The sequence below is a fragment of the Chryseobacterium proteolyticum genome, from assembly GCF_046591535.1.
GTDB classification, from domain to species: domain Bacteria; phylum Bacteroidota; class Bacteroidia; order Flavobacteriales; family Weeksellaceae; genus Chryseobacterium; species Chryseobacterium proteolyticum.
Genome location: NZ_JBJLWK010000001.1, coordinates 288,356 through 346,026 on the forward strand (window position 1 = coordinate 288,356; position 57,671 = coordinate 346,026).

Below are 57,671 nucleotides of genomic sequence, written 5' to 3' on the forward strand. Positions count from 1 at the left end.
AATAATTATGATTATAACCGCGCAATTTATCTATTGAACCAGGATAAGTTCTGGGATAATAATTTTGTGATGTTAAAAGAAGACGATAAATTGTTTAGTCCTCTTTCTGTTATCAATTTCAGCAGGTATTCTTCAATGGATGAAGTGAGAAATTTTATTGCGGAAAATGAAGAAAATATCCAATGTATTGTGGCTAAAGATGAATTAGGATTAGACTCTATTCGTTTTGGAGAAGCCCAGAATCCGGGATTGAATACATATGCAGATAATGTGGATACCATGAAGTTCCTGGAAATAGTCTAACTTTAAGCCACCAAATCTCATAGTATGAAAAAATTGCTTTTTACCATAAGCCTCCTTACCGCGTCATTTTTATTTTCACAAAAAGTGGTAGGCTTAAAAATTCAAAATGACAACAGAAAGGAATCAACAGTAGAGCTTGATAAGGATAAAATTGCATTATATAATGAAAAGTATTTTGCATTTATACAGGCTCTGAAAACTTCTGCTGATCGCGCAATAATCGATGGTTTACTTTCTGAAAAGGTAAAGACCCTCGTGACTGATAAGGTATTGCAGAAGCTTAAAGACGGGATTCAGCTGGAGAAAAAAGCTGAAGTCTTTAAATCAGGTCATCAGACGTTGATGGATGGAGTAAGCTATCCTTTTATTCAGTATAAATATTCTGATGATAAATCCCCTTTGCCAAAAGATCTCATTACTGTTTTATTTGAGGAAGATGGCAGGATTATTGGAGTAAAACCTGTCGAGAAAAATAAATAAATTCAGTATATTTAAAGAAAATATAAATTATGATTAAAGACGTTTTAGTAGCACAGTCTACCGATGTAGAGAAGGCTGCTTTTTACAAAAAAACCTATTTGCATGTTGCGCTTTCGATCCTTGCTTTTATTGGGGTTGAAACGATCTTATTGAAAACAGTTCCACAGGAGCTGATTTTTATGATGTTTGCTCAGAAGTATGCATGGTTATTGATTATCGGTGTTTTCTGGCTTGCTTCCGTTTTGGCAGCCAAATGGTCGTTGTCGCAAAGCAAATCAACACAATATTTAGGGCTTGGATTTTATGTTTTATTGGAAGCTGTTATTTTCCTGCCTTTGATTTATATTGCAATGATATACTCTGGGCCTAATGTTATTTTTCAGGCGGCTATGTTAACCATCGCTATGTTTGCTGGTATATCGGCCGTAGCATTTACCTCCAAAAGGGACTTTTCATTCCTGAGAAACATCATTGTGATCGGTGGATTTATAGCAATTGGCCTTATTGTAGCCGGAATGATTTTCGGGTTCAATCTTGGACTTTGGTTTTCTGTAGGTATGGTGATTCTTGCTTCTGCAACCATTCTATACCAGACAAGTAAACTTAAAGATTCTTATGCTACAGATCAATATGTAGGTGCGGCTCTTCAACTTTTCGCTTCAATCATGCTTTTATTCTGGTATGTTTTAAGCATCCTGATGAGCAGAAGAAGCTAAATAATCAACACAATATATTTGAAAGATCCCGATGTTATGCATCGGGATCTTTTAGTATATCAAAGTCTTAAAAAATATAGGATGTCAATTTTTTTGTATTTTGGGTGCAACAACTTAATACCAAAACTTAATTATGGAAACAAAATTTGAAGGAGGAGTTAATATTGCCATAAAAATTCCTAAAAACAAATACGAACAAACGATCTCTTTTTATAAAGATATTCTCAAAATGGAGATTGAAGAGAAGCCTATCGACAACCCTACAGTATCAAGAACTCACGAAGTGAAGTTTGGCGGGAATACAGTGTGGCTTGATTGTGTGGATAATTATACCCATTCCGAAACATGGCTTGAGCTTAATGTGCCTGATGTACCGGCAGCGATATCTCATCTCAAGGATCATCATGTAGAAACATGTGATGAATTTGAAAAAATCCCTGATAATATGCATTGGATCACAGATCCGGCAGGGACGGTTTTTATCATTAAACAGCGTGATTGATATTGTCAAAGGCTGTAAACTAAAAAAAAATCCTGATGTATTATCATCGGGATTTTTAGTATTTAGACATCAGGTGATCTAATCTTTAAATACTTTAATCTTTTAATTTTAAAATAAATTAAAACTATTTATCTATAGATCCTAATACCTTTTGTGCAAAAGAGTTTAAAGCATCTTTTTCGCTCATTCCGTTCTGAACATTAGCATGAACTTCTAACGCTCCACAGATATTGGTAATAAGCTCTCCTGCTACATTTAAATTTTCTTCACTTGTTCCTCTGAATTCACTGAAGCTTTCCAATACTTCAAGGGTCTTTTCCAGGTTTTCAGGGGTCTGATTCTGATAAAATTGTCTGATTACGGGTAACTTCATAATTATAATTCGTTGAAAAGGTTAATTAAACTTTCTGCCTGATTGGATTGAACCTGGTTAACAAGCGCTCCGTTTTTAAAGATTGCAAACGTAGGAAGATTATCTACTTTAGCCAATTTTCTGCTTTCAGGTAATTTCTCAGCGTCTACATAAAGAAATGGAATTGCTTCATTTTCAGAAGCCAGTTTTTTGAACTTTGGTTTCATAATTCTGCAGTTTCCGCACCATGTAGCACCGTATTGAACGACTACTTTTTCATTATCGTTTACTATATTCTGTAATGTATCTTCTGTTAACTCTGTGTACATAATTGTTGTGATTTTAATTTAAAAAAAATGGGGTCTGAAAATTCAAACCCCATTATTATTTTTAGTTTTTAGCTAAATATTCAGCGGTTGAATTTCTGTCAGCTTTCATAGCCTCTTTACCTTCTTCCCAGTTTGCAGGACAAACTTCTCCATGCTTTTGAACGTGAGTATAAGCATCTATTAGTCTTAAATATTCTTTCACGTTTCTTCCAAGTGGCATATCGTTTACAGACTCATGGAAGATTTTTCCTGTTTCGTCGATAAGATATGTTGCTCTGTAAGTTACATTAGAACCTGTAAAGCTTTCATTTCCTTCTTCATCGTATTCGAAATCCTGATCTACAATTCCTAAGATGTTTGCTAATTGTCTGTGAGTATCAGCTAAAAGAGGATAAGTTACACCTTCGATACCTCCATTGTCTTTTGCAGTGTTCAACCATGCAAAGTGTACTTCGTTAGTATCACATGAAGCTCCGATTACTTTAGTGTTTCTTTTTTCGAATTCACCTAAAGCATCCTGAAAAGCATGGAGCTCTGTAGGGCAAACAAAAGTGAAATCTTTTGGATACCAGAATAAGATAACTTTCTCCTGATTTTTAGTCGTTTGTTCAAAAATGTTGATTCTTAAATCATCACCCATTTCAGACATCGCATCGATTGTTAGATTCGGGAATTTTTTTTCCTACTAAAGACATAATTTTTCTGTTTTTATATTTAAATTTTCTGTTGCAAATATAGGAATGATTTGTCTATCGAACAAATGTAAATCGATTAATAAAATCTATAATTGTTTTCAAACCGATAGAAAGAAAAAAGCTCTGAATTCAGAGCTTTTTCATTATATTTAGTAACCGAAAATTTCGTTTAAGTTGAGTTTTTTTACCTCTCCTAATTTTTTCATGTCGGCTTCATTTACTTTGTCCTGAGATGCTACAATACAGTAGGTGAAATTTTTACCTTTCATTTCCTTATCGTGGAAACTGTTAATGTCTGCAAATGACAGTTTAGGAGCCTGATCATAAACATTCTTTCTGATATCAGTAGAATTGCCCAGCTTTTGAGCTCTTAAATAAGTAAAGATGATTCCGTCCTGGGTGATTCTTTCCGAAGCGATAGATTTCTTTAAACCACTTTTAGCTGTTTCAAATAGTTGTTGAGATTGTGGTAAAGTAGTGAGAAGCTCATTCATCGCTGTAGTGGACTCATTGAATTTATCTGCCTGAGTTCCTACATAAGCAGTAATCATATCTTTATCTTCTTTTTTGCTTGGAAGAGAGAAGTAAGAATAAGTAGAATAAGCCAGGGCTTTGGATTCTCTTATGGTCTGGAATACAATTGATCCCATTCCACCTCCGAAATAATTATTGAATAAGCTTACCGTAGGAGTAATCGTTGCATTGTATTGCTCTCCGTTTCTTACCCAGAAAACTTCAGCCTGAACCATATCATAATGAGCAAATAATACTTTGGTCTTATCTGTTGGTACCTGGGTGAAAGTTTTAGACTTCGGCATATCTTTTAAGGTAGCCGGAAGCTTGTGGATGGGAGTGAGGGATGCAACGGCTTCACTTCCGGATTTCGGACCGTAATACAATACTTTGTGTTTGTAGTTGAACAAATCGTGAAGTATTTTGATCAGGTCTTCTGCTTTTAAGGCATCAAGTTCTGCATCTGTCAATACATTATTAAATGGATTTTGAGGGCCATATTGTGCATAGCTTCTCAATCCAGCCATGATGCTGCCTTTATTCTGTTTTGCATTGGCTCTCGCTTTTTTCAATCTTGCTTTATAAGAATCTAAAGCAGCCTGGTCAGCTTCACAGTTTTTGATCAGGTCTTCGAATAAAGCTAATGTTTTATCAAAATTTTCGTTGAGACCTTCTATGGTTACATAGGTTTCCTCATTTCCGGCACCTACGCTGAAACTTGATGCAAGTTTATAGAATTCCTTGCTGATGGTTTCGGACGATTTATTTTTGGTTCCGAGGTATTGAAGGTATTCTGCTGCCAAAGGAAGCATTTTGTTGTTCCATTTTCCTGAATCGAAGTGATAATACAGCCTGAATAATTCATTATCTGTATTTTTTACAGAAAGAACATCAATACCGCCTAATTTATTTTTTGCGATGTCTTTATCGAAATTCAGCCAAACCGGTGCGATGGCCGACTCAGGCATTTCGTTGATCTTTTTCAGGAAAGGAGACTGGTCGTCTCTGTTTACAGAAACAGGAGTAATTGTAGGCTTATCTACTTTTACAATGTTTTTATCTTCTCCTTTTCTCTTATAGATGGCAACGTAATTGTTGTCCTGAAGATATTTGGAAGCAAAGTCCATGATATCTTTTTTAGTAAGTTTCGATATCTCTTCTACATATTCCAAAGCTGCTTTGTGGTCAATATCAGAAGTGAACTCATCCATTAAAGTACTTGCTCTTGAAGAGTATTTTTCATTATTCTGAATGATATTCTTCCTTTCGTTATTTACGATAGATTGTATAAGATCATCAGAGAATTCTCCCTTTCTTAATTTATCAATCTCCTGCAGTAACAATGTTTTAACCTGATCTAAAGATTGACCTTCTGTAGGGTTTCCTTGCAGGAAGAGAACAGAGTAGTCTTTTAAAACATAAGGGAAAGCATAGGCGGCTAATAATTTTTGTTTTTTCACAAGATCAAGGTCAATAAGTCCCGCTTGCCCGTTAGTTAGCATGCTTCCTATCAGATTCAGAAGTCTGGCATCTCTTGTTGTCGCTCCCGGAAATCTGAAGCCTATCGTAATGTTTTCTGGGTTAGGGCCAAATACTTCTTTAGTGATCGGTGCAGTAATAGGCTGCTCCTGCCCAACAGTGTAAGCAGGAATCTCCTTAGGTTTCATATAGGAGAATTCTTTATCGATTTTAACGATCATTTCATCAGGATTGAAATCTCCAGACATGATGATTCCCATGTTGTTAGGAACATAATAATTGTTAAAATATTCTCTGATTGCTTTTAGAGAAGGGTTCTTTAAGTGTTCAACGGTTCCGATCGTAGTTTGTTTCCCGTAATTGTTATTTGGAAATATGGCCGCGAACATCGCTTCATAAACTTTTCTTGAATCATTATCCAGGCCGCGGTTCTTTTCTTCATAAACTGCTTCCAGCTCCGTATGGAAAAGCCTTAAAATGGGTTGTCTGAATCTTTCTGCCTGAACAGCTAAGAATTTATCGGTAACATTTGAAGGGATGTCTTCCGTATACACCGTTTGTTCAAATGATGTAAAAGCATTGGTGCCATCTGCTCCCATTCCTGACATCATTTTATCATATTCATTGGCAATGGCATATTTCGCTGCCTCTCCGGATACTTTGTCTATTTCTTTGTAGATCTCTTTTCTCTTGGCTTCATCTTTTGTCTGATTGTATTTTTCATACAATGCATCGATCTGATTCAGCAGAGGTTTTTCTTTTGCCCAGTCTTTGGATCCGAACTTGTCGGTACCTTTAAAAAGCATGTGTTCAAGGTAATGGGCTAAACCTGTATGATCAGCAGGGTCGGTTTTGCTTCCTGCTTTGGTAGCAATATACGTCTGGATTCTTGGGTCCTTTTTGGTTGGACTTAAAATAACAGTTAAGCCGTTTTTCAGTTTATAATATCTTGCGGCGGTTGGGTCATTGGTTACATATCGGTAAGTATAACCGTTGGCCGTAGCTTCTTTCCACTGGAAATCCTGTGCATAAACATAGCCCGTAAAACTAGCTGCTGCAATGCTTGTTGCAATAGTGATTCTCTTTAATAAATTCATCGGTTGGTATTGTTAGTTAAATTTTTCTAATAATTCCTTGATTCTCCTCATGGCCTCTCTTAGATCATCTTCTGATGCAGCATAAGAGAATCTGATGCATTCAGGGCTTCCAAAGGAAACTCCGCCAACGCATCCTACATGAGCATTTTCTAAAATAAACATAGCAAAATTATCAGCATCTTTAATTTCGGTTCCGTTCAAAGTTTTGCCTATATAGTAAGAAATATCCGGAAAGAAATAGAAGGCTGCTTTAGGCAAAAGAACCTTGAATCCCGGGATCTCAGTGATCAGATCATAGACAAGATCTCTTCTTTTTTTAAAGGCATCGATCATGTATCTGTATTCTGAAGGATCTGTTTTCAGAGCAGTAATAGAAGCTCTCTGGGCCATTGTATTGGCTCCGCTGGTCATTTGCCCCTGAACTTTTTCACAAGCTTTCGCCAACCATTCAGGACATGCGGAATATCCTATTCTCCAGCCTGTCATCGCAAAAGCTTTGGACATTCCGTTGATTACGGCTGTTTGCTCATATACTTCAGGAAATTGGGCTATAGATGCTGTTTTAGTTTCATAGTTGATAAACTCGTAGATTTCATCAGAAATCACAGTAACATGAGGGTATTTAGCAATGACTTTAGCCAGGGATTTTAATTCGTCGTAAGTGTAATATCCACCGGAAGGATTACAAGGTGAACTGAATAAAACAGCTTTGGTTTTATCTGTAATTGCTTCTTCAAGCTGTTCGGCAGTGATTTTGAAATCAGTTACATAAGAGGTTGGAACCATAACGGAATTTCCGCCCATCATTTTTACCATTTCGTCATAACTTACCCAATACGGTGTTGGAAGGATCACTTCATCTCCGTCATTGATGATGGCAGCCAGAACATTTAAAATAGCTTGTTTGGCACCATTGGAAACACATATTTGTGTAGGTTTATATTCTAAATGATTATCTCTTTTTAATTTGTATGCAATAGCTTCACGAAGCTCCAGAAAGCCCGGAACAGGAGAGTAATGACTGTAATTTTGATTAATGGCATCAAAAGCCGCTTGTTTTATATTGTCGGGAACATCAAAATCCGGTTCGCCAAGTGTTAAGCTGATAACGTCTATTCCGTTGGCTTTCATTTCTCTAGCCTTATTAGACATTACAAAAGTCTGCGAGTATCCAAGTCTTTTTACTCTATCTGAAAGTTTGTCCATGTAATATTTTTGTATTGTAACAAAAATATATAATAAAACTTAATTTAAATATAATATTAAAATAAAAAAAGCTTCTCAAGCTGTACGTTTTGTATATTTAAATCATCTTACATTTAATCTTATGAAATATTCTGTTCTTCTGCTGTTGATTCCGTTTATAGGTTTTTCACAAATACCTGAAAAAGACGGTGAAATAAAAAAAATATGTTTCCGAGGTAAACTCGGATTCCCTGAAAAGTTATATCAACAGTCTTGTAAGTTTTAATACAAGACATACGTTAAGCAAGATAAATGATCCGGAAAATGGGATAGGAGCGGCAAGGACCTGGGTTTTAAGTAAGTTTAAAGAATTTGCAAAAAATTCAGGGGGAAGAATGGAAGTTTATTTGCAGCAGCAAGATATTCAGCCGGATGGAAAAAGGGTAGATCAGGTTACTAACCTTGGGAATGCGTGTGCTTTTTTAAGGGGGACAGACCCTGATGACAAAAGGGTTTTCCTGATTTCAGGACATCTAGATTCTCGTGTTACGGATGTGATGAACAGGACATCGTTTGCTCCAGGGGCAAATGACGATGGAAGTGGAGTAAGTGCTGTGATAGAAGCGGCAAGGGTTCTCAGCAGATCCCAGTTTCCGGCATCTGTTATTTTCGTTGCTTTTTCCGGAGAAGAACAGTCGCTGCTTGGTTCTAAATTACTGGCAGAGAAAATGAAAAAGGAGAATGTGCAATTAGAAGCTGTTTTGAATAATGATATGATAGGAAATGCCAAAGCGGGAGAGACTGGTGAAATCAATGATCACACACTGCGGGTGTTCAGTGAAGGATTGCCTTATGCTGACCTGGATAAAAAAGCTTTGGGATTAAGAAATCTGGGCTTGGAAAATGATGGCGAATCCCGTCAGTTAGCGAGATACATTAAGGAGGTTGCTGAAAAATATGTGAAAAAACTTGAAGTAAAGCTGATCTACAGAAATGACAGGTTTTTACGTGGAGGAGATCATTCGAGCTTTGTGAACTATGGATTTCCTTCTGTAAGATTGACGGAATATTATGAAAATTATGATCATCAGCATCAGGATATAAGAAAAGAAAATAATAAGCAATATGGTGATCTTCCTGAGTTTATTGACTTTAATTATTTGCGAAAGAATGTAGCTGCCAATGTTGCTGTATTAGCCAGTCTTGCTAAATCTGCATCAAAGCCCGAGCAGGTTGAAATAGAAGTTAAAGAACTTACCAACTCTACTGTTCTGCATTGGAAAAAACCAAAATCAGGACTGGCTGCAGGCTACTATGTGTTAGTGAGAGAAACAGATAATCCCTTGTGGCAGAAGAAAATATTTACCAAGGAGCTTTCACTGAAAATCCCGCTCTCAAAAGACAACTATATTTTTGCAGTACAAACCGTGAATACAAGCGGAAACGTAAGTGTACCGGTGATACCCGCTATTGCAAAATAATCTTATTGGCTTAAAAACCCTGATTTAGGCGACTTAATTTGAATACAACGTGAAATAAACTTATTTTTGCAAATTATAATAATTCTTATGTCTATATCGTTACTATTAAAATATTTTCCGGATCTCACAGAAAATCAGATACAACAATTTACTCAATTGGAAAGTCTCTATAATGAGTGGAATGAAAAGATCAATGTGATTTCCAGAAAAGATATGGAATCTTTATATGAAAAGCATATCCTGCATTCATTAGGGATTGCTAAAGTAATGGAGTTTTCTCCCGGAACCCGGGTTCTTGATATTGGAACGGGAGGTGGTTTTCCCGGAATTCCTTTAGCTATTTTATTTCCGGATTCTCAATTTACACTCATAGATTCCATCGGTAAGAAGATCAGTGTTGTAAATGCTGTTGCAGAAGGAGTAGGACTTACTAATGTTACTGCAATCCATGGTAGAGCTGAGAAATTAAAAGAAAAATTTCACTTTGTAGTAAGCCGGGCGGTTACTCAAATGCCTGAATTCCTAAGATGGTTGAAAGGTAAATTTGAAAAAGAACAATTTAATGCAAAGCATAATGGGGTGCTATATCTGAAAGGAGGAGATCTCGCTGAAGAACTTGCCGGTTTGAAGTGTGAAATTTATAATCTTAATACTTATTTTAAAGAAGAGTTTTTTGATACCAAAAAAGTAGTTTACTTATCGAAAGGGAATTTTAATTCTTAATTTTCGTTAACAAAGGAATAATTTTTGCTAAATATTTATTAATAATCGAAAAATATTGTGTTATGAAAAGACTTTTAAATATTGGGTTTTCTGCAATAATTTTAGGGATAGTTGTTGCTTCCTGTCATGATGATGATTATGAATCCATACAATCTATTGATAAGGTAAAAATTGATAGTGTAAAAATTTCTAAAGACACGATGAACGTTTTTGATATTCAGCATATAAAAACTTATTCTTCTTATGTGTCACAATGTGAAGGCTTCTATGGCTATGATTACATTCACAGTGATAATTTAACCAGAACGGTTACTGCTTATAAATTCCGAACTGATGCTCAATGTTCACAATCTACCCACCAGGGTATGAATCAGATCAATTTCAATCCTCAGCAGACCGGAACTTATACCTTTAAATTCTGGCAGGGAACGAACAGCTGGATCACCAAAACAATCGTAGTGAAATAATGAAGTGGACCATCTTTATTTGTCTTTTGGTATCCGTTCAGATATTCGGTCAGAAAATTATCTGGAAAGAAGATCAGAAGCTTACCTGGGATGATTTTAAAAGTCAGGTGAGCAGAAAAAGCAATAAAGATGTAGTTGCCTATACCCATTGTGGTTGGGAATATTCCGTTGTCACTTCCTCCAACCCTGCATCTCCTGTGAAAATTGAAGTTCTAACTATTTTCAATAAAGATAAGTCGTGGAAAGATGTAAAAAGGATCAATGATTATGTGTTACTCCACGAGCAAAAGCATTTTGATATTGCTGAACTATATGCCAGAAAGCTTCGGAAAGAAGTAATGGAAAACATTAAAACCGCAGGTGATTACCAGAAAAAATTCAAAGCTATTTATGACAGGGTGTTGCATGAATACAGAGATTTCCAGATTGCCTATGACAAAGAAACACAAAATGGAATGAATAAGGAAAAGCAAGCTGAATATAATACCAGTATAACGGAACAGTTAGACCAATTAAATAGCTATAAAAAGTCTTGAAATTTCTCAATAAAATCATTCACGAACTCTTAGCCCAAAATACAGATTTATCCGTATTTAATATTGTTATTCCCGGAAAAAGACCCATTGTTTTTATCCGTCAGATCCTTGAGGAAAATAATTATTCAGGATTTCTGCCCAACTTTTATACGATAGAGGAACTTATTGACCGTATTGCGGATAAGCAACCCATTCAGGGGATTGCCCTGTGGCTTTTTGCGTTTGATGTCTATAAAAGTCTTAACCTGATTCCCAACGATAATTTCTCTGACTTTCTGAAGTGGTTTCCTACTTTACAAAAAGACTGGGATGATATTTTGAAATTTTCAGATAGTGATGAAGTAGTACTCCAGTATATGTTTGATGAAGAGAGGATCAAGGAATGGGCTCAGAATTTAGGAGAAGATGATGATGTTCCAAGGAAAAAGTTCCTTAATTTCTGGAGGAATATGAATATTTTTCTTCCTGTTTTAAAAAAGAAATTACAGGAAAGGAATTGGGCAACTTCAGGAATGATCCATGAAACAGCTAAAGCTAAAATAAACGATTTCGCCAAGGCCACCGACCAGCAGTTTGTATTCTGTGGGTTTAATGCTTTCACTCCGGTGGAAGAAAAGCTGGTGAGAAGTTTGCTCCAATGGGATAAAGGACAGTGCTTTTTCCAGGCGGATCATTACTATTTCGATGATGAAAGGCAAGAAGCCGGAAAGTTTCTGAGAAATCATAAGTTGTGGAAGGAGTTTAATGACAGCAGGGCTTTTCAGTGGATCGAAGATGATTTTAACCAACCTAAAAACATCAAAGTTTATGAAGTATCCGGTAATGTAACTCAAACAAAAATACTGCCTGAGATATTCAGTGAAATTGAGAACAAAACCTATTCGAATACTGCATTGGTGCTGCTGGATGAAAATCTGCTTCCGGCAAGTCTGGATGTTATGCATGGTATTGACCATCTGAATATTACCATGGGGTTTCCTCTGAAGAATCTCTCTTTTTCCAATGCTGTCAAACAGCTTTTCTATCTCCAGAAACAATTGGAAAAAAATAAATACTCATATTATTACAGGGATTTGTTTCCTATCCTCGAAGAGCTCCCGAAATCACCTGAAGATGAACAGATTATCAATCAGTTTAAAACAAGGATAGAAGAGAGAAATATCGTTTATATATCCCAGAAACTATTACGGGAACTCTTAAGCGGACTCTCTTATTTTCATTTACTTCAAAAAGCAGATTCAACAGGATGCTACCTTGACATGCTTATAGATTTTTGTAAGAAGATTAAATGGTTGGAAATAGATGATATCCAATATGAAAATGTTTCCCATTTTGAAAATGCATTCAGGATCATTAAAAATCAGGTGACCCCTTATGATTTTGAGATTAAGATGGAAACGCTTGAAATACTTATTAATCAGCATATTAATTCCGAGAGTATCGACTTTCAGGGAGAGCCTTTAAGAGGATTACAGATCATGGGATTGCTGGAAACCAGGCTTTTAAATTTTGAGAACGTGATTCTGCTATCTGTAAATGAAGGAAAGCTGCCCTTAGGAAATTCGCAGAATACTTATATTCCTTTTGATATAAGGAAGTTCTTTGATCTTCACACCTTTTTGGAAAACGATAGTATTTATGCCTACCATTTTTACAGGCTGATTCAGGATGCTCAGAATGTACATCTTTTATTCAATGCTTTAAGTTCAGGCGTTAACAGTGGTGAAAAAAGCCGATTTATTACCCAGATTGAAATGGAAAGCTCTCACAATATCGAGCACCTGATTATAGAAAATTCCTCTGAACCCATTTCCTCTCAGCCTATTGAAATTAATAAAACGGATATTGTTCTGGAAAGACTTGAAAAATGGAAAGAAAAAGTATCTGCTTCCCATTTGACGAGTTACCTTTATAATCCTATCGATTTTTATTTATCAAAGATTTTAAATACATCGGAAACTGATGAAATCGAAGAAGAATTGTCTGTTAAAAATTACGGAAATCTGGTTCATTATTCACTTCAAGAAGTATATGAAGTACTTAAAGGTAAGATATTAAAAGAAAATGATTTAATAGAATCAATTAAAGCAATAGATCAATATATCGATATAGCAATTGAAAAGCTTAAACACCAGCCGGAATTCTATGAAAAGGGAATGAATTTTATCCATAAAGCAATTGCAAAAAAAGTAATTGAAAGCATTCTTACTTACGATCTGGATCTTGTAAAGTCAGGAAACAAACTGGAAATTATTGCCATCGAAAGAAGGTTTGAGAATGTGGATTTTTATCTGGACGACATCACAAAAGATAAAGTTTCTTTCTTTGGATTTATAGACCGCATAGACCGCCTTAACGGAACTGTAAGGATTATCGATTACAAGACCGCAAAAATTAAAAATCTGATCGTAAAAATTGATGCTGATAATGTAGATGCCTATTTTCATAACAGCGACAGAAAACAGGCTCTTCAGTTGTGTATTTATCAGTATGTAATTCAAAGTCTTTCTGAATTCTGGGGTTTTCCTGTTGAAACCGGGATCTGGAGTTTCGCAGAGGCAAAAAAAGGGGTTGTTTCCCTGCAATTTGAAAAAGGTGGTATTGATGAAGCTATGAAATCGGTACGTAGTCTTATTCTTGAAATTCTTAACCCTGAGGTTAGCTTTAAAGAAAACATCAAATCATTTACTAATTAAGCTGAATGAATGCTGATGTTTACGGAGTTCTTCCTATAAAAAAAGCTGCCTTATATATGTAATATAAGGCAGCTTTGGAATCAATATAATTTGAAATGAAGAAAGTAATGTTATAATTTTATTTTCTTGTGAATAGTTTTTCCATCAGATAGGGTTACCTGCGTTACATAAACTCCCGGCTCCAAAGATTTGGATTCAAAGCTGGAGGCAGTAAGATCCACATTTTGTATTAATGTTCCTGAAATTGAATAAATATGGATGTTTTTCAGGCCATTTTTGGCGCGGACTTTAATCTGATTATTTTGAGAGAATATATCAGTACTGTTTTCTGCATTATTTCCGGTGATGCTCTTATTGAACTGGAGACCATAGAATTCTGTTAAGACTTCAAATGTGTAATTTTTTGATTCTAAAGTATTTGTGTTAATTCCACCTTCTCTTGTATATTCTTTTTGAGGAATTGTTTTAACAAGGCTTTTATTCTCATCAAATATATTAATAGCCATCAACTCATCAGGATTGATCTTTAAACTGATTATATTATTGTTTTCGGAATTTACAATATCCTTTTCGCTAATAGGAGTTGGGGCATTTTTGATATATGAGATCCATTTATTTTCATCGTTTTGAGATACTTTTAGTAGATATACACCATCTTGTAAAGTGGCTAAATTCTGATGAGTTAATGATTTTCCTTGAGAATTATCTTTGTTAAAATCTTTTATTTCAATCACTTCCATGGATCCTGAATTAGGTTGTATCTGTGACGAATAAAGAGGATTTAGTTTTGGTTGTGAATCAGCGGACTTTGAAGTGATTTTTGCCCATTCATTAAAAAGCCCACCGCTCCTGAGGGTATTAAATTTTGCATTAGATGCCAGAACAAATGGAACAATTCCTCCAACATGTCCCAGAGGGCCCCAGTAAAAAGACTGAAGCTTATATTTATCCAGATCCCACCATGAGTAATAGCCTCTTTGTACATCAATTGTTTTTGATGTATTTTCAGGTGGGATCGCAAGATCTACACTTGAGTGCCCTAAAGTCATAGGCGTTTTGTTATACCAGTCATAAACATCATTTGATTTTAAACAAAGTCTGAGTTTATTATTGTTGTTATTAGTAACGTCATTCACAAAATTATTTGTGAAAAGTTTTCTCCAGATGAGGGGTCCCCATAATAACCCTCCATTATCCTGCAGGACATGATAATTATACTTATCCATATATTCCGCGGAGATAACCTCTGAAATACTGGTGTTATATGTTTTATATCCTATGTTGTTACAGGTATTTACTACGTTGGCCAGGAAAGAAGTAAATGGATAGACATCTTTTTCTAAAACCCCTTTTTGCAGTGTAACTCCTGAAAAATCATACGGCCCGTCACCCATGTAGGCATACTTGAATTTCAATTGAGTGGGATTCGAATCGTTCAGCTTTTTTAAAGTAGACATTGCAGCGTGTGCTCCCTGGGAATATCCTGTCAGAAAATATTCATCATAACTCTTTATCCCTAGCTGTGCTAATACTTTATTGGCAGCTGTTACAAAATCGATAGTTGCGCTGGCTTCAGTAGGGTAATGGACATAAGGATGAACGCCATCACCACTTCCCATTCCCACATAGTCCGGAGCCATAAGGATATATCCATTCAGTACATAGGATAATTCAACAACAAATCCTGCGTATAATACACCCCTTAAATTAGAAGGAACATTATTTCTGCTGTCTGTTGTTCCATGGTCGGAAACAACGGTAGAAAGTTTGTAGTTAACGTTAGGGTACATAACCAGACCGGTTGCTTTTACCAGTGTATTGTTTTCATTTTTAGTGTAGTAAGTAATTTTGTACGCTTTCAAACCCACGTTAAATCCATTAAGATAGCTTACAAAATCAGGAGCATTTTGTTCTCCAAGGTTATTGGCGATAAAATTGATAACTCCCTGGGGAGTTAAATCCAGCTTTTGTTCAAAACTGGCAACGTCTCCTGCCTGCTGGGAAAAGTAAAATGGAGCAGCAAGTCCAAGCAATAAAAGAGTAATTTTTTTCATAATGACAATTTTTGGTTAGGTTAATATAGAATTTTTTAAAATTAAATTCACCTTGTTGAGATATCAATAATTATTCATTGAATAGTAGTATTGCAATTATTACAAAATAAAAGCGTCCGGTCAGCTGACCGGACGCTTTATACATCTCTATTATTTTATACTTAGAAAGCATTAATACCAGTAATATCCATTCCGGTAATTAACAGGTGAACATCGTGGGTTCCCTCATAAGTAATTACCGATTCAAGGTTTGCAGCGTGTCTCATCATTGGGAATTCCCCCATGATTCCCATTCCTCCTAAAATCTGACGGGATTCTCTGGCGATATCTATAGCCATTTTTACGTTATTTCTTTTAGCCATTGAAATCTGTGCAGGACTTGCTTTGTGATCGTTTTTAAGATTTCCTAACTGTAAACAAAGCAATTGTGCTTTTGTAATTTCTGTCAAAAATTCAGCTAATTTTTTCTGTTGTAGCTGATAAGATCCGATTGGATTGCCAAATTGTTTTCTCTCTTTAGAATACTGAACAGCAGTACAGTAGCAGTCAATTGCTGCCCCGATTACTCCCCAGGAAATCCCGTATCTTGCCGAGTTAAGGCAAGAAAGAGGTCCCTTTAATCCTGTTACTCCAGGAAGAAGGTTTTCTTTTGGAACCTTTACATTATTGAATACCAATTCTCCGGTTTTAGAAGCTCTCAAACTCCACTTATTATGTGTTTCAGGAGTCGTAAATCCTTCCATTCCTCTTTCAACGATTAATCCCTGAATTTTTCCTTCTTCATTTTTAGCCCAAACTACCGCAATATCGCATAAAGGAGAGTTTGTGATCCACATTTTCGCACCATTCAGAAGATAATGATCTCCCATATCTTTAAAATAGGTTTCCATAGAGCCGGGATCTGATCCATGGTTAGGCTCCGTTAATCCAAAAGATCCGATCATGTCTCCGGATGCCAGCTGAGGAAGGTATTTTCTTTTCTGTTCCTCAGAACCAAATTCATTAATAGGAAACATCACCAAAGAACTTTGTACAGAAGCGGCAGAACGAACTGCTGAATCTCCTCTTTCCAATTCCTGCATGATAAGACCATAAGAGATCTGATCTAATCCGGAACCACCGTATTCTACCGGAATATATGGACCAAGCGCACCTATTTTCCCTAATTCTTTCATTAAACCAGGTAAATCGGTATGATTTTGAGCAGCATGATCTATCTGAGGCATTACAAAGCTTTCTACCCAATCCCTTATAGATTGGCGGATTAGCTTGTGTTCTTCGGTAAGTAAGGCATCAATTCCGTAATAGTCAGGAATACTTGTAAGAGGATAATATGACATTTTTTAAATTTTCCTAAAAATAGCATTTTTCGCGATTTCAGAAAAATTTTTTTTTACTTGCTTTATTTCAGCCTATTTTTTTAATGTACCTGCAGGACATATAGAATTACGCCAACTTTTTAAGATGACGATAATCTAAGTTTTAAATAAGAACGTTGTTGAATTATTCCTCTTCCTCTTCGTTGGAAATAGGATAGTGGTTGGCGGAATTATGGATTTTATTCTTGAATTTATAGAGATAGGGCGCTTTGTTGGCAGAGCCATCATATAGTTTTTCCAGTCTTTCAAGAATATTTAAGCTTAATATTTTACGCTGAAAATTATTCCTTCTGAATTTCTGACCTAAAATGGTTTCGTACAATGACTGCAAGTCCTTCATGGTAAATTTCAACGGTAATAAATTGCTGGCAGCCACCTCGGTATTGATATTCATTCGAAGGTATTCCAATCCTGTTTCAATAATTTTATCATGATCAAATGCCATTTTAGGCAGGTTATTCACTTCAAACCATTCACAGGTTTCATTAAAAGCGTCCGGAAAAGTATTGGCAAGGGAAAAGTCAATAAGACTGCAATATCCGACAGTGATAAACCTTTGAAATATCCAGTGATTTCTTGGTACTTCTATGCCTTTATTTTTAAGGAGGATCTGGTGGACATTGTTTTCCGTACGGTCTATCCTTCCAAAGGTATGGAATTGTTTCAGGAAAATGTCCTTCAGGTGGGTTCTTTCGTAAAGTACACGTTGAGCAGCCTCTCTCAGATCTTCATCATTAAACACAAATCCGCCGGGAAGTGACCAGAGATCTAAATCATGATATTTTAAGAGCAGAACTTTCAGGATATTATTGTGAAAACCAAATATGGTACAGTCCACTGAAATGTGGGCTACAAAGTCTTTAGTATCAATAAGCTCCTTAAGCGTTTCTTTATTTTTTGAATCCTTGATTTCCATGGGAGTAAAAATAAAATTATTTTCAATATGTTTTTTTAATAAGTTTAAAATAAATCAAACTTATTGAAAAAAGGACAGTTACAATAAATAAAATGTATAGTGGATAGTACGTTAGTAATTGATTTTCAAAGAGTAGTGATATAACGATAGAACTTACTGAACTTCCCAAAGACGAAAAAATAACGATTAATGAAGTAAAAAGATTCGTTTTTTCTTTATCCACCTGAACAATCATTTTGGAATTAAGAACCGGATAGAGAGGAGAAAGAAACAATCCTATAACAGGAAATAAAAATAAAATGACCTTTGAATCTTCAGAATCAAGGTATTGTATTCCTAAAATACCTGCTAACACGAAAATAATAAACAGTAAGCAGAAGATATAATATTTTGAAAGATGAAAACGATGGATAACATTCGCGGTGATTGTTCTTCCTACATAAGAGAAAAGAGCTAAAAAGGAAGACGCCTGAAGAGCAAAGAACGAATTGACCTTCAAATGGTTTTTATAAAATGAAGGTAACCAGGAATTAAAGCTTTGTTCAACAAATACAATGGAAAAGACAACAACCAGAAATACAACAATAGAAGGAGTTATAAATCCTGACAGGTCGGAAAGAAAGGTTTTATTTTCAAAATTCTTTTCCGGTTCAGCGATCTCCAATCTTGAAAACAAAATAATGGTAACAAAGGAGAGTAAGGAAATTCCGATAAACCCAAACTTCCAGTATTCCGAATATTGACTGGAGATCAGCCACCCAAACCCCGTATTGACCACAAAGATCCCGATCATGAATGATGCTTCTACATTACTCATGGTTTTGGTAAGGGATTTTTCATCGGAAATATTATTTCTGATAATTCCGAAAACACAAATCTTCCCTATGGCAAAGCATGTTCCTATAATAGCAAACCAAAGCTTATAAAACCAGAATACTTTTACGAAGGGGAGAATTGATGAACAGATTCCTACAATAATCAGAGCAAAGATCAAAGCTTTTTTTGTTCCGATCCTGCTTATAAAATTGACGGCAAAAAGAGAAAAAAAGGCAATTGGTAAATCTTTGAAAGATTCCAAAAGTCCTAATTTTTCATAAGTAATTTTGGCTTCGGAAAGTTGCAAGATGACAATACCCATGCAGTTTAAGACCATGGAGAAAATGAGGAAGGTTAGTTTTAACGGAAGTGAAATATTGTGAAGCTTGCTCGTCATTTTGGGGATTAATTTTATTAAATTTTTATGAGTTTTTATGAAATTTTAATCAAAAAAAAGGGCTTTGAACCCCAAAAATAAAAGAAATATTAAAATATTTATTAATATAATGTTAACTATTTAAAAAAAAAATATATTTTTATTGTCTCAAAATGAGAATTAAAAAAACTAACTGTATATGAATATTAGAATATCAAGAGGTTTGGGAGTAGTTGCTGTACTATATTTTACAGCTAATTTCAGTGCCCAAAAAACAACCAATGATACTCTTCCGAAAGAACAAAAAATAGAGGAAGTAGTTATGATTGGTTATGGTACTCAAAAAAAGAGTAATGTGACTGGAGCAATTTCAAGTATTAAAGCTTCAGATATTGATGACGTTCCAGCAGGAAGACCAGAACAAATTCTACAAGGTAGAGCGGCTGGTGTCTCTGTAATTTCAAATTCTGGACAACCGGGATCTACTGCAACAATCAGAGTTCGTGGTATTACCAGCTTTGGAGCTGGAAGTAACGATCCACTATGGGTAGTGGATGGTATTGTTGTTGACAACATTGGTTGGTTGAATCAATCTGATATTGAGGGAATGGAAATTCTGAAAGATGGTGCTTCTGCAGCTATTTATGGGGTTTCTGCAGCAAAAGGGGTTGTCTTGATTACGACAAAGAAAGGTGCAAAAGGAAGATTAAATCTTTCCTATAATGGTTTCTTTGGGGTTGGAAGTGCATCCAAAAAATTGGATCTTTTGAATGCATCACAATATGGGATGATTATGAATGAAGCCAATATGAACGATGGAAAACCTGCTACTTTTTCAAACCCATCGGCGTTAGGAAATGGAACAGATTGGCAAAAGCAGATCTTTAATTCAGCCCAACGATCTTCTCATGAATTCAGTATCAGTGGAGGAAGTGATAAATCCACATTTTATACTTCATTCGGATATTACGATCAACAAGGTATTGTATTGAGAGATATTTCTAATTATAAAAGAATTAACGGAAGAATCAACTCAACACATAAAGTCTTTGATTTCTTAACGATAGGACAGACCTTTGCTTATACACACACAAAATCACAAGGAATTAATGAGAATAATGAATTTGGTGGACCATTAAGTTCAGCGATCAATCTTGATCCAACCACTCCTGTAGTAGTTACAAATGGTATTGCCAATCAGCCTTTTCCAAGTGATTACAATAGTCCTAATATTGTAAGAGATCCAAATGGAAACCCTTATGGAATTTCTCATTTTGTAAATAAAGAGATGACTAATCCATTAGCATTTAGACAAACTCAATTAGGAAGATACAAGTGGACAGATGATTTGGTAGCTAATATATTTGCTGATTTAAAAATTTATAAACATCTTAGTTTTAAATCAAGTGTTAACGGAAAACTTTCTTATTGGGGGAATCAAGCGTTTACTCCGGTATCATATTTGAGTCCAGCCAGTAAAAATGATTTTAATAATTTGTTCAGAGAAACTCAAAAGAAGTTTGAATGGAGTACGGAAAACACATTTACTTATCAAAACAAATTTGGCGAACATAGTTTAAATGTATTGTTAGGGCAGGGCTATTATGAATATAATATTTCTTCAGGTCAAAATACCACTTATAAAAACTTACCTACGAATGATTGGCAGGAAGCTTCTTTCAATTTTGAAATTCCACAATCAGATAGAGCTACTAATGCATGGGATGGAAAAGAAACTCACAAGACATCTTATTTTGCCAGAGTAGTTTATGACTATGCCAATAGATATCTTTTCACTGGTACGATCAGAAGAGATGGCTCTTCAAAATTTGGAAGCAATAATCATTGGGGGAATTTCCCAGCAATGTCTTTGGGATGGAATGTATCAAATGAAGAATTCTGGCCTCAGAACAATGTCGTAAATAGTTTTAAATTAAGAGGAGGTTATGGAGTTTTAGGAAATGATGCTATTGATGATTTCCAGTTTGCCAATTTCTTGGTTCCGGGAAGTAATTATACTTTTGGAGATGATATCATTCACATTGGATATGCACCAAGTACATTAGAAAATCCAAATTTGAAATGGGAAAGAACATCACAGTTTAACATTGCAGCGGATTTAAAAATCTTTAAGAATTTCGATTTATCAGTTGATGTATACAGAAAAAAGAGTACTGATATTTTGAGAAGAATTGATCTTCCTGGTTACCTTGGCTTAATAAATAATCCATTTAGAAATATTGGAGATATGAATAATGATGGGGTAGAGGTTAGTTTAGGATATAAAAAGAATTGGGGGGGATTTTGGGTTTTCAGCGAATGGTAATTTTGCTTATCTGAAAAATGAGATTACACGACTAGAGGGCGATAAGCCATATGTGAATTTTGCTTCATTCCAGTCTATGGGAGCAGTTTCCAGATTACAGGTTGGTTCATCATATGGTTCATTCTATGGATATCAGAACTTGGGTGTATTCCAGAACCAGGCTGAAATTGATGCTTACAGAAACGCAAACGGAGGATTGATCCAAGCGAATGCTAAACCAGGAGATTTTAAACGTCTGGATGCAAACGGTGATGGGAAAATTGATGAGAACGATTACGTAAACCTTGGAAACTCTGTACCTAAATACACATTTGGACTTACTTTGAATATGAATTATAAGAACTTTGACCTGATGGTATTTGCTCAGGGGCAGGCAGGAAATAAAATATTCCAGGGCTTGAGAAGATTGGATATTCAGGAGGCTAATTATCAAACAACCATTCTTGATCGTTGGACAGGACAAGGAACTTCCAACACCATTGCAAGGGTGACTAAAGATGATCCTAATCAAAACTATACAAGAATGTCTGATTATTATTTGCAAAAGGGTGATTACTTACGTTTGAAACTGGTACAGGTAGGATATACACTTCCTAAAAATCTTTCAGAAACAATCGGAGCAAGTAAAGTAAGATTTTATATTACTGCAGAAAATTTGGTAACATTTACTAAGTATACAGGTTATGATCCTGAGATTGCAGGTGGTGATACCTTTGGAATCGATAGAGCATACTATCCACAGGCAAGAACTTTCCTTTTCGGTGCTAATGTTCAATTTTAATTTAAAGAAAAATGAAAAATAAAAGATTTATATATAAGAGTTTATCTGTCTTATTATTGACAGGTATAAGTTATGGAGCAATATCTTGTAACAATAGCAATCTCGAAGATGTGCAAAATACTGGGACATTTGACTCCGATAACTATTTTAAAAATGAAGAACAATCTTTTTCAGGTTTAGTTGCTGTTTATGACATGCTAAGAAAGTATTCTGGTGGATTTGAAAATGAGGTTACTTTCTTTAATGGCGCATCTGATGACTTCTTCTCAGGAGGTGGAAGCTCTACGGATGGTGCCGGTATTCAGGGTTTTTCTAATTATACGATCAATCCTATCATTATGCCACTCAGCTACTGGAAAGATTATTATCAGGGAATTGCAAAAGCAAATCTTTTATTAGATAGAATTCCTAATGCAAATATGAATGACCAGACCAGAAAAAGATTTATAGCTGAAGCTAAAGTATTAAGATCTTTGTATTACTTTGAATTGTTGAGAATGTTCAAAAACATTCCTCTCATCTTAAAGCCAATATTAGCAAACGACGATTTCTATAATATTCCTCAAGCAAATCCAGCGGATGTTTATGCTCAGATAGAATCGGATATTGTTTCAGCTATTAATGATCTTCCTTTATCTATTCCGTCTAGTAATAAAAGTGAAGTAGGAAGAATTACTCAAGGATCTGCACGTGCTATTTTAGGGAAAATTTATTTATATGATAAAAAGAATACTGAAGCAGCTGCCCAATTTGCAATGGTAAATGGAGATCCAGGTACTACAAGCCAGTATGGATATAAATTAGTTGCTAATTTTGCTGATTTATGGAAAGTAGATAATAAATTTACTACAGAATCCATCTTAGAGGTAATGCATACCAATAAAAGTAATGCGGATTGGCCATTTTGGGGGACTGGGAAAGATGAAGGAAATACGATCAATCAAATGGTAGGGATCATATCTTATGGACGTATTGTTCCTCCGGCAGGTAGTCCACCAAACAATGCTCCTGATCTTTCTTCAGGCTGGGGGTTCAATCCTGCTACAGAAGATTTATTTAATTTTATGCAAGGAGATCCTCGTTTAGATGCTACTATATTCAATGCTAAACAGTTAAAAGCAGATAATAAGATTTCTTATTCACCTGGATTTAAAGATACAGGGTATTTCTTGAATAAATATGTACCAAGAACTGCTGATAAATCTAATCAACCCGGGCCAACTGAGTTGAATTACCGTCAAAACTTTATTGCCATCAGACTAGCAGATACTTATCTTATGGAAGCAGAAGCTTTAGGAGGTTCCGGAGCAAGAGCTCAGGCCCTACTAGATGCTGTAAGGGATAGAGTAGGATTGCCTTCAGTTCCGGTTTCTATGCAGGCTATTAAAGACGAAAGAAGGAGAGAGCTAGCAGGTGAAGGACACAGATGGTTTGACCTGGTAAGATGGGGGGGATGCTCCGGCAAAATTGGGAGCAAGAGGCTTTACAGCAGGTAAAAATGAAATTTTGCCAATTCCTTTTAATGAACTAGTAAATACAGCATTAAAACAAAACCCTGGCTACTAAAAACATGAAGTTTCACAGTTTATATAGTTTCTTTTTTAGAAGTATCACACCACTTTGTGGTGTGGTACTTTTATCTTTATCAGCATGTAAGTCACATTCGGTAAGTACAAGAAACGAAGTTCAGATATGGCTTACGAAAGGAGATGAGAGTATAAAATTACAACAGCAACCTTCAATTGGTTTTACAAACAATCCGGGTAGCAGTCAGAATATTGAAATTGATGACCAGCAAAAGTTTCAATATATTGACGGTTTCGGATATACGCTGACAGGAGGAAGTGTGGAAGTAATCAACAGGCTTTCAGAAACTAAAAGAAAAGCATTATTATATGAGCTTTTTGGTAAAAAGGATCAGTCCATTTCAGTCTCTTATATAAGATTGAGTGTCGGAGCTTCAGATCTTGACGGTGAAGTTTTCTCCTATGACGATTTACCGGAAGGACAAAAAGATCCATCATTACAACATTTCAGCCTTGCAAAGGACAAAGATCTGATTGCTATGCTAAAGGAGATTTTAGCAATTAATCCTAAAATTAAGTTTATTTCGGCACCCTGGTCTGCACCTGTCTGGATGAAAGATAACGGAAAGTCAAAAGGGGGAAGTTTAAAGCCTGAATATTATAAGGTATATGCTGATTACTTTGTAAAATACATTCAGGGAATGAAAAAAGAAGGGATTACAATTGATGCCATTACTCCTCAGAATGAACCCTTACACCCGGGAAACAATCCGAGTTTATATATGACCTCTGATCAGCAGAAAGATTTTATTAAAAATCATTTGGGACCTGCCTTTAAATCTAAAGGCATTACAACTAAAATTGTTGTGTACGACCACAATTGTAATAAACCTGAATACGCAACCAACATACTGAGTGATCCCGAAGCTTATCAATATGTGGATGGTTCTGCATTCCATCTTTATGAAGGCGATATTTCTGCGTTAAGTACTGTCCATAATGCTTATCCTGATAAAAACCTTTATTTTACAGAGCAGTGGACAGGTTCCAGGAGCAACTTTAATGAAGATCTGAATTGGCATACCAAGAATGTGATCATCGGTTCTATGAGAAACTGGAGTAAAATAGCTCTGGAATGGAACCTTGCTAATGATCCGCAGTATAAGCCGCACACTGAAGGTGGCTGTACGGAATGTAAAGGAGCCATTACAGTTTCCGATAAAGAAAATTTCACGAGAAACGTTTCGTATTACATTATTGCGCACGCTTCTAAGTTCATTCCGGCAAACTCGCAAAGGATAGCTTCATCTCAAACTGATAATCTGTCGACTGTAGCATTCAGAACACCTGAAGGAAGAACAGTTTTGATCGTACAGAATAATAGTAAAACAAAAGAGACCTTCTCTCTTAAATTTAATCAAAAAACAGCTCAGGTAAGTTTACCCGGAAACGCTGTTGCAACCTATATTTTCTAAATTATGAAAAGAGTTTATTTCTTACTGGCATTTGCCACTTTCGGACTGAATATATACGGACAAAAAACAATCGACCAGAAAGTTTCTGAGCTTTTGTCTAAAATGACATTAGAAGAAAAAGTAGGGCAATTGGTTCAATATAGTGGTTTTGCTTATGCAACAGGACCCCAGAATTCCAATTCGGCAACTGTTCTTGAAGAAATAAAAAAAGGTAAGGTAGGTTCCATGCTCAATGTAGCTGGTGTAGAAGAAACAAGAGCTTTTCAGAAATTAGCATTGGAATCAAGGTTGAAAATTCCATTATTATTTGGCCAGGATGTGATCCATGGATATAGAACTACATTCCCTGTGAATATCGGACAAGCTGCGAGCTGGGATTTAGGATTAATTGAAAAGTCTGAAAGAATTGCAGCAACGGAAGCTTCAGCATATGGTATCCACTGGACTTTTGCACCGATGGTCGATATTGCCAGAGATCCGAGATGGGGAAGGGTAATGGAAGGCTCGGGTGAGGATACATATCTCGGTACTTTAATTGGCCTGGCAAGAATCAAAGGATTTCAGGGGAAAGGTTTAGGAAACCTTGATGCTATAATGGCCTGTGCCAAACATTTTGCAGCCTATGGTGCTGCAGTGGGTGGTAGAGATTATAATTCTGTGGACATGAGCCCCAGACAATTGAATGAAACTTATTTACCCCCTTTTAAAGCAGCAGCAGGGGCCGGAGTTGCTACGTTTATGAATTCATTTAATGACATTAATGGAATTCCTGCGACGGCAAACCAATACATTCTCAGAGACCTGTTAAAAGGGTCGTGGAACTATAAAGGCTTTGTGGTTTCAGATTGGGGCAGCATTGGTGAAATGGTGAACCACGGATATACAAAGGATAAAGCGGAAGCTGCTGAAAAGGCTATTATCGCAGGAAGTGATATGGATATGGAAAGTCGTGTTTATATGGCTGAACTTCCCAAACTTGTAAAAGACGGAAAAGTAGACCCGAAATTTATTGATGATGCGGCCAGAAGAATTTTAATTAAAAAATTCGAAATGGGGTTATTCGATGATCCTTACCGTTTTAGTGATGAGAAAAGACAAAAAGAACAAACAGATAATCTTGAGAACAGGAAGTTTGGAAGAGAGTTCGGTTCAAAAAGTATCGTCCTTTTAAAAAATCAGAATAGCGTTCTGCCTCTCTCAAAATCTACAAAAACTGTAGCTTTGATAGGTCCTTTCGGGAAAGAAACTGTTGCGAATCATGGTTTCTGGTCTGTAGCATTCAAAGATGACAATCAAAGAATTGTGAGCCAGTTTGATGGAATTAAGAATCAACTGGATAAAGGTTCCACATTATTGTATGCCAAAGGATGTAATGTTGACGACCAGGATCGCTCTATGTTTGCTGAAGCAATAGAGACGGCAAAAAAAGCGGATGTGGTTATTATGACCTTGGGTGAAGGGCATGCTATGAGTGGAGAGGCAAAGAGCAGAAGCAATATTCACTTTTCTGGAGTTCAGGAAGAATTATTAAAGGAAATTGCAAAAACAGGAAAACCAGTTGTTTTAATGATTAATGCAGGAAGGCCTTTGGTTTTTGATTGGGCAGCGGACCATATTCCAACAATTTTATACACATGGTGGCTTGGTACTGAAGCAGGAAATTCAATTGCGGATGTTCTTTTTGGTTCTGTAAATCCGGGTGGAAAGCTTCCGATGACTTTTCCCAGAACTGAAGGTCAGATCCCTGTGTATTATAACCATTATAATACCGGAAGACCGGCAAAAACCAATAAAGAAAGGAGTTATGTTTCAGCATATATCGATCTGGATAATGACCCTAAATTTCCTTTTGGATATGGATTGAGTTACACAAAATTCAAATATTTCGATATGACATTAAGTTCTGAAAATCTTAGAGGAAATCAATCTTTACAAATTAAAGTTAATGTTTCCAATAATGGAAATTATGACGGCGAGGAAGTCGTGCAGCTTTATATTAGAGACTTATTCGGAAAAGTGGTAAGACCGGTAAAGGAGTTAAAAGGATTTCAAAAAATATTCCTGAAAAAAGGAGAAACGAAAACTGTGAGTTTTACACTGTCACCTGAAAATTTAAAATTCTATGACGACAAGTTGAATTTTGATTGGGAAGGGGGTGAATTTGAAATTATGGTAGGAACAAACTCTCAGGAAGTTCAGACAAAGAAAATTAATTGGATTAAATAGCCAGGATTACTAATGCGGGTAGTAGCCCGCTTTATATTAACGCATATGAAATTTTTTTTTTCGAAATAGTTTACATGTATGGGTTGGAGGGATGCTGCTGTTTTCAGTGTTAGATTGTGCTTCATATAAAACAGATTCCGGCAGGAAGCTGATCTGGAGTGATGAATTTAATGGAAAGGGATTACCTGATTCATCAAAATGGAATTATGATGTAGGCGGAGGTGGTTTTGGAAATGAGGAAGCTCAGTATTATACAAAAGACCGTCCTGAAAATGCAAGAATCGAAAATGGGAATCTGGTGATCGAAGCAAGAAAAGAAGCATGGGATAAAAATAAATACACATCTGCACGACTTTTAACCAAAGGGAAGTTCTCTTTTCAATATGGAACAATTGAAGTAAGGGCTAAATTACCCAAAGGAAGAGGAACGTGGCCTGCCATATGGATGATGAGTGAGAATATGAAGAAGTGGCCGGATGATGGAGAACTTGATATTATGGAACATGTGGGATTCAATCCCGGATACATCCATGCATCAGTGCACACGAAAAAATACAATCATATCAAGGGAACTCAGAAAACAGATACTTTGATTGTTAATGATGCCAGTGAACGCTACCATGTGTATAAAGCAGACTGGACGCCGGAAAAAATAGAGGTTTATATTGACGATAAAAAATTTTTCACGTACGAGAACGAGGAAAAAACAAACGAAGCCTGGCCCTTTAACCGGCCGTATTATATCATTTTGAATTTGGCTATAGGTGGATTCTGGGGTGGAAAAGAAGGAATTGATGACTCTATTTTTCCTCAGAAGTACTATATAGATTATGTACGGGTTTATCAGAATAAATAATGAAGGGAGTTGCACAGCTCCGTAAAAACAGGAAGTAATAATAATGAAAAAACTAATTGTAAGCTGTCTTATTGCAGGGATAGCCAGTCATGTCAATGCGCAGAATTACTGGAAGAAGAATGCCGGAAAATCGGCCAGGGTTATACTGACGAATTCCAAAACTGATGAAAAGATGGTAGATAAGGGAATGGTGCAGTTTGCAAAATTTGACCAGCCTAAAGAAAATGAAGCCTGTGTTTTTGTAGACCCGGATTTTAAATATCAGAAACTGATCGGAATCGGAGGTGCAATAACAGATGCAGCTGCAGAGACGTTTTATAAACTACCGAAGGATAAGCAGAAAGAAATCATAGAAGCCTATTATGGTAAGAATGGATTAGGCTATACTGTAGTGCGTACCAATATGAATTCATGTGATTTTTCAAGTGATTCGTACACGTATGTAGAAGATAATGATACCTCATTAAAATCATTCTCCGTTGCTCATGATGAAAAATATAAAATACCGATGATCCAGGAAGCTCAAAAGGCGATAGGGAATCAGTTCAAATTGTATTTTTCACCATGGAGCCCACCGGCATGGATGAAATCGAATAAAAATATGCTTAATGGAGGCCGGCTTGAGAACCAGTATTATCAGACCTGGGCGGATTATTATATAAAGTTCATCAGGGAATATGAAAAAAGAGGAATCAAAATCTGGGGATTAACTGTACAAAATGAAGCCATGGCTAAACAAACCTGGGAATCTTGTTTGTACACTGCTGAAGAAGAGGCCGCTTTCCTGAAGAATAACCTGGGACCCACTCTATGGAAAAACGGATTTAAAGATAAAAAAGTAATGATCTGGGATCATAACAGAGATCTGATCTTTCAAAGAGCCACAACAACTTTAAGTGATCCTGAGACTTCAAAGTATGCTTCAGGAATTGCCTATCATTGGTATGAGACCTGGCACAATAAGACCCAGTTGTTTGATAATGTTGGGGAAACACACAGGGCATTTCCGGATAAGTTCCTGGCTTTTACAGAAGGATGTAAGGAAGTTTTCAATATGTCAAGGATCAATGATGTAAGTCTTGGTGAATTGTACGGAAAAAATATGATCAATGACTTTAACAGAGGTACATCATTATGGACGGACTGGAATGTTTTGCTTGACGAAACAGGAGGTCCGAATCATGTAGGAAATTTATGTTTTGCTCCGATTATTGCAGATACCCAGTCAGGAGAAGTACATTATACCTACGAATATTATTATGTAGGGCATGTTTCAAAATACATTAAACCCAATGCACAAAGAATTGGAAGCTCTACCAATACATCAGGGTTGATTTCTACCTCATTCATAAATGAGAACGGCCAGTTGGTTACCGTTATTATGAATAATACAGATAGTGATATCAATGCGAGCCTCTGGATCGAAGGAATGGCTGCCAAACTTCCTGCGCCAGCGCATTCCATACAAACAGTAATTCTATAATACACTTCATATTAATATTTTTTTTATTAAAGTAGGCTGTCTTTTTTTAGACAGCCTACATTGTTTTTTTATTAAAAAAATAAAAATGATATTTATAATTCCTCCAGTAAAACATAGGTTCCTACAGATGTTCTTGTAGATGCTCCTGAAACATAATATCCTGAGTTTCCGGCATTACTTCCTCCATAACGTACCTTGAGTTCAACATACGCGTTGCCAGCGGAGCCTGTTGTTACGATGATAATGGGAGGAGTAACACCCCCGTCATCAAAGGTTTCTGTAGACGATTCCGTATATCCCTGGGTTGTTACGATTGCTTCAGCGTCACCACCGGCTGAAAACAGAGATGTGATATAACCGGGAGTAGTATTGCTATTACCAGTGGTACTTCCTTTAATTCCAATGTATCCGGTTATTTTAAATGTTTTATTGGGGGGTAAATTGATTCTGTCTTTTTGGCTATTAAAGGACAGGTGATCTGTATTAATACCGCTTACCACACCATCATATGTTAAATTGTAGTCAGTCCCTTTTGTAGTAAGAAACTGCGATGAGTTTTTGGAAAGTACCGCATAGATTTTTCTTCTGATCACTTCAGGATTACTGTCCGATAATTTCTCAACATTCACTTTTTGAACAATCCCATTATCATCTGATGTTAAGATATATTTGGGAGCGGATGCAATACTGTCTACTTTCCTGATTCTTGTGTTTCCATTTACATCAAGAGTAGCAGTTGGGGCTGTTGTGTTAATTCCTACCTGTCCAGTTTGCGAGTACGCAAGTGGCATAATGCTTATAAAAATAAGTATTTTTAACTTCTTCATAATTTGTTGCTTTTTGGCAAAGTTAAATTAATTCAATTATAAGAGAAAAAATACGAATTAAATATATTATGTTTGACATAACCAAAACACTTTTATCCCATCTTTTGTAAAATAAACCTATTGAGTTAAAGCTGTAATGTTTTACGTTATTAATAGTAAGTTAGGAAGTAAAAAAAAAACAGGCTGTCTTAAAAAGACAACCTGTTTAATTTTTTATTAAGAAAGTTGATTATTTCTCAACGTCATATTTACTAATTACTTTCTGAGTAACACCCGAACTACTGAAACCACCGTCATGGAAAAGATTCTGCATTGTTACTTTTTTGGTAAGATCAGAGAAAAGTGTAACACAGTAATCTGCACATTCAAGTGCCGTAGCGTTTCCAAGTGGAGACATGTCTTCTGCATATCCAAGGAAACCTCCGAAACCTTTTACTCCACTTCCGGCAGTGGTAGGAGTAGGAGACTGGGAAACCGTATTTACACGAACTTTTCTTTCCCCCCAATAGTTTCCGAATGTTCTCGCGATACTTTCAAGATAAGCTTTGTTATCAGACATATCATTATAATCAGGGAATGTTCTCTGAGCAGCAATATAAGTAAGTGCCAGGATGCTTCCCCATTCATTCATACAGTCTTTTTCCCATGCCACACGCATTACTTTATGGAAAGAAACAGCGGAGATATCCCATCCTTTTTCCAACCAGTCGTAGTTCATTTCTGTATAATGTTTTCCTTTTCTTACATTTACGGACATTCCTATGGAGTGAAGGATGAAATCTATTTTTCCGAATTTTGCGATCGCAGCATCAAAAAGTTTTTCAAGATCTTCAACAGAAGTAGCATCTGCTCCGATAACTTCTGAGCCTGTTTTTTCAGCTAAACCGTTAAGTTCTCCCATTCTCAAAGCAATAGGAGCATTAGATAAAATAAATTCAGCTCCTTCTTCATGGCATCTTTCAGCAACTTTCCATGCGATCGATTGTTCATTAAGGGCCCCAAAAATAATTCCCTTTTTGCCTTTAAGTAAACCGTATGACATAATTTTTTAATGTTTATTAATATTACAAATGTAGCGATAATTTGTGTTTAGAACATAATAAAAAAACGGAGCCTTATAAAAAGGTTCCGTTTTTTTGAAAATATTTATATGACTGAAATTTTAATTGGTTTTTTTTATTCCATTCCGCTTTTACATCTTCAGCCGCATCCTTGGTTTTTTCCCAGGCTTCATCCGCCTTATCCTTGATGTCTTCCCAAGTGTCAGAAATATTAGCTTTTACCCTGTCAAGCCAATCTTCCTGACTAGCTTCTTCGTCATTGTTTCTTTTTTCATTGATATAATCCCTAGCTTTGTCTGCTAAATCATTAATTTTCCATTTCGCATCGGTCGCTGCATTTTTTAAAGAGTTTTCTGTTTTATTTACCGCGTCCTCTGCTTTGTTGTAATCCGAATTGTTCATAACATTTATTATTTAGTGTTGTTTATAGTAAAACAATAACCATTCCTAAAATCGGGCTCTGTTGTTAAAATTTTCATAATCTTTTGTTATAGTTTTCTAAATCCGTTTTATCTTTAAAGGGATAAATACAATCTTGAGATATGGAAAAAATACGTTGTGGATGGTGTGAAAAAGATGATCTGTACAGGAAATATCATGATGAAGAATGGGGGAATCCTGTTTATGATGATCAAAAGATTTTTGAATTTCTGATCCTTGAAAGTTTCCAGGCAGGATTAAGCTGGTATACCATTTTAAGCAAAAGAGAACATTTTACGAAGGCTTTTGATGGCTTTGACTATAAAAAGATTGCAAAATATGAGGATAAAAAAAATTGAGGAGCTTATGCAGAATTCCGGCATTATAAGAAACAGGTTGAAAATTTTAGCAACGGTCAACAATGCACAGAAGTTTATGGAAGTCCGGAAAGAATTTGGAACTTTTTCCAAATATATCTGGGGTTTTGTAGGTGGTGAACCTATTGACAATAGGCCCAAAAGCTTGAAAGATGTTCCAGCCACTACTGAAATTTCCGATATTTTATCTAAAGACCTCAAGAAAAGAGGTTTTAAATTTATGGGATCAACGGTAGTATACGCCCATATGCAGGCGACCGGTATGGTAAATGATCACATCGAGAACTGTTTTCTGAGGCTGCAGTCCTGATACAATAACAAAATTATATAAAACTAAAAACGATGAATAGAATTTTACTTATGGCAGGTCTGATCTGCGCAAATTTAATGTTCGGGCAATCCAAGAAGTCACTTGAAAAGAGGCCTTTTATTCCGGTTGAAATTACTAAAACTGATGGTTCTACTGAAAATATTTTGTTAAGAGATATTTATTTCCCAAAAGCTGAATCCTTTATGGGGATTGTAGCACAAAATAAAAATAAATCTGTTTTTGAGAATGAACAATTATTTGAATACAAAACTTCTGAAGCGTCGGAGATCAAGAAAATAGGGTATCATGATATTCAAAAAATAAAGGTAGTAGATAAGTATGATGATGAAGTTATAGGTTATGAAAAGCTGAGCATTAAAAAAGTGAGTAAGGATAATGATGTGAAAGATAAAAATTATACAGCCATCCTTCCCATTCTTTACGATGGTAAAATAGATATTTACGGGTATGAATATACAGTTTGTGGCAATGGCATGGGATGCATGTACGCAGGCACGATTATGTATATTAAAAATGACAAATCAGATTTTGCTGTAATGCCTGTTGATGTGGATGAAGTTTCACTGTTTAACCTGGGAAGCCTCGATGAAAAATTAATTAATGCTTTTAAATATGCCGGTGGGGATTGCCCTGAATTTGTAAAGTATCTGGATAATCTTTATATAAAATTACAGGACAGGGATTTTAGGAAAAAAATGAAGCAGGACATTAAAGACAATTACCAAAAAGCGATTGATGAATCTAAAAGTCTTGATAAAAAAGATAGATTCAATTATGTTACACGAAAAAGATCCGAATATGATATTAAAATGTTTGTGAAGATCATCAATGAATATGAAAAGAATTGTCCATAAAACAAAAGGATTTCAATTTTGAAATCCTTTTGTTTTTTTCTTATTATTTGATTATTCTCTCCAATACCCATTCAATAAGGTTCTTTTCCGATGCATGGTGATCAGAGGAAAATTCCCCACGTCTTCTGTTGGCTATTACATTATTTACAGTAATTGCTTTGTGTCCCAATAGTTTTGAGAACGCATAAATTGCCGAAGTTTCCATTTCGAAATTAGTAATGCCAAGTTCGTTCAATGTTTCCAGGAATTTATCATCCAGGGATTTCAGACGAAGTTGTCTGCCCTGTGGAGCATAGAATCCAGGGAATGTGGCGGTATTTCCATGATATCTGGCATCTTTGTAGTATTCAGCAATATCTTCAGCCCAGTCAGCAAAATAAAGCATTGGCTTAATTTTCTCATAAGGGAACTTTTCGATAAAGTTCTTTGAAAAATCATTTTCAAAATGGTAATCCTTATAAAAGTGCATAAGACCATCCAAACCTACAACATTTTGGGTTACCAGCATATTGTCCACCTGTACATCTGGATTCACGCTACCACATGTTCCCATACGGAAAAGTTCAAGCGCCTTATGTTCGGTTTTAATTTCCTTATTTTTAAGGTCGATATTAACCAGGGCATCCAGCTCATTCATTACAATATCGATATTCTCCGTACCGATTCCGGTGGACATTACTGAAATTCTTTCACCGCGTAAAACTCCTGTGTGGGTATAGAATTCCCTTTTATTCTTTTTAATCTCTACTTTATCAAAATACTGAGATACTTTCGGAACCCTGTCAGGATCACCAACCAGGATAATTTTATCTGCAATATCTTCAGGTAAAAGGTTTAAGTGGTAAACACTTCCGTCATCATTTAGTACCAGCTCGGAAGCTGCAAGTTTATTTAGCATATTATGTTTATTTTTTTATGTCAATGAAAATGGCATCTTTATAAGGAGAACTTACAAGCTCATAAATAGAGCCGTACTCTTCTACGATCCTTTTCTGGCCATTGAAAACTTCGTAAACGGTTACTGTTGTTTTTTCAAAGTTTTTAGGATCTTTTCTCTGGGAGGTAATTTCATAAAAATGATTATCTTTTTTCAAAACAGAAACCAACTCTTCTCTAGTTGAATTATTCGAAGACATCATTCCCGGAAAATCCATTACAACATCTTTTAATTCGGTATAAGTTTTATAAGGTTTGGTCTCGCCGTTGGAGTAAACGTAAACTTTAGGTACGGCCTGATCCTGTACCAGACGGATCAGGTAATAATCATTACCCTTTTTTTCTGCATATACTGCCATTTCCTGACCTAATTTCTGGGCAAAAATCCCAAATGAGAAAAGACTTGCTACAAAAGCCAGTAGTAATTTTGTTTTCATAATGATATTTCGTTTTTGATTAGTTGTAAATATATAAAATCCTCATCCCATTAATCTCACATCATATTTTAAAAAGAACAGGCAGTATATCCGGCTTTTCAGTATAATGAATTTGGTTTCGGGGTTTAAAATTAATAAAAATTCATGAATTAAAATATAAACATTATTTAATCCAGATTTAAAACTGAGATAATGTATGGTGATTACATTTGCCGCTAAAAATTTCATGAAATACTCTTTACTGCTTATTATTTTAACTTTCGGTTTTGCAATCATGTCATTTAATCCTACAGATAAAGGGACGAAAAATGAAAATACTTTTATCAATAACGGGTTAACTGACTTTAAAAATAAGCTTGAACAGTTGAAAAGAGATGTTTACCTGTTTGGGGATGACAAAATATCTCTTGAAGATCTGCAGAAATCATTGAGTACTACCCGAAACTCTTTTAAGGAAATAGAATTCTATATTGCCTATCATTACCCTGAATTCACAAAAACCCATCTTAATGCTGCTCCTTTATTTCATATTGAGGCAGCAGGAACGTCCGCCTATACTTTGCCCCCGGAAGGATTACAGGTTTTGGATGAACTGATTTACTCGGAAGAGGCAGCTGAACAGAAAGAGAAAATAAAATCCATTACTGATTTTTTGTACAATAGTTATTCTAACTTTTATTTAAGCTCGGTAAAAAACGGATTGAGCAAAGGTGTCAATAAAACATTACCACTCCGTATAGAGTTAATAAGGATTTATAGCTTGGGAGTTACAGGCTTTGATACACCCGGTTCTTTAAATATTTCTGAAGAAGCAGCGTATGCGCTTTTGGGAATAAAAAAATACATTAATGATGATCCTTATTTTAGGAATTATAATATTCAGAAAGCAAATACCATTCTTTCTGATGCAACCGGATACCTTGCAGTTAATAAAAATTTTGAAACATTTGACCGCATTGAATTTTATAAAAAATACATCCAGCCTCTTTATGAAGAATTTGGAAACTGGGACGGAAGAACAGATGACCTCAAGGCGTTTTCGGGATGGAACGCTCAGAACAAAAATTTTTTCAGCAGCGATTTTCTGGATCCCTATTTTTATACCCTTTTAAAGGTATCTGAAGATAATCCTGAGCTTAAGAAACTGGGCAAAGAAATATTCTATGACCAAAGTGTAAGCGGAAATGGAAAAATGAGCTGCGCTACATGCCATTTACCGGAAAATGCTTTTACAGACCTTAAAGCAAAGTCGCCAAGTAATGTTGAAGGAAAAACCGTGTTGCGGAATTCTCCTTCTTTATACAACGCAGTATTTGCTAAAAGATTTTTTTTACGATATGCGTGCTTTTTATATCGAGCAACAGGCAGAGCATGTTATCTACAATGAACAGGAATTCAATACGAGCTATGAAAGTATTATTAAAAAATTAAAGGAAAAGCCGGAATATAAAAGAGCATTCCGTACAGCATTTAAAGATGGGAAGATCAGTAAAGAAAATTTCTCCAAAGCATTGAGTTCATATGTAGCTTCCCTTTATTCTTTTGAAAGTGATTTTGATCGCTTTATGAGAAATGAGAAAGAAATCTCAGATGATGCTAAAAAAGGATTCAATTTATTCATGGGAAAAGCCAATTGTGCAACCTGTCATTTTGCCCTCATTTCTCAGGATTGGTTCCTCCCTTCTATAATGAGAATGAATCGGAAGTGTTAGGGGTTACAAAAGCTCCGATCAGTAAACTGCCTTTAGAACTGGATTCTGATTTGGGAAGAGTGAAAAGCCCGGTGAAAAAAGAAAATTCCTGGATCTATGAAAATTCTTTTAAAACCATGACAGTAAGAAATATTGCGCTTACAAAGCCTTATTTTCATAATGGAGCATTTAATACTCTGGAAGAAGTGCTGGATTTTTATAATGAAGGAGGAGGAGAAGGTCTGGGGTTAAAAATAAATAACCAGACTTTACCAGCGGATAAACTTAATCTTACCGAAACTGAAATGAAGCAGATCATTGCATTTCTAAACGCTCTGACGGATGTAAGCAAAAGATAACAGGGAAGTGTTTATAATGAGCGGGCTAAGGCTTATTTTGATTTAATAAATGAATTTCGAAATTCGAAATGAACGTGCTATACTTAAAAAGTAATCGTATTAAGTTTAATATTCCACTTATATGGTAATTATCCCATAACCACGAATTTCAAATCTGCATCATATTTAACACAAACTTAATTCACTTAACATTGGGTTTTTAATTTTGTAACATTGCTGATGCTTTATTTAAAACTCTATTAATAGAGGGCTGGTGATAAAAAAATAGTTTTGCAACATCTAATAAATCGAAATTATTATGAAGAAAAAACTACTAACAGTTGCAGCTCTTGCACTCGTATCAGGTTCTGCCCTTCAGGCACAGACCTTTGTTTTCAATAAAAATGCCTCATGGAGGTATATCGACAACAACCAGGCGCAGGTTACCCAGTGGAAAGATACCAATTTTGATGTTTCTTCCTGGTCTACAGGAAACGGTCCTTTAGGATATGGAGATCCTGTCACTACCACGATTAACACAGGTCTTACTACAGCCTATTTTGCAAAAGACTTTAGTGTTAATCTTGCGGATCTTTCCGATACGATGGAATTAGGAGTGATGAGAGATGATGGTATTGTAGTATACCTAAACGGACAAGAAGAGGTAAGGGACAATATGCCTGCAGGAACTATTGCTTTCAATACACCATCCGTTACAACAATTGACGGTGCTGCTGAGAATGTGTATAATGTATTCTCAATTCCAAAGTCAAAATTTGTTAACGGAAACAACAGGATATCTATTGAATTGCATAACAGAAGCGGACAAAGCTCAGACCTGAGAATTGATGCTTATCTGAAAACGGTAAGCGGAACAACGAACCCTGTTGGTTGTAATGCTGCCCACATCAGTTGTTTTACTTCTATTGTTCCTACTTCACAAACCAATAAATTGATCATCCCGGCTGAGCATAAATATCAGCTTATTTTAAAAGAAGGAGATGCCTATACACAAGGAGGCGGATTAGTAGGGGGACAGAATGATTTTACTGCTTATGTTGCTAAAAACGCCAGTTCAACCGACGGTTATCTTTCAGTAAATCATGAAACAAATCCTGGTGGCGTTACGATGGCTGAAATTAATTATAATGCATCAACGAAACTTTGGCAGCTGACCAAATCGAGGGCTGTGGATTTCTCTACACCAAGCCTGGTACAGACGATCAGAAACTGTTCGGGAGGGATTACCCCTTGGGGAACTGTGGTTACCGCTGAAGAATCTGTAACCTCAAGTGATACGAATGCTGACGGATATAAAGATTATGGCTGGCTGGTAGAAATTGATCCTGCCACAGCTCAGGTAATTTCACAGAATCCGGATGGTTCTAAAGGAAAATTATGGCAGATGGGTATTATGAACCACGAAAATGTGGTGATCAATAATGCCGGAACAACAGCTTATTATGGAGAGGATGGAGGAACCCATCTGGTTTATAAATATGTAATGGATACCCCAAACAACCTTTCATCGGGTAATCTTTATGTATTGAAACTGGACCAGGGGTTAAGCAGCTCAGGAGATCCTGTAGTAACTACAGCAACATGGATCCAGGTGCCAAATAAGACAAAAGCAGACCAGAATAATACGAATAACTTGGCATTTTCACTAGGTGGAACAAAGTTCAACGGAATTGAGGATGTTGATATCAGTCCATTGGATGGAAAGATTTATTTTACGGCTAAAGGTCTGAATAAAGTATATCGTCTGCAGGATAACGGAACTACGGCTTCACAGGTAGAAACATTTGTTGGAGGGCTTTCTACGGTATATTCTTTCAATACTGCGCAAGGAATCAAATCCGAAGCATGGGGGGATGGTAATGACAATCTGACTTTTGATGAACTTGGAAACCTTTGGGTATTACAAGATGGAGGAAAAAATTATATCTGGGTAGTAGCTCCAGACCACACACAGGCCAATCCTAAAGTAAGACTTTTTGCTTCAATGCCTGCCGGTTCTGAACCTACGGGACTTACCTTTACACCAGATCATAAATTCGGATTCTTCTCCATTCAGCATCCGGATGCAACGATCTCTACAGATGTAGATGCTACTGGAAACACAATTGATTACAGAGGGAAATCTGCTACCATTGTTGTAGCTCTTAAAAATAACCTTGGGCAAAACGGAACTTTGGCAACAATTGATGCTAAAACAGAAAGTTCAGTTACTGTTGCTCCTAACCCGACATCAGGAATGGTGAAGATTAATTCTTCTAAAGGCTTGAAAGATATTTCTGTAACAGCCTATAGCTTGGATGGTAAAATTGTATTCACAAGGAAATTTACGGGTTCTCATACTTCATTGGATGTAGACTTTACATCCCAGCTTGAAGCATCCCGTGTTTTGATTGTAAATATCGAAGCTGACGGATTCCAGAAAACAGTAAAAGTTGTAAAAAAGTAGTATATTAATATTCAATAGCTGCCGGTAATTCTGTTACCGGCAGCTTTTATCTGTCTATGAAAAAACTTTCCTTATTGGTTACTTTGTTCGTGCTGAACTATAGCTATGCTCAGATCGATCCTGTAAAATATCCTACCTATACGAATATTGAAGACGCTTTGAAAAGTGACCAGCCGGTATACAGTATAAGTTTCAGAGGTAAAGGCTTATTTAACCTTCCTTCTGATATCAGGAAATTCTCGTCCATGTTCTTTCTTAATATCATGGGCAATAATCTTGAAAAGATGGATCCTGAATTATTTACATTGAAAAATCTTGAGATATTGAATGTCAATGAAAACAGTATTAAATTCATTCCGGATGAGGTGGGAGAGCTTACCCAATTGAAAACCCTTTCAATGAATCTGAACAGCCTGACGTCGGTTAATCCAAATATTGCCAGATTGCAGCAATTGAAAGTAATTCATCTCGATGCTAACAATCTGAATGTTTTCCCCGAAGCTTTGACGCAAATTCCTGCCTTGGAAGAAATTAATCTTCAGGATAATCAGATCAGTTTTGTTTCTGAACGTCTCAATCATATTAAAAATCTAAAATACCTGAATCTGGCAGCTAATCAGATTAATGATCTTGGCAATATTGAGTTTCCAAAGAATCTGAAATATCTGGAATTGCAGCAGAATGCTATTTCAAAACTACCCGAATCCCTCTTTGAGTCAAAGAATCTGGAGTTTCTTAATGTGAGCCAGAACAATATTCACGAAATTCCCGCAAAAATAAAAGGACTGAAAAATTTGGTAAGTATAAATCTTGCAAACAATAACCTGAAAGAACTGCCTGAAGATATTTCCCGGTTGAAAAATCTCAAAACATTAATATTGACAGGAAATCCTATGGATAAGACAACCATTGAAAAATATAAGAAACTTTTACCTGATACGCAGATCTATTTCTAAACTATCCGCCGACTCTTTTGGTTTTATAGCCCATATCTTTAAGGATATCCATAATTTTATCACGGTTATCTCCCTGAATAATGATGGTTCCGTCTTTTTCCGAACCTCCTATTCCTAAAGTGGTTTTGATCTTTTTTGAGATTTTTTTCAAATCTTCTTCACTGCCTTCCCATCCTTCAATCACGGTAACGGGTTTTCCGTTCCTTCCTTTTTTTTCAAACTTGCATACTAAGGGCTCTTTCTGCTTGAATTTTTCTTCAGGCATTTCAAAATCCTGCTCCTCATGGTCAGGAAAAAGGTTCTTTAGTTGATCTCGTAAATCCATAAAACAAAATTAAAAATAATAATTAATTCTGCGTCGCAGTTTTCATAATCATTTCACAAAAGTATTGGATCATAACAAATATTGGGGAATAGATTTATTTACAGCAAAAAGCAAGTTTGATTTTTATATTTTTGAAATTCATAAAATTCATTAAGCTAAAATGAGACCATGAAAATAAAAGCAAAAACTATTATTATTGCATTCACTTTAATTTTTGGAGGAGTAAATGCTCAGACAAATTTTTCCACAAATCCCCTGGATGCTGTCTTCGAAACAAAAGATACTGACAAATTCTGGAAAGCCTTTGATCTGATAGGTACATCAAAGCAAAACCCTTTTGTAGATTATGTGAAAAACGGATCTCCCGGAGTAAAGGGGTTTATGCAATTCAGGATCATCAATGCGGATTCTTTATATTCGAAAGTAAAAAAGAAAAGGGAAGATTATTTAAAGAGTCGGAATGTTCTGAGTGGAATCAGTCAAAAAGAAAAAAGAACGAGGGCAATTTACAGCGCACTAAAATATTGGTATCCTGAAGCTAAATTTCCACCGGTATATTTTGTCTATGGAAGATTTAATTCAGGAGGAACAACCTCTAATGATGGTATTATAATTGGCACTGAAATGCTTAAAAATCTGGATGGTATTACCGGACTTATTGCCCATGAACTGATTCATTTTCAACAAAATATTACAGGAAATGATATGCTGTTAAAATATACCTTACTTGAAGGAGGTGCAGATTTTGTGAGTGAACTGATATCAGGGGAAAATATTAATACCAACGCTTTTCAATACGGTGAAGCACATGCTGATCCCTTAAAGAAGGAATTTGTAACTCTTTTAAAGGGGAACAACGCTACAGATTGGCTTTATGAAACCAGTAAAAAAGACGATCGTCCTAATGATTTGGGATATTGGATGGGATATAAAATTTCTGAAGCTTATTTTAATAAACAGGCAGACAAGCATAAAGCAATCCATGATATATTAAATATTAAAGATCCTCTGTTGTTTTTAAAAGAAAGCGGTTTTTTAGATCAATACATCAAAGAATATATAAAGCAGAACAACAAAAAGCTCGAGGATTTTTTTTAAAGCGTAAGCGTGTCCGAACTTTTATAGAATTGAATTTGTTTTGTTTTCAGCCATGTGATCTTTATAACAGCAATTATACAGATTCCGTTATAGTCTAATTATAAAGTTGTTGAATTGCAAAATGTGTAACTCAAAAAATCAGTACTGAAAAGAAAATAAATAAAAGCTTTAATAAAAATTTAAGTCTTTAAAAGAATCAGTTTCATAGGAAAATAGGTAAATTTGTATATTAAAAGTTACAGAAAATGTCGAAAAAAGCAATACTGGCGATACTTGACGGATGGGGATTAGGAAAAAATCCTGAAGTTTCAGCACTGGATAAAGCCAATACACCATTTATAGATAGTTGTTTTCATAAATTTCCACACACCACACTTGAAGCGAGCGGTACTGCGGTAGGTCTTCCTGCCGGGCAGATGGGGAATTCAGAAGTAGGACACATGAATCTTGGAGCAGGAAGAGTGGTTTACCAGAATCTTGTAAAACTGAATATGGCTGTAGAAAATGGGACCCTCGGGGAGGAAAAAGTTATTCAGGAAGCTTTCGAATATGCTAAAAGAGAAAATAAAAAAGTACATTTTATCGGATTGGTTTCCAATGGAGGAGTACATTCTCATATCAATCATTTAAAAGGCCTTTTAACCGCAGCTAAAAATTTCGGACTGAATGAAAATGTTTTTGTTCATGCTTTTACAGATGGACGGGACTGTGATCCTCATTCCGGATTGGGATTCATCAAAGAACTCGATGAGCATATGCTGGCTACGACCGGAAAACTGGCAACAATTGTCGGAAGATATTACGCGATGGACAGGGATAAGAGATGGGAAAGGGTTAAATTAGCTTATGATGCTCTAACAGAAGGAGTAGGATTGCAGACAACCGATGCGATAGCAGCAATTCAGCAGTCTTACGATAATAATGTTACGGATGAGTTTTTAAAACCAATCATCATGATGAACACCACAGAGACAGGTAATGTAGTTCCTGTAGCTAAAATAGTGGATAATGATGTAGTCATTTGCTTTAATTTCCGTACCGACAGGGGAAGAGAGATTACAGAAGTTCTGTCACAGAAGGATTTTCCGGAATTCTTTATGCGTAAGCTGAATCTGTACTATGTTACACTTACCAATTATGACAAGACCTTTAACAATGTAAAGGTGGTTTTTGATGAAGAAGTTTTACAAGAAACTATGGGGGAAATCATTGAAAGAAATGGTAAAACACAGATCCGTATAGCAGAAACAGAAAAATATCCCCACGTTACCTTTTTCTTTTCCGGTGGTAGAGAAAAAGAATTTGTTGGTGAAAAAAGATTGCTTTGCCCAAGCCCTAAAGATGTTCCTACTTATGATCTTAAGCCCGAGATGTCTGCCTATGATATCACCAATGCTATTGTTCCGGAACTGGAAAATGAAACAGCAGATTTTGTTTGTCTGAATTTTGCCAATACCGATATGGTAGGACATACCGGAGTATTTGAAGCTGCTGTAAAAGCTGCTGAAACAGTAGATAAATGCATTGAAAAAGTTGCTACTACGGCTTATGAACATGGTTATGCGGTGTTCATCCTTGCAGATCACGGAAACTCGGATGTAATGATTAATCCTGATGGAACACCGAATACACAGCACTCCACGAATCTGGTACCTCTCATCATAATGGATAAGGACTATACCTGGAATTTAAAACCGGGAAAATCCGGAAAGCTGGGAGATGTAGCTCCAACTATTTTAAAAATAATGGGGATTGATATTCCGGAAAGTATGACAGGAGATGTTTTAGTAAGCTAGTCTACCAATAAAAAAGTTAAAATGTCGTTATATTTAATAATGGCATTTTTTATGATATATGTCATACATATTATGAGAGACATATGTTATTATGCTCTAAATAATAAATAAATCATATCTTTGTATATTAATTATAATAAATCTAAATAGCTGAAATGTATCAAACACTGGTAAGGAAGGAAGTGATGAGTATTTTAGAAAAGGAAGTAAGTTCTTTTCTGGAAAAGTTTTTGACGCCCATTGAAAAAATATGGCAACCCTCAGATTATCTTCCGGATCCGTCAAGTGAAAATTTCAAATACGATTTAGAAGAAATTCAGACTTTTGCCCGTGAAATGCCTTATGATCTTTTTGTGACTCTTATTGGCGACTGTATCACAGAAGAAGCTCTGCCATCTTATGAATCATGGTTAATGGGTGTAGAGGGGATCAATCAGGAAGAAAAGGTAGGCTGGGCCAATTGGGTAAGATCATGGACCGGTGAAGAAAACAGGCATGGAGATTTGCTGAATAAATATCTTTATTTATGCGGCAGGGTAAACATGAGAGAAGTTGAGATCACTACTCAGTACCTGATCAGTGACGGTTTTGATCTTGGAACGAGCATGGATCCTTACCGGAATTTTGTATATACAAGTTTCCAGGAAACAGCCACTAATATTTCCCATAGAAGAGTAGGAACTTTAGCGAAACAATCCGGAAACGGAAAATTGGCAAAGATGTGTGGAGTGATTGCAGCAGATGAGGCCAGACACGCTAAAGCATACAAACATTTCGTTGCAAAGATCCTGGAACTGGATCCTTCCGAAATGATCCTGGCATTTGAAGATATGATGCGTAAAAAAATTGTAATGCCTGCTCATTTAATGAGACAGTCTGGGCAAAAAGCTGGTGAGCTTTGGGGGCATTTCTCAGATGCAGCACAACGATGCATGGTATATACCGGTCAGGATTATATCAATATCATGAAAGATCTGCTTGACGAGTGGAAAATAGAACACATCAAAGGTCTTACTGAAAAGGCTGAAAAAGCACAGGAATACCTTATGAAGCTTCCGGCGAGATTACAGAAAATTACAGACAGAGTTTCTACTCCTGACTTACAATTCCAGTTCAGTTGGGTGAAAAGTTAGGTATGGAATACTTAAAAAATAAAAGTAAGAGTGCCAAGTGTTTTTGGCACTCTTTTTATTTCTTATCTTTGCACAGCTAAAAACGCAGAAAATGTTAAATAATAAAAAAAATTGCTGTAGACTTCGACGGAACCATCGTTGACGATGCTTATCCGGGGATCGGAAAAGCGAAGATCTTTGCATTTGAAACTTTAAGAAAACTTCAATCCGAGGGTTACAGGTTAATTCTTTGGACATACAGACACGGAAAAACATTAGATGAGGCAGTAGAATTCTGCAAGAAAAACGGAATAGAATTTTATTCTGTAAACGGTAGTTTTGAAGGGGAAGTTTTCGACCCTGAAACACAATCCCGAAAAATAGATGCAGACTGGTTTATTGATGACAGAAATTTAGGTGGTTTTCCGGGATGGGGAGAAATCTATAATATTATCCACGAAAGGATAGAATTCCGTGTGGAAGGTAAAGAAGTTTTAGCATACTCCAAACTTAAGAAAGAAAAGAAAAAAGGCCTTTTCTGGTAAATTAATAGATATGAGAAGGAGACATTAGAAATTAGATTTTTGCATGTCTTTTATTAAGATTAAATCATTAATCTAACTTCTAAAATCTACTATCTAACATCGTATAAAAATGATTCAATTAAAAACAATAGACGAGCTTCGTCTTATGAAACAAAGTGCTCAATTGGTTTCCAAAACATTAGGAATGTTAGCGAAAGAAATCAAACCGGGAATTACGACTTTGTATTTAGATAAATTAGCCCATGATTTCATTAAAGATCATGGAGGAGAACCGGCATTCTTAGGATACGGGGGATTCCCCAATTCGCTGTGCATTTCTCCGAATGAACAGGTGGTTCACGGCTTTCCCAATAATGACATTATTAAAGAAGGAGATGTTCTTTCTGTAGATTGCGGGGCTGTTTTAAATGGCTTTGTGGGAGATCACGCGTATACCTTCGAGATAGGGGAAGTGAAGCCTGAGGTTAAGAAACTGTTACAGGTTACCAAAGAATCCCTTTATAAAGGAATTGAACAATGTATCCGTGGGAAAAGGATTGGAGATATTTCTCATGCAATTCAGGCTCATTGTGAAAAAGAAGGCTATGGAGTGGTAAGAGAGCTTGTAGGGCACGGATTAGGAAGAAAGATGCATGAAGATCCTCAGGTTCCGAATTATGGCAGACAGGGAAGTGGAAAAGTGATCAAGGATGGTCTTGCCATTGCTATTGAACCTATGGTTAATCTGGGAACTGAAAAAGTAAAATTCCATAATGACGGATGGACGGTAACTACCCTGGACAATCAGCCATCAGCACATTTTGAGCATGATGTGGCTGTGATCAACGGGAAACCTGTATTGCTATCTACTTTCAAATACGTATATGAAGCATTAGGTATTCAAAGTGATGAGGAGAAGCCTTTTCAAATGGATTTCTAATGAAAAAAGTAACCAAGCTTTTACTGAATACTATTCCGCGTCCTGCGCTTATTACGATGAGCATCTGGGCAAGGCCGCTTATCTACCAGTTTTTTAAGGGAGATGAATTTTTCGATCCTATTGATGGAAAATCATACCGTAAGTTTCTTCCGTATGGCTATGGAAAACAAAGGGAAAATGCTTTATCTCCGGGAACCTTAAGTCTGGAAAGACATCGTCAGATGTGGTTATACCTTCAGAATGAAACCGATTTTTTTATTAAGAACTATAAAGTTTTGCACATCGCTCCTGAGCAGGAATTTTTGAGAAAGTTCAAAAGGATGCGTAACCTGGATTATATTTCTGCTGATTTATATTCTCCTATTGTAGATGTGAAAGCAGATATCCTGAACCTTCCTTTCGCTGATGACAGCTTCGATATTGTTTTCTGCAACCATGTATTAGAGCATATTGAAGATGATGCAAAAGCAATCAGTGAATTATACAGGGTAATGAGACCTGGAGGATGGGGTATTTTCCAGGTACCCATGAAGAATTCACTGGAAAAACCTATGAGGACTTTACCATAAAGGATCCTAAAGAGCGGCAGAAACATTTCGGGCAGTATGATCATGTACGTTGGTATGGAATGGATTATTTCGACAGGTTGAAAAAGGCCGGATTTGATGTTGATATCAATTTCTATTCACAAAAGTTTACCGAAGAAGAAATTAAAAAATACGGATTAAGATACAATGAGATCTTACCTGTTGTTTTCAAAAAATAAATAAAAATGTCTACACCATAATGTAGACATTTTTATTTGGTTAAAGATACAGCTTTAATTAGTGAGATGCTGCTTTCAATCCGATGATGGAACCAATCAGCGTTGACAAGAAGAATATCCTCCAGAACGTTACCGGATCCTTAAAAAAGAGCATTCCCATTAAAGCAGTGCCTACTGCACCAATCCCCGTCCATACAGCATATGCAGTTCCGATAGGTAAAGTTTGCGTTGCTTTGATTAAAAGAAGCATACTAATGGTCATGGTAACCAAAAAACCGGCAAACCAATAATACATTTCTGATCCTGATGTTTCTTTTGCCTTTCCAAGACAGGAAGCAAAAGCTACTTCAAACAACCCTGCAATAATTAAAATAATCCAGTTCATTTTTTTATTTTTTTCTGATGCAAAGTTCTGTATTTAAAGGGGAAAATAATTTTACAAATGTTAAAAAATGAAGCTCTAAAGCTTTTTGTGATCTAAGATAGTTTTAGTAGGTCAAAATTTTTATGATATGTCGACTTTAAAATGCTGAATTTATACAGTTTTACTTAATTTCAGCGCGGATTCTGCTCAGACTTACCTGAGTAATTCCGAGATAAGAAGCAATGTGTCCCAGCTGAACCCTTCTCAAAAGATTGGGTTTGTCACGCATCAGGTCTTTGTAGCGTTCGGTAGAAGTTTTGAACTGTCTGGATATAATTAACTCTTCTGTTTTTACAAGCTCTCTTTCCGCAAACTTACGGCCCCAATTGGCAATATAGATGTCTTCATTGAAAAGTTTTCGGAGATATTCTGTTTCTAATCGGTACAACTCACATTCTTCCAGCAGCTCGATACTTTCATAACCCGGTTTATTCTCTACATAACTTTTCATGGAGACGATCGTTTCTCCTTCACTGCCAAACCAGAAAGTAATATCATTATCCTGGGTGGAGGCATAGGCACGAACAATTCCCTTTTTAATAAAATAAACATAAGGAATGATTTTATCTGCTTCCATAAGGCAAAATCCTTTGGGATAAGCTGCTTCAGTAATATGAGCTTTAAGCTTTTCCCGTGAAGATTCAGGAAGAATCAGTAAATTATCGATGATTTCGTCTATAGTCATGAAGGCAAATTCTAATCAGTCAAAATTATTTGTTTTTACTGATTTAATGAAGATGTTATGGTTAATTTTTACATTTGCGATCTTTAAAATGAGTATATCACAAAATACTATTCTGGTCAATTAGGATTAAACAGCTGAGAAATAATGAAAATAAGAGTTGTATATTTCTGATCTATAGTTATATATAAGATAAATTTGTGATTTTTCAAGAAATTATGGGCATCTGTAATTTGATATAAAATAAATTCTGTTTTTATTTCATTTTTAGTAAATATAAAATATTTTTGTACGCCAAATAAACAAAATGAAGAGAGCTTCCATCAAAGACATTGCAAGAATTGCCGGAGTTTCCGTTGCAACTGTTTCTTATGTGATCAACAAAAAGGAGGGAAGCAGAATCAGTGAGGTAACCAGGAATAAAATTCTGGATATTGCAGAAGAAATCAATTATACACCCAATAAGATTGCCAGAAGCTTAAAAATGAGCAAAAGCAAGTTAATAGGTCTTATTGTTCCGGATATTTCAAATGATTTTTATTCCAATATTGCGCGTTGTATAGAAAATGAAGCCATGAAGCTGGGGTATACCATACTTATCGGAAGTTCTGATGAAAACCCTGATAAGTTTAAAAAGCTTACGGAGCTTTTTTCTCAGCAACAGGTGGACGGAATGCTTGTAAGTCCTGTAGCAGGCTCTGATGATATCATTAAAAAACTGCTAAAGGACGAATATCCTATTGTGTCTATTGATTATTATCTCGAAAATGTTGAGCTTCCCGCAGTAACGCTGAATAATTTTGAAATTTCCGGGCAGGTTTTCAACTATCTGATGGAGCATAAATTTGATGAATTGATCTATGTGGGATACAATACCCATCTTCCGCATTTGCTTGACAGACAGCGAGGGTTTGAGAGAAAAATCAAGGAACACGGTATTGCATCAAAGAAAGTGCTGGTAGAAATGGGAAATGTTACCTCAAAAGTTCATGCAGGATGAGATGAACATCTTAAAATAGGTGCAGGAAAAACAGGATTATATTTTTTAAACAATAAAATAGGAAATGCAGGATTGCATTATCTTGTCAAAAATAAGATCAGGGTTCCTGAAGATGTTTCTGTCATTGCTTTTGATGAAACCGATGCCTACAATTTATTTCCTACAGAAATTACCTATATAAGACAGCCGTTGGAAGAAATGGCCAGACAAGCTGTAAAACTCCTCGACGAACAAACAAAAAAATTCTCTGAAAAGGGAGAAACAGTAGTTTGTGAAGCAGAATTAATTATAAAAAAATCAGTCAAATAAAAAATTTAACCTATATATTAAACGTTTAACCTAATGAAAAAAAATAATCAGTATGTAGTATGTTTCGGAGAAGTTCTTTGGGATATATTTCCACAAGGATCCAGAGCTGGAGGAGCACCTTTCAATGTAGCTTATCATGTTTCTAAAACGGGAATTGATGCGAAGGTACTCAGCAGAATAGGGAACGATGATCTTGGTAACCAGCTGGTCAGTCAGATCAAAAACTGGGGAATGACAACGGACTATATTCAGGTCGATGCTGATAAACCAACGAGTACAGTTGTAGCTACTATTGATGAGGATAATGAAGCCAGCTATGAAATTATTAATGAAGTAGCCTGGGATTATATAGAAAACCTTCCGGAGCTTACTGAATTGGTATCTCATGCCCAGGCATTTATTTTCGGAAGTTTATCCGCACGGAATAAAAAAACAAGAGAAACTCTTTTTAAGCTTTTGGAACATGCGAAACTTAAAATATTTGATGTCAATTTCAGACCTCCGTTCATAGAGGTACAGCTCATTAAAGATTTGCTTCATCAAGCTGATATTGTAAAGATGAACAAAGCAGAAATGAGACAGATCATCGATTTTCTTAATGAAGAATATATTGATGAAGATCAGAGTGCTGCTTTAATTCAGGATTATTTTAAGATTAAGGAAATAGTTCTTACCAAAGGAAGCAAAGGTGCCAGGTATTTTAAAGGGACAGAAAGCTATACCTGCCCGGCTGTTCCGATCACCATTGCAGACACTGTAGGAAGTGGAGATTCTTTTCTGGCGGGATTTATATCCAAAAGAATACAGCAGGAAGCTCCGGAAATCATTATGAAAGAAGCTGTTGCATTAGGAGCATTCATTACGTCAAAAGAAGGAGCATGTCCGGAGTATGAATATGAAGAATTTCAAAAGTTCAGGGACCGGCATTAAAGACTTAAATCTTTAAAATTTATCCTAAAGACCAGTTTTCTTTTACTAACTTTGCAGTCCGTAATATAATTTTTATGCACAAATCAGGATTTGTAAATATAGTTGGAAAACCTAATGCAGGAAAATCAACGCTCCTTAACCAGCTGATGGGAGAGAAGCTTGCGATTGTAACGCAGAAGGCACAGACAACACGTCACCGTATTTTTGGAATTTATAATGAAGAGGATTTACAGATTGTATTTTCCGATACTCCCGGGGTGTTGGATCCTAAATATGGTCTGCAGGAGAAGATGATGGATTTTGTAAAGGACTCTTTACAGGATGCCGATGTATTTTTATTCATTGTAGATGTTACAGATAAAGCGGAACCTTCGGAATTTCTCATTGAAAAACTGAATAAAATTCCGGTTCCGGTTTTACTTTTATTAAATAAGGTAGACCAGACCAACCAGGAAGGTCTTGAAAAGCTGGTAGAAGAATGGCATAACAGAATTCCTAAGGCCGAAATTTTACCGATTTCTGCATTAAATGCCTTTAACACGGACGTTATCCTTCCAAAGCTAAAATCGATGCTTCCGGAAAACCCGCCTTATTATGATAAGGACCAGTATACAGATAAGCCGGAACGTTTTTTTTGTTAATGAGGCAATCCGTGAAAAAATCCTTTTGAATTATGAAAAGGAGATTCCTTATTCCGTAGAAGTGGTTACCGAACAATTTAAAGAAAAGGAAGGAATCATTTTTATAGACTCTATTATCTATGTGGAAAGAGATACCCAAAAAGGGATTATCATTGGCCACAAAGGGGAAGCAATAAAAAAAAGTGGGTACGGAAGCGAGAGTGGATCTAGAGAAATTTTTCGATAAAAAAATTCACCTGAACCTGTTCGTAAAAGTGAAAAAAGACTGGAGAAAAAACGACAGGGATCTAAAGAATTTTGGGTACAGATAAACTAAAACATCAATAATCATCGTTGTATAGAAAGATTTTACTATCTTTAAACTAAATTTTTCATACATGAATTATAGTAACTCAAATTCTAATCCCATATTTAGAGATATTATACTGTTAATTGTGAGAGTTTTTATTGGATTTGCCATGCTTTCACACGGATATCCCAAACTCCAGATGCTATTGGAAGGCGGAAAGATAGATTTTTATGATTTCTTAGGACTTGGTCCGCAGATCTCTTTAATTCTTACCATTATAGCAGAGTTTGTATGCTCAATACTCCTTATTTTAGGATTATTTACCAGAGTAGCTCTGGGTTTCCTTATCTTTACAATGATTATTGCGGGATTTGTAGTTCATGGATCCGATCCATTTGAGAAAAGAGAGCTGGCTTTTATTTACCTCTCTGTTTATCTTCTTTTAATTGCTTATGGAGCCGGAAAGATCTCGGTGGATTACATGATAGAAAAACGAAAAAGGGCATCCGATTGGTAGATGCATACCGATATAAATAAAGAGGGCATACTTGTATGCCCTCTTTTTGTTTTATAAAAGATAAAATTCACGATGTATCTTCACCTTATAATCTCGATTATGTTGTAAAAATCATTAGGTAATTATCGGATTTTACAAGTTGCAGGACAGGCTAAATGATTGTTGTTTACCCTTTATAATAACAAAATTTACTAAATTCGTAAAAAATGTATATAATGAAGATAAAACTAACCGTTTGCCTTCTTGCGTTCCTTAATTTTTATGAAGCGCAGGAAAATGTTACTTATCAAAAGCCGTCTGCTGAAATTCTTAAACTTGCAGACTACGAAAGACCTCCAAGTGTTTTAATGAACAGTAAAAAGGATTGGGTAATTTTTACTTACCGTCCTACCTATAAAACCCTAGAAGATCTTAGTCAGCAGGAAATGAAATTAGGTGGTCTCAGAATCAATCCCGTGACGAATATTTCTAGTTCAGCAACTTACTCCAATAACCTTAAGGTTAGAAAAATCAATGATAAAAGTGAGGCTCAGGTAAAAGGATTGCCTTCCAATCCTAAAATAACCAATACTTCTTTTTCTCCCGATGAAAAAAAGTTTGCCTTTACCAATACAACAGCAAAAGGAGTAGAGCTTTGGATCGTGGACCTTGAAACGGCAACGGCTAAGAAAGTTACCAATGATAATCTCAACGCTAACCTGGGTAGTCCTTATACGTGGTATAAAGATTCTCAGAATTTACTGATAAAAGTGCTTCCGCAAAACAGACCTGCATTGATAGATTCAAGCAAGGATCTGCCAACAGGACCTATTGTATCTACTGCGGATGGAAAAGTATCCCAAAACAGAACGTATCAGGATCTTCTTAAAAATCCTCAGGATGAAAAAAACTTTGAAATTCTTACCGCTTCAGATATTTATAACGTAGATCTTTCCGGCAACGTAAAAAAAGTGAAAGATCAGGACATGTATGCAGGTCTGAGCTTTTCACCGGATGGGAATTACCTGATGGTTACAACAATCAAAAAGCCTTTCTCATATATCGTTCCTTTGAACAGGTTTCCCATGATAACAACTGTATATGATGCTAAAGGAAGCATGGTGAAAGTCGTAAATGAAGTCCCTTTAAATGAGATTATGCCTAAAGGTTTTGCCTCAGTAAGAACAGGTAAAAGAGATATGGGCTGGAGAAGCGATGCCCCGGCAACACTTGTTTACGCAGAAGCGCTGGATGGAGGTGATCAGGCTAGAACTGCTGAATACAGAGATGAAATCTTCACCTGGGAAGCACCGTTTAACAATGCGGCAAAATCGTTCTTTAAAACGAAGCAGAGATATGAAGGAACGAGCTGGACCAATGATCATTATGCTATCGTTTCTGAAGATTGGTATGATACAAGAAATACCAAGTCATTTTTAGTAGACCTGAACAATGGGGAGTCAAAAGTAATTGATGACAGAAACTATCAGGACGTTTACAGCGATCCCGGAAATTTCAATACCACAAAAAATGAATTCGGAAGAACTGTAATTGATATGAAAGGGGGAAAAGCTTATCTCATCGGAGCAGGATTTACAAAGGACGGACAGCATCCTTTTATCGATGAAATGGATGTGAAAACATTAAAAAAAGAAAAGACTTTACACTTCAAACTTAAAAAATGCTAAGGAAGATATTATAGATATCCTTAATCCCGCAAAAGGTGAGGTACTGACCATCCAGCAGTCTGCGAGCCAGTATCCTAATTATTTCAGGAAAAACATCAAATCTAATAAAGCAGAAGCTATAACTACTTTTGCCAATCCTTTCGAAAGCATCAAAGATGTGTATAAGGAAGTGATTACTTACAAAAGAAATGATGGTGTAACGCTAACGGGAACTCTTTATCTTCCGGCAAACTATGACAGAAAAGCAAAAAAAGAAAAACTTCCCTTGCTGATCTGGGCTTATCCTACAGAATATAAAGATAAAAATACGGCAGGGCAGAATACTCAGAATCCTAACGACTTTACCTTCCCTTATTACGGTTCCTTTGTATACTGGACCACAAAAGGATATGCTGTTCTTGACGATGCTGCATTCCCGATCATAGGGGAAGGAAAAACAGAACCTAATGATACTTTTATTCCGCAATTGGTAGCGAATGCAGAAGCAGCAATTAATGCAGTAGATCAGTTAGGCTATATCGATAAGAAAAAAGTAGCCGTAGGAGGGCATTCCTACGGGGCTTTTATGACCGCTAACCTTTTAACCCATTCTAAATTGTTTGCGTGTGGAATTGCCAGAAGCGGAGCTTACAACAGGACATTAACACCGTTTGGCTTCCAGAGTGAGCAAAGAAACTACTGGGATGTACCTGAAATTTATAACACAATGTCACCATTTATGAATGCTGATAAAATGAAAACACCATTATTGCTGATCCATGGTGATGCGGATAATAATCCGGGAACATTCACTTTACAGACGGAAAGATATTTCCAGGCACTGAAAAATCTGGGTGCTCCCGTAAAGATGGTTCTTTTACCTAAAGAAGCCCACGGATATGTCGCAAAAGAAAATATTCTTCATTTGCTATGGGAACAAGATCAGTTTCTGGAGAAATGTCTCAAGAAATAAATTGAAAAACTCGTCCAAAGGGACGAGTTTTTTGTTATAGTAAACCTAATATCATTGAATTAATATGGTTATTATTACAATAAGCATTTGCAAGATAAAATATCAACTGATTATTACAAATATTTCAAAACCCCACTGATATCATCAAGTTCAACAAATCTTTCATGTTTCAGCTGATGTTCATGTTGCTCGTGAGCCCAGGTGATATGGAAAGGGATATGAGCTGCATAGCCTCCCATCTCAAGGACTGGTAAAATATCTGATTTTATGGAATTTCCTAACATAAGAAAATGTTCAGGTTTGCAATCCAGATGCTTCAATAGCTTTTGATAATCACTATTTTTCTTATCACTCATAATTTCTATGTGATGAAAATATTTTTCGAGCCCGGATTTTTTAAGCTTACGTTCCTGATCAAGCAAGTCTCCTTTTGTAGCCATAACCAACCTGTATTTTCCTTTTAGTTGTTCTAAAGTCTCTGTTACACCTTCAAGAAGTTCTATAGGCTGCTGAAGTAAATTATGCCCCAATTCAATTGCTTTATTGACTAGTTGGAGTGAAGCTGTTCCGCTTGAGACTCTGCAGATGGTTTCCACCATAGAGAGCATAAAACCTTTGACCCCATAACCGTAAAGGTGAAGATTCTGCATTTCGGTTTTAAATAATTCCTGAGAAACGGAGTGATGTGGAAGGTAGTCTTCCAGTAAAGCACAAAATTCCTTTTCCGTTTCCTGAAAATACGGCTCGTTTATCCAGAGCGTATCGTCTGCATCAAATGCTATTGTTGTTATATGATTTTTCATTTTACTTTTGTACATTTCTGAAGGCAAAAATCAGAATAAAAAATACATCAGAAAAGGACATTTGTCCCGGACCCTATATGTTACGAACGAACGAAGCATTTTTAAAGTATTTAGAGCAGCTATACGTAAATCAGGAGCGTAAAGAAGATATTGTTATAAAATCATTTTCAAAGGGGCAGAAAATATTTACCCAGAACGAAGCGGCGTCGAAAGTAATGCTTATTCGTGAAGGAATTACAAAATGCTATTTTGTAGAGGAAAATGAAAAGGAATATATTATGGAGTTTCTGGGAAAAGGTGAAATTATAGGTGAAATAGAGTTTATTAAAAATATTAATTGCCTTTGCTCCATCGAAGCTATGACCAATGTTTCTGTATACGCTATTTCCATCCCTTATTTGAGATCGGTGATTAAAAATGACCTTACGTTGAATAACCTTTTGCTGGATGTATTTGCCGAACGTATCGTAAATACATCGACTAGGGCGTCTTACCAGCAGCTGTACACCACTGAACATAATCTGGCAAAGCTTCTGAAGCTACAATCCAAACAGGAGATTGAAATTTCAAAAGAAGATATGGCTGCTTATTTAGGAGTGACCATAAGAAGCCTAAACAGGGCGTTGAAAAGTCTGAATAATAACTAAAAAAGCGGTCTTACAAGACCGCTTTTTTTATATGGATGCATTCTGCCTGATTTTCTTTGCAGACATATTTAAAAAACGTTTGACCAGGAAGATCGCAGAAATGGTTAATCCCAATCCTAAAGCAATCCACATTCCGAATGCCCCCATATTTAGCGTAACACACAATAAGTAGCCCAATGGAACGGTAATCACCCAATATGCTATAAAAGTGTAAATAGAAGGGATCTTCACATCCTGTATTCCTCTAAGCATCCCCAATGCTGTAACCTGAATTCCATCAGATAACTGGAATAATGCTGCGATAATCATTAGTTTTGATGCCAGTGTTATCACTTCAACTTCTTCTTTTTTCGTGAAGAATGTTGGGAGAATATTTCTACCCAGAATAAATACAATTCCACAGATGCACATAAAGATAAAGGCAATTTTTAAATTATTAAGCCCAACTTTTCTCAGCTCTACATAATTTTGTTCACCCATCTTCCTTCCGATCATTACGGTAGAGGCTACACTGAATCCTACACATAAATTAAAGGTAAACGAGGCCATGCTTAATGCAATCTGGTGAGAGGCAATATCGTGAGCTGAAATCAATCCACAGATGAAAGCGGCTCCCGCGAAGGCAGTTACTTCAAAGAACATTTGCAAAGCTGTTGGTAGTCCTAATTTTACCATTTTATCGAACATACTTCTGGAGAACACCTGGATCTTTAATGAAAAATCTTTGATATAGCGTCTTGTTCTTTCTTCTTTTAATAAAACGAAGTAAAGAAAAACCACCATAAAAATCCGGGCGATCAAACTGGCCAAAGCAGATCCTTTTACTCCCATCGGAGGTAATCCGAAAAGACCCTTGATAAAAACGTAATTTAAAACAATATTAATAACGTTTGCAATAATGGTTGCTTTGGTCACACCAATCGTGTAGGATAGCCCTTCAGAAACCTCTCTCAAGGTCTGAAACGCCATAAAGGGGATCATACTGATCGCCATAATTCCCAAAAAATGAACTGTATCAGGAACGATCTTCGCAGGCTGTCCCGAATGATAGAGTAGAGGTAATCCGAGTAACAGGACTGCCATTAAAATAATTCCTACAGTCATATTGATCACAAATCCATGGCTGAATACGGAATTAATTCTTTCATGGTCGTGTCTTGAATGTGCCTCCGAAACAAGGGGAGGGATCGCAAAAGAGAATCCCAGTGCCAGTACAAATGTCGAGAAAAATACTGCATTTCCTAGAGAAACGGAAGCTAAAGCATCTGCACCTAATAGTTTTCCGACAATAATATTATCGAATAAGTTAACAGATACTTGTCCTACCTGCGTTAGCATTACGGGTAGCGCCAAAGTAAGGCATTCTTTGGTATAGTTTTTATTTAAAAAGCTCATAGTTTTAACAAAAAAAAAATTTGCAGTGTTACTACTGCAAATTTTTTATAATTTATTTAGTTTATAATTAAATTATTTTCTTACAAAATTTGCAACATCCTCCTTGGAAACTGTGCTTCCACCTAGAATAATTAATCTTTCCACAACATTTCTTAATTCTCTGATATTTCCAGTCCATGAAAGGGCTTTAAGCGCTTCAATCGCTTCATCATCAAATTTTTTCACGGCTGTACCATGTTCGTCTGAAATCATTCCTGAGAAATGTTCTACCAATAATTTGATATCTTCTTTTCTTTCATCCAATGGTGGTACATAGATTTCAATTACAGATAACCTGTGGTAAAGGTCTTCTCTGAATTTCCCCTCTTCAATTTCTTTCTGCATATTTTTA

General features: G+C 36.0%; 52 protein-coding genes and 5 pseudogenes (2 of these 57 running past the window's edge). 37 read left to right on the forward strand and 20 right to left on the reverse strand.

All coding sequences use genetic code 11. The annotated features are described in order from the left end of the window. The 4 genes from ACJ5H0_RS01130 to ACJ5H0_RS01145 form a co-directional block, all read left to right on the forward strand. Window positions 1-303 carry the end of an acyl-CoA reductase gene (locus ACJ5H0_RS01130; RefSeq protein ID WP_172283333.1) on the forward strand. Its footprint begins 732 nt before the window's first position, so 303 of the gene's 1,035 nt are visible here — the last part of the coding sequence; the start codon falls outside the window, past its left edge; its stop codon occupies window positions 301-303. A gap of 24 nt (window positions 304-327) precedes the next feature. Then, window positions 328-783: a peptidylprolyl isomerase gene (locus ACJ5H0_RS01135; RefSeq protein ID WP_411246802.1), complete on the forward strand. Its 456-nt coding sequence runs from the start codon at window positions 328-330 to the stop codon at window positions 781-783. A gap of 29 nt (window positions 784-812) precedes the next feature. After that, complete coding sequence (locus ACJ5H0_RS01140) at window positions 813-1,499, forward strand: Bax inhibitor-1/YccA family protein (RefSeq protein WP_273647802.1); 687 nt, start codon at window positions 813-815, stop codon at window positions 1,497-1,499. Window positions 1,500-1,632: 133 nt separating this feature from the next. After that, window positions 1,633-2,001, forward strand: a complete 369-nt coding sequence (locus tag ACJ5H0_RS01145) for a VOC family protein (protein WP_411246803.1) — start codon at window positions 1,633-1,635, stop codon at window positions 1,999-2,001. Window positions 2,002-2,125: 124 nt separating this feature from the next. Here the strand turns inward: ACJ5H0_RS01145 and ACJ5H0_RS01150 are convergent, their stop codons facing one another. The 5 genes and pseudogenes from ACJ5H0_RS01150 to ACJ5H0_RS01170 form a co-directional block, all read right to left on the reverse strand. Next, window positions 2,126-2,374 carry a DUF6952 family protein gene (locus ACJ5H0_RS01150; RefSeq protein WP_411246804.1) on the reverse strand — a complete coding sequence of 83 codons (249 nt, stop codon included), beginning with the start codon at window positions 2,372-2,374 and terminating at the stop codon, window positions 2,126-2,128. Between the two features lie 2 nt (window positions 2,375-2,376). Further along, complete coding sequence (locus ACJ5H0_RS01155; RefSeq protein WP_172283318.1) at window positions 2,377-2,682, reverse strand: thioredoxin family protein; 306 nt, start codon at window positions 2,680-2,682, stop codon at window positions 2,377-2,379. Between the two features lie 61 nt (window positions 2,683-2,743). Further along, window positions 2,744-3,377 (reverse strand): annotated as a pseudogene (locus ACJ5H0_RS01160) (redoxin domain-containing protein). A 149-nt stretch (window positions 3,378-3,526) separates the two neighbouring features. Further along, complete coding sequence (locus ACJ5H0_RS01165) at window positions 3,527-6,466, reverse strand: M16 family metallopeptidase (protein ID WP_411246805.1); 2,940 nt, start codon at window positions 6,464-6,466, stop codon at window positions 3,527-3,529. Between the two features lie 12 nt (window positions 6,467-6,478). Then, a complete protein-coding gene (locus ACJ5H0_RS01170; protein WP_411246806.1) occupies window positions 6,479-7,672 on the reverse strand; it encodes a pyridoxal phosphate-dependent aminotransferase in 1,194 nt (397 codons plus the stop codon). Between the two features lie 121 nt (window positions 7,673-7,793). Here ACJ5H0_RS01170 and ACJ5H0_RS01175 point away from each other — a divergent pair. From ACJ5H0_RS01175 to ACJ5H0_RS01195, 5 genes and pseudogenes are all read left to right on the forward strand, one after another. Next, window positions 7,794-9,132 (forward strand): annotated as a pseudogene (locus ACJ5H0_RS01175) (M20/M25/M40 family metallo-hydrolase). An 87-nt stretch (window positions 9,133-9,219) separates the two neighbouring features. Beyond that, window positions 9,220-9,855: a 16S rRNA (guanine(527)-N(7))-methyltransferase RsmG gene (gene rsmG, locus ACJ5H0_RS01180; RefSeq protein WP_273647805.1), complete on the forward strand. Its 636-nt coding sequence runs from the start codon at window positions 9,220-9,222 to the stop codon at window positions 9,853-9,855. Window positions 9,856-9,917: 62 nt separating this feature from the next. Beyond that, window positions 9,918-10,322: a hypothetical protein gene (locus tag ACJ5H0_RS01185; protein WP_273647806.1), complete on the forward strand. Its 405-nt coding sequence runs from the start codon at window positions 9,918-9,920 to the stop codon at window positions 10,320-10,322. Beyond that, window positions 10,322-10,858, forward strand: a complete 537-nt coding sequence (locus ACJ5H0_RS01190; RefSeq protein ID WP_411246807.1) for a DUF922 domain-containing protein — start codon at window positions 10,322-10,324, stop codon at window positions 10,856-10,858. The genes ACJ5H0_RS01185 and ACJ5H0_RS01190 overlap by 1 nt, the downstream gene beginning before the upstream one ends. Beyond that, window positions 10,855-13,554, forward strand: a complete 2,700-nt coding sequence (locus ACJ5H0_RS01195; RefSeq protein ID WP_411246808.1) for a PD-(D/E)XK nuclease family protein — start codon at window positions 10,855-10,857, stop codon at window positions 13,552-13,554. The genes ACJ5H0_RS01190 and ACJ5H0_RS01195 overlap by 4 nt, the downstream gene beginning before the upstream one ends. Before the next feature lie 110 nt (window positions 13,555-13,664). Here ACJ5H0_RS01195 and ACJ5H0_RS01200 read toward each other — a convergent pair whose 3' ends face one another. From ACJ5H0_RS01200 to ACJ5H0_RS01215, 4 genes are all read right to left on the reverse strand, one after another. Further along, on the reverse strand, window positions 13,665-15,608 hold the full coding sequence (locus ACJ5H0_RS01200; RefSeq protein WP_411246809.1) for a T9SS type A sorting domain-containing protein: 1,944 nt from the start codon (window positions 15,606-15,608) through the stop codon (window positions 13,665-13,667). A gap of 161 nt (window positions 15,609-15,769) precedes the next feature. After that, window positions 15,770-16,948, reverse strand: a complete 1,179-nt coding sequence (locus ACJ5H0_RS01205) for an acyl-CoA dehydrogenase family protein (RefSeq protein WP_273647810.1) — start codon at window positions 16,946-16,948, stop codon at window positions 15,770-15,772. 163 nt (window positions 16,949-17,111) lie between these two features. Continuing rightward, window positions 17,112-17,903 carry an NUDIX hydrolase gene (locus ACJ5H0_RS01210; RefSeq protein WP_172283297.1) on the reverse strand — a complete coding sequence of 264 codons (792 nt, stop codon included), beginning with the start codon at window positions 17,901-17,903 and terminating at the stop codon, window positions 17,112-17,114. Between the two features lie 22 nt (window positions 17,904-17,925). Further along, the gene (locus tag ACJ5H0_RS01215) at window positions 17,926-19,116 is read right to left on the reverse strand and encodes an MFS transporter (protein ID WP_345988869.1); all 1,191 of its coding nucleotides are present in this window, start codon (window positions 19,114-19,116) and stop codon (window positions 17,926-17,928) included. Window positions 19,117-19,294: 178 nt separating this feature from the next. Between ACJ5H0_RS01215 and ACJ5H0_RS01220 the strand changes: the two genes are divergently transcribed. The 7 genes from ACJ5H0_RS01220 (at window position 19,295) to ACJ5H0_RS01250 (ending at window position 29,768) form a co-directional block, all read left to right on the forward strand. After that, a complete protein-coding gene (locus tag ACJ5H0_RS01220; RefSeq protein WP_411246810.1) occupies window positions 19,295-21,421 on the forward strand; it encodes a SusC/RagA family TonB-linked outer membrane protein in 2,127 nt (708 codons plus the stop codon). Window positions 21,422-21,473: 52 nt separating this feature from the next. Continuing rightward, window positions 21,474-22,202 (forward strand): SusC/RagA family TonB-linked outer membrane protein, encoded by a 729-nt coding sequence (locus ACJ5H0_RS01225; protein WP_411246811.1) that lies wholly within the window; start codon window positions 21,474-21,476, stop codon window positions 22,200-22,202. Window positions 22,203-22,213: 11 nt separating this feature from the next. Then, window positions 22,214-23,698 carry a RagB/SusD family nutrient uptake outer membrane protein gene (locus tag ACJ5H0_RS01230; RefSeq protein ID WP_411246812.1) on the forward strand — a complete coding sequence of 495 codons (1,485 nt, stop codon included), beginning with the start codon at window positions 22,214-22,216 and terminating at the stop codon, window positions 23,696-23,698. Window positions 23,699-23,772: 74 nt separating this feature from the next. Beyond that, window positions 23,773-25,203 (forward strand): glycoside hydrolase family 30 protein, encoded by a 1,431-nt coding sequence (locus ACJ5H0_RS01235; protein WP_411246813.1) that lies wholly within the window; start codon window positions 23,773-23,775, stop codon window positions 25,201-25,203. A 3-nt stretch (window positions 25,204-25,206) separates the two neighbouring features. Then, window positions 25,207-27,429 carry a beta-glucosidase BglX gene (gene bglX / locus ACJ5H0_RS01240; RefSeq protein ID WP_411246814.1) on the forward strand — a complete coding sequence of 741 codons (2,223 nt, stop codon included), beginning with the start codon at window positions 25,207-25,209 and terminating at the stop codon, window positions 27,427-27,429. Window positions 27,430-27,520: 91 nt separating this feature from the next. Beyond that, complete coding sequence (locus ACJ5H0_RS01245) at window positions 27,521-28,285, forward strand: glycoside hydrolase family 16 protein (protein WP_411246815.1); 765 nt, start codon at window positions 27,521-27,523, stop codon at window positions 28,283-28,285. A gap of 43 nt (window positions 28,286-28,328) precedes the next feature. After that, entirely contained in the window at window positions 28,329-29,768 is a 1,440-nt protein-coding gene (locus ACJ5H0_RS01250; protein ID WP_411246816.1) for a glycoside hydrolase family 30 protein, read from the forward strand. A gap of 92 nt (window positions 29,769-29,860) precedes the next feature. On the opposite strand, the gene ACJ5H0_RS01255 is transcribed toward ACJ5H0_RS01250, so the two are convergent. From ACJ5H0_RS01255 to ACJ5H0_RS01265, 3 genes are all read right to left on the reverse strand, one after another. Then, the gene (locus ACJ5H0_RS01255; RefSeq protein ID WP_411246817.1) at window positions 29,861-30,595 is read right to left on the reverse strand and encodes a hypothetical protein; all 735 of its coding nucleotides are present in this window, start codon (window positions 30,593-30,595) and stop codon (window positions 29,861-29,863) included. A gap of 229 nt (window positions 30,596-30,824) precedes the next feature. Then, window positions 30,825-31,637, reverse strand: a complete 813-nt coding sequence (locus ACJ5H0_RS01260) for an enoyl-ACP reductase FabI (RefSeq protein ID WP_172283283.1) — start codon at window positions 31,635-31,637, stop codon at window positions 30,825-30,827. 73 nt (window positions 31,638-31,710) lie between these two features. Further along, on the reverse strand, window positions 31,711-32,058 hold the full coding sequence (locus tag ACJ5H0_RS01265; RefSeq protein ID WP_411246818.1) for a hypothetical protein: 348 nt from the start codon (window positions 32,056-32,058) through the stop codon (window positions 31,711-31,713). A 140-nt stretch (window positions 32,059-32,198) separates the two neighbouring features. On the opposite strand from ACJ5H0_RS01265, the gene ACJ5H0_RS01270 reads away from it, so the two are divergent. Genes ACJ5H0_RS01270 through ACJ5H0_RS01280 form a run of 3 tightly spaced genes read left to right on the forward strand, consistent with a single transcriptional unit; the run spans window position 32,199 to window position 33,638 of the window. Then, window positions 32,199-32,435 (forward strand): DNA-3-methyladenine glycosylase I, encoded by a 237-nt coding sequence (locus ACJ5H0_RS01270; protein ID WP_411246819.1) that lies wholly within the window; start codon window positions 32,199-32,201, stop codon window positions 32,433-32,435. Then, entirely contained in the window at window positions 32,416-32,763 is a 348-nt protein-coding gene (locus ACJ5H0_RS01275; protein WP_411246820.1) for a DNA-3-methyladenine glycosylase I, read from the forward strand. Before ACJ5H0_RS01270 ends, ACJ5H0_RS01275 begins: the two co-directional genes overlap by 20 nt. Window positions 32,764-32,795: 32 nt before the next feature. Further along, window positions 32,796-33,638 (forward strand): hypothetical protein, encoded by an 843-nt coding sequence (locus tag ACJ5H0_RS01280; protein ID WP_273647820.1) that lies wholly within the window; start codon window positions 32,796-32,798, stop codon window positions 33,636-33,638. Between the two features lie 43 nt (window positions 33,639-33,681). On the opposite strand, the gene ACJ5H0_RS01285 is transcribed toward ACJ5H0_RS01280, so the two are convergent. Beyond that, a complete protein-coding gene (locus tag ACJ5H0_RS01285) occupies window positions 33,682-34,536 on the reverse strand; it encodes a nucleoside phosphorylase (protein ID WP_411246821.1) in 855 nt (284 codons plus the stop codon). A gap of 7 nt (window positions 34,537-34,543) precedes the next feature. After that, window positions 34,544-35,011 (reverse strand): hypothetical protein, encoded by a 468-nt coding sequence (locus ACJ5H0_RS01290; protein WP_411246822.1) that lies wholly within the window; start codon window positions 35,009-35,011, stop codon window positions 34,544-34,546. Window positions 35,012-35,207: 196 nt separating this feature from the next. On the opposite strand from ACJ5H0_RS01290, the gene ACJ5H0_RS01295 reads away from it, so the two are divergent. The 5 genes from ACJ5H0_RS01295 to ACJ5H0_RS01315 all read left to right on the forward strand — a co-directional run bounded on the left by ACJ5H0_RS01295 (window position 35,208) and on the right by ACJ5H0_RS01315 (window position 40,463). Further along, a complete protein-coding gene (locus ACJ5H0_RS01295; protein WP_411246823.1) occupies window positions 35,208-36,398 on the forward strand; it encodes a cytochrome-c peroxidase in 1,191 nt (396 codons plus the stop codon). Further along, window positions 36,349-36,723, forward strand: a complete 375-nt coding sequence (locus tag ACJ5H0_RS01300) for a cytochrome-c peroxidase (RefSeq protein WP_411246824.1) — start codon at window positions 36,349-36,351, stop codon at window positions 36,721-36,723. Before ACJ5H0_RS01295 ends, ACJ5H0_RS01300 begins: the two co-directional genes overlap by 50 nt. Beyond that, on the forward strand, window positions 36,681-37,061 hold the full coding sequence (locus ACJ5H0_RS01305; protein ID WP_411246825.1) for a hypothetical protein: 381 nt from the start codon (window positions 36,681-36,683) through the stop codon (window positions 37,059-37,061). The genes ACJ5H0_RS01300 and ACJ5H0_RS01305 overlap by 43 nt, the downstream gene beginning before the upstream one ends. Before the next feature lie 298 nt (window positions 37,062-37,359). Beyond that, a complete protein-coding gene (locus ACJ5H0_RS01310) occupies window positions 37,360-39,507 on the forward strand; it encodes an alkaline phosphatase PhoX (RefSeq protein WP_411246826.1) in 2,148 nt (715 codons plus the stop codon). 56 nt (window positions 39,508-39,563) lie between these two features. Continuing rightward, window positions 39,564-40,463 carry a leucine-rich repeat domain-containing protein gene (locus tag ACJ5H0_RS01315; RefSeq protein WP_411246827.1) on the forward strand — a complete coding sequence of 300 codons (900 nt, stop codon included), beginning with the start codon at window positions 39,564-39,566 and terminating at the stop codon, window positions 40,461-40,463. A gap of 1 nt (window position 40,464) precedes the next feature. Here ACJ5H0_RS01315 and ACJ5H0_RS01320 read toward each other — a convergent pair whose 3' ends face one another. Continuing rightward, entirely contained in the window at window positions 40,465-40,788 is a 324-nt protein-coding gene (locus ACJ5H0_RS01320; protein ID WP_411246828.1) for a translation initiation factor, read from the reverse strand. A gap of 168 nt (window positions 40,789-40,956) precedes the next feature. Here ACJ5H0_RS01320 and ACJ5H0_RS01325 point away from each other — a divergent pair, with 168 nt between their 5' ends. The 6 genes and pseudogenes from ACJ5H0_RS01325 (at window position 40,957) to ACJ5H0_RS01350 (ending at window position 47,024) form a co-directional block, all read left to right on the forward strand. After that, window positions 40,957-41,886, forward strand: coding sequence for a DUF2268 domain-containing putative Zn-dependent protease (locus tag ACJ5H0_RS01325; RefSeq protein ID WP_411246829.1), 930 nt, complete (start codon window positions 40,957-40,959; stop codon window positions 41,884-41,886). A 245-nt stretch (window positions 41,887-42,131) separates the two neighbouring features. Beyond that, entirely contained in the window at window positions 42,132-43,682 is a 1,551-nt protein-coding gene (gpmI, locus tag ACJ5H0_RS01330) for a 2,3-bisphosphoglycerate-independent phosphoglycerate mutase (RefSeq protein ID WP_411246830.1), read from the forward strand. Window positions 43,683-43,837: 155 nt separating this feature from the next. Further along, entirely contained in the window at window positions 43,838-44,815 is a 978-nt protein-coding gene (locus ACJ5H0_RS01335; RefSeq protein WP_411246831.1) for an acyl-ACP desaturase, read from the forward strand. A gap of 98 nt (window positions 44,816-44,913) precedes the next feature. Continuing rightward, complete coding sequence (locus tag ACJ5H0_RS01340) at window positions 44,914-45,339, forward strand: BT0820 family HAD-type phosphatase (protein WP_411248044.1); 426 nt, start codon at window positions 44,914-44,916, stop codon at window positions 45,337-45,339. 109 nt (window positions 45,340-45,448) lie between these two features. Next, the gene (map, locus tag ACJ5H0_RS01345; RefSeq protein ID WP_172283264.1) at window positions 45,449-46,258 is read left to right on the forward strand and encodes a type I methionyl aminopeptidase; all 810 of its coding nucleotides are present in this window, start codon (window positions 45,449-45,451) and stop codon (window positions 46,256-46,258) included. After that, window positions 46,258-47,024 (forward strand): annotated as a pseudogene (locus tag ACJ5H0_RS01350) (class I SAM-dependent methyltransferase). Before map ends, ACJ5H0_RS01350 begins: the two are co-directional and overlap by 1 nt. 58 nt (window positions 47,025-47,082) lie before the next feature. On the opposite strand, the gene ACJ5H0_RS01355 reads toward ACJ5H0_RS01350, so the two are convergent. Both ACJ5H0_RS01355 and ACJ5H0_RS01360 read right to left on the reverse strand, forming a co-directional pair. Further along, window positions 47,083-47,409 carry a DMT family transporter gene (locus tag ACJ5H0_RS01355; RefSeq protein WP_273647829.1) on the reverse strand — a complete coding sequence of 109 codons (327 nt, stop codon included), beginning with the start codon at window positions 47,407-47,409 and terminating at the stop codon, window positions 47,083-47,085. 160 nt (window positions 47,410-47,569) lie between these two features. Continuing rightward, on the reverse strand, window positions 47,570-48,133 hold the full coding sequence (locus tag ACJ5H0_RS01360) for a Crp/Fnr family transcriptional regulator (RefSeq protein WP_273647830.1): 564 nt from the start codon (window positions 48,131-48,133) through the stop codon (window positions 47,570-47,572). A 304-nt stretch (window positions 48,134-48,437) separates the two neighbouring features. Between ACJ5H0_RS01360 and ACJ5H0_RS01365 the strand changes: the two genes are divergently transcribed. The 6 genes and pseudogenes from ACJ5H0_RS01365 to ACJ5H0_RS01390 all read left to right on the forward strand — a co-directional run bounded on the left by ACJ5H0_RS01365 (window position 48,438) and on the right by ACJ5H0_RS01390 (window position 54,435). Further along, window positions 48,438-49,130: a LacI family DNA-binding transcriptional regulator gene (locus tag ACJ5H0_RS01365; protein WP_411246832.1), complete on the forward strand. Its 693-nt coding sequence runs from the start codon at window positions 48,438-48,440 to the stop codon at window positions 49,128-49,130. Between the two features lie 15 nt (window positions 49,131-49,145). Continuing rightward, complete coding sequence (locus ACJ5H0_RS01370; RefSeq protein ID WP_411248045.1) at window positions 49,146-49,439, forward strand: substrate-binding domain-containing protein; 294 nt, start codon at window positions 49,146-49,148, stop codon at window positions 49,437-49,439. 33 nt (window positions 49,440-49,472) lie between these two features. After that, window positions 49,473-50,369 (forward strand): carbohydrate kinase family protein, encoded by an 897-nt coding sequence (locus ACJ5H0_RS01375; protein WP_411246833.1) that lies wholly within the window; start codon window positions 49,473-49,475, stop codon window positions 50,367-50,369. Between the two features lie 74 nt (window positions 50,370-50,443). Further along, window positions 50,444-51,321 (forward strand): annotated as a pseudogene (era, locus tag ACJ5H0_RS01380) (GTPase Era). A gap of 123 nt (window positions 51,322-51,444) precedes the next feature. Continuing rightward, the gene (locus ACJ5H0_RS01385; RefSeq protein ID WP_411246834.1) at window positions 51,445-51,816 is read left to right on the forward strand and encodes a DoxX family protein; all 372 of its coding nucleotides are present in this window, start codon (window positions 51,445-51,447) and stop codon (window positions 51,814-51,816) included. A gap of 215 nt (window positions 51,817-52,031) precedes the next feature. Continuing rightward, window positions 52,032-54,435, forward strand: a pseudogene (locus ACJ5H0_RS01390) (alpha/beta hydrolase family protein). A 113-nt stretch (window positions 54,436-54,548) separates the two neighbouring features. Here the strand turns inward: ACJ5H0_RS01390 and ACJ5H0_RS01395 are convergent. Further along, window positions 54,549-55,238 carry an HAD family hydrolase gene (locus ACJ5H0_RS01395; RefSeq protein ID WP_411246835.1) on the reverse strand — a complete coding sequence of 230 codons (690 nt, stop codon included), beginning with the start codon at window positions 55,236-55,238 and terminating at the stop codon, window positions 54,549-54,551. Between the two features lie 77 nt (window positions 55,239-55,315). On the opposite strand from ACJ5H0_RS01395, the gene ACJ5H0_RS01400 reads away from it, so the two are divergent. Further along, complete coding sequence (locus ACJ5H0_RS01400; RefSeq protein WP_172283242.1) at window positions 55,316-55,885, forward strand: Crp/Fnr family transcriptional regulator; 570 nt, start codon at window positions 55,316-55,318, stop codon at window positions 55,883-55,885. Window positions 55,886-55,912: 27 nt separating this feature from the next. Here ACJ5H0_RS01400 and ACJ5H0_RS01405 read toward each other — a convergent pair whose 3' ends face one another. Beyond that, entirely contained in the window at window positions 55,913-57,280 is a 1,368-nt protein-coding gene (locus tag ACJ5H0_RS01405; protein ID WP_172283240.1) for an MATE family efflux transporter, read from the reverse strand. A 72-nt stretch (window positions 57,281-57,352) separates the two neighbouring features. Beyond that, window positions 57,353-57,671: the end of a sigma-54-dependent transcriptional regulator gene (locus ACJ5H0_RS01410; RefSeq protein WP_172283238.1), read on the reverse strand. It continues 866 nt past the right edge of the window; the window shows 319 of its 1,185 coding nt (coding positions 867-1,185); its start codon lies off the right edge, out of view; its stop codon occupies window positions 57,353-57,355.

Bases quoted from the DNA above. Each gene is read 5' to 3' on its own strand.
- ACJ5H0_RS01155 (WP_172283318.1), bottom strand. From the start codon at position 2,682: ATGTACACAGAGTTAACAGAAGATACATTACAGAATATAGTAAACGAT.
- ACJ5H0_RS01365 (WP_411246832.1), top strand. From the start codon at position 48,438: ATGAAGAGAGCTTCCATCAAAGACATTGCAAGAATTGCCGGAGTTTCC.
- ACJ5H0_RS01265 (WP_411246818.1), bottom strand. From the start codon at position 32,058: ATGAACAATTCGGATTACAACAAAGCAGAGGACGCGGTAAATAAAACA.
- ACJ5H0_RS01235 (WP_411246813.1), top strand. From the start codon at position 23,773: ATGAAGTTTCACAGTTTATATAGTTTCTTTTTTAGAAGTATCACACCA.
- bglX (WP_411246814.1), top strand. From the start codon at position 25,207: ATGAAAAGAGTTTATTTCTTACTGGCATTTGCCACTTTCGGACTGAAT.
- map (WP_172283264.1), top strand. From the start codon at position 45,449: ATGATTCAATTAAAAACAATAGACGAGCTTCGTCTTATGAAACAAAGT.
- ACJ5H0_RS01360 (WP_273647830.1), bottom strand. From the start codon at position 48,133: ATGACTATAGACGAAATCATCGATAATTTACTGATTCTTCCTGAATCT.
- ACJ5H0_RS01290 (WP_411246822.1), bottom strand. From the start codon at position 35,011: ATGAAAACAAAATTACTACTGGCTTTTGTAGCAAGTCTTTTCTCATTT.
- ACJ5H0_RS01325 (WP_411246829.1), top strand. From the start codon at position 40,957: ATGAAAATAAAAGCAAAAACTATTATTATTGCATTCACTTTAATTTTT.
- ACJ5H0_RS01190 (WP_411246807.1), top strand. From the start codon at position 10,322: ATGAAGTGGACCATCTTTATTTGTCTTTTGGTATCCGTTCAGATATTC.
- ACJ5H0_RS01220 (WP_411246810.1), top strand. From the start codon at position 19,295: ATGAATATTAGAATATCAAGAGGTTTGGGAGTAGTTGCTGTACTATAT.
- ACJ5H0_RS01250 (WP_411246816.1), top strand. From the start codon at position 28,329: ATGAAAAAACTAATTGTAAGCTGTCTTATTGCAGGGATAGCCAGTCAT.
- ACJ5H0_RS01210 (WP_172283297.1), bottom strand. From the start codon at position 17,903: ATGGAAATCAAGGATTCAAAAAATAAAGAAACGCTTAAGGAGCTTATT.
- ACJ5H0_RS01280 (WP_273647820.1), top strand. From the start codon at position 32,796: ATGAATAGAATTTTACTTATGGCAGGTCTGATCTGCGCAAATTTAATG.
- ACJ5H0_RS01270 (WP_411246819.1), top strand. From the start codon at position 32,199: ATGGAAAAAATACGTTGTGGATGGTGTGAAAAAGATGATCTGTACAGG.
- ACJ5H0_RS01300 (WP_411246824.1), top strand. From the start codon at position 36,349: ATGCGTGCTTTTTATATCGAGCAACAGGCAGAGCATGTTATCTACAAT.
- ACJ5H0_RS01320 (WP_411246828.1), bottom strand. From the start codon at position 40,788: ATGGATTTACGAGATCAACTAAAGAACCTTTTTCCTGACCATGAGGAG.
- ACJ5H0_RS01150 (WP_411246804.1), bottom strand. From the start codon at position 2,374: ATGAAGTTACCCGTAATCAGACAATTTTATCAGAATCAGACCCCTGAA.
- ACJ5H0_RS01135 (WP_411246802.1), top strand. From the start codon at position 328: ATGAAAAAATTGCTTTTTACCATAAGCCTCCTTACCGCGTCATTTTTA.
- ACJ5H0_RS01285 (WP_411246821.1), bottom strand. From the start codon at position 34,536: ATGCTAAATAAACTTGCAGCTTCCGAGCTGGTACTAAATGATGACGGA.
- ACJ5H0_RS01375 (WP_411246833.1), top strand. From the start codon at position 49,473: ATGAAAAAAAATAATCAGTATGTAGTATGTTTCGGAGAAGTTCTTTGG.
- ACJ5H0_RS01145 (WP_411246803.1), top strand. From the start codon at position 1,633: ATGGAAACAAAATTTGAAGGAGGAGTTAATATTGCCATAAAAATTCCT.
- ACJ5H0_RS01200 (WP_411246809.1), bottom strand. From the start codon at position 15,608: ATGAAAAAAATTACTCTTTTATTGCTTGGACTTGCTGCTCCATTTTAC.
- ACJ5H0_RS01260 (WP_172283283.1), bottom strand. From the start codon at position 31,637: ATGTCATACGGTTTACTTAAAGGCAAAAAGGGAATTATTTTTGGGGCC.
- ACJ5H0_RS01230 (WP_411246812.1), top strand. From the start codon at position 22,214: ATGAAAAATAAAAGATTTATATATAAGAGTTTATCTGTCTTATTATTG.
- ACJ5H0_RS01400 (WP_172283242.1), top strand. From the start codon at position 55,316: ATGTTACGAACGAACGAAGCATTTTTAAAGTATTTAGAGCAGCTATAC.
- ACJ5H0_RS01315 (WP_411246827.1), top strand. From the start codon at position 39,564: ATGAAAAAACTTTCCTTATTGGTTACTTTGTTCGTGCTGAACTATAGC.
- ACJ5H0_RS01335 (WP_411246831.1), top strand. From the start codon at position 43,838: ATGTATCAAACACTGGTAAGGAAGGAAGTGATGAGTATTTTAGAAAAG.
- ACJ5H0_RS01255 (WP_411246817.1), bottom strand. From the start codon at position 30,595: ATGAAGAAGTTAAAAATACTTATTTTTATAAGCATTATGCCACTTGCG.
- ACJ5H0_RS01170 (WP_411246806.1), bottom strand. From the start codon at position 7,672: ATGGACAAACTTTCAGATAGAGTAAAAAGACTTGGATACTCGCAGACT.
- ACJ5H0_RS01395 (WP_411246835.1), bottom strand. From the start codon at position 55,238: ATGAAAAATCATATAACAACAATAGCATTTGATGCAGACGATACGCTC.
- ACJ5H0_RS01310 (WP_411246826.1), top strand. From the start codon at position 37,360: ATGAAGAAAAAACTACTAACAGTTGCAGCTCTTGCACTCGTATCAGGT.
- ACJ5H0_RS01205 (WP_273647810.1), bottom strand. From the start codon at position 16,948: ATGTCATATTATCCTCTTACAAGTATTCCTGACTATTACGGAATTGAT.
- ACJ5H0_RS01185 (WP_273647806.1), top strand. From the start codon at position 9,918: ATGAAAAGACTTTTAAATATTGGGTTTTCTGCAATAATTTTAGGGATA.
- ACJ5H0_RS01215 (WP_345988869.1), bottom strand. From the start codon at position 19,116: ATGACGAGCAAGCTTCACAATATTTCACTTCCGTTAAAACTAACCTTC.
- gpmI (WP_411246830.1), top strand. From the start codon at position 42,132: ATGTCGAAAAAAGCAATACTGGCGATACTTGACGGATGGGGATTAGGA.
- ACJ5H0_RS01245 (WP_411246815.1), top strand. From the start codon at position 27,521: ATGCTGCTGTTTTCAGTGTTAGATTGTGCTTCATATAAAACAGATTCC.
- ACJ5H0_RS01140 (WP_273647802.1), top strand. From the start codon at position 813: ATGATTAAAGACGTTTTAGTAGCACAGTCTACCGATGTAGAGAAGGCT.
- ACJ5H0_RS01165 (WP_411246805.1), bottom strand. From the start codon at position 6,466: ATGAATTTATTAAAGAGAATCACTATTGCAACAAGCATTGCAGCAGCT.
- rsmG (WP_273647805.1), top strand. From the start codon at position 9,220: ATGTCTATATCGTTACTATTAAAATATTTTCCGGATCTCACAGAAAAT.
- ACJ5H0_RS01275 (WP_411246820.1), top strand. From the start codon at position 32,416: ATGAGGATAAAAAAAATTGAGGAGCTTATGCAGAATTCCGGCATTATA.
- ACJ5H0_RS01295 (WP_411246823.1), top strand. From the start codon at position 35,208: ATGGTGATTACATTTGCCGCTAAAAATTTCATGAAATACTCTTTACTG.
- ACJ5H0_RS01355 (WP_273647829.1), bottom strand. From the start codon at position 47,409: ATGAACTGGATTATTTTAATTATTGCAGGGTTGTTTGAAGTAGCTTTT.
- ACJ5H0_RS01405 (WP_172283240.1), bottom strand. From the start codon at position 57,280: ATGAGCTTTTTAAATAAAAACTATACCAAAGAATGCCTTACTTTGGCG.